Origin of the sequence: Nocardia sp. NBC_01327 (assembly GCF_035958815.1) — a bacterium.
Classification (GTDB): domain Bacteria; phylum Actinomycetota; class Actinomycetes; order Mycobacteriales; family Mycobacteriaceae; genus Nocardia.
On the sequence record NZ_CP108383.1, the window covers coordinates 7,863,125 to 7,920,795 of the forward strand.

Below are 57,671 nucleotides of genomic sequence, written 5' to 3' on the forward strand. Positions count from 1 at the left end.
CGACCGCCGGAACGACGAAAGCCCGGTCCGTGTGGACCGGGCTTTCGTGTCAGTGGAGCTGCCGGGAATCGAACCCGGGTCCTCCGCCGCATTTCCAGGGCTTCTCCGTGTGCAGTTCGCTACGCCTCTACTCGGATCTCTCGGTCTCGCGAACAAGCTGAGATGACGATCCCAGTCGCTGTTTGGTGTCCCATCCGACTCCGCGACCGAGCCGAACAGTAAAGCCCTCTAGCTGATGCCAGTGACCGGGTCGAGGGCGAACCCGGGCTGACAGACACGCTCTACTGCTTAGGCAGCGAGAGCGTAGTCGCGCTGATTAGAATCGGCGCTTATAGGGTTGCAGCGACGCTTATACAGTGGTCTCCTGCCTGCACTGACACGCTTCCCCTGAATCAACGTACGCAGTCGAAACCGTTCAGCCCCGTCTGTGTTCACCGATTCGAGTGAACTCCCGGCTCGCACCGGGCTTCTCATACTAACACCGCTGAAACAGCGGATCATCCCATTATCCGCGCGTCACGCGGCGGGTCCTTCGACCGGCGTCGCAGGTCCTTCGACCAGCTGCGACTCAGCCGCGCATGCCCTTGATCCGCCGCCCGACCTCACGCACGACCTCACGCTCGGCATCCCGCTTGGCCAGATCCTGGCGCTTGTCGTAGTCCTGCTTACCCTTGGCGAGAGCCAGCTCGACCTTGACCTTGCCGTCGGCGAAGTACATCGACAGCGGAACCAGCGTCAGGCTGGACTCCTTGATCTTGCCGGTCAGCTTGTCGATCTCCTTGCGGTGCAGCAGTAGCTTGCGGGTGCGCCGCGGCGAGTGATTGGTCCACGTCCCGTGCGAGAACTCGGGCACATGCAGACCGCGCAACCACACCTCACCGTCATCGATGGTGGCGTACGCGTCCACCATCGACGCCTTACCCTCACGCAGGCTCTTGACCTCGGTACCGACCAGCGCGATCCCCGCCTCGTAGACGTCGAGAATCGAGTAGTTGTGCCGCGCCTTGCGGTTGGTCGCGATGGCCTTGCGCCCCTTCTCCTTCATGCTCCCTCTATCGTCGCGTCGCCCGCCGCGGAACCTGGTCCCGCACCGAGCTGTTTCCCGGGCTCCCGTGAGGGACCCGGTCGATCCGCCTGTGTCTTTCCGCGCCCCAGAGTAATTGCCGCGGGCCCCCGAATATTCCGGACCACGCGAGTCGCGCGCCGGGCTCGACCACCCGGACTCAACGTAACCAGCGCATCCCCCTGCGCGCGAACGATTTTCCCGCAATCGCTGCAACACACAGCACATCCCTGCCGCCGCACAGCACATATCCGTATCGGGCAGCGCGTCGAAGGGCTGTGCGGTCGCGAAACGCGCTGCGGCAGCTTTATAGGCGATGCGAAAAGCCCCCCGGCCGAATGGCTGAGAGGCTTTTTCGAAGTAGTCCCGACGGGATTTGAACCCGCGCTACCGCCTTGAGAGGGCGGCGTCCTAGGCCGCTAGACGACGGGACCAGGATGCTCGCTGCGATCTAGGACCGCGGCAGCTCCGAAAGCTTATCGTGCCCGCGCCCAGCCGCCAAATCCGCTGCCTACGGCCCCGCGATGCCCGAGCTACTCCTGCGGCGGCTGTCGCCTGAGCTACCCGGTTATCCGAAATCGGGCGGCAGATCGTCCGGGTAGGGCTCGTCGTCGGGCCAGGGCACATCGTCGAACGCCGGGGCCGCACTGGGAGGCGGGGTGGGCTGCGCTGCCCGGGTAGCCGGCGCTTTGGTCGTGCGCGGCGCTTTCGCGGATGAGCTCGGCGCAGCGGCAGCGGTCCGGGCGGACGGCTGCGCGGCTGCGGCAAACTTCCGTTCTGGGACTTCGGCACCCGCTGGGGCAGGTGCCGCGGCGCCGGACTGCGCCGGACTTCCGGCGACGACCTCCAGGACGCCGTCCCCGTATTTGGCGCGCTTGGCTTCACCGATGCCGGAGATGGTGCCGAGGTCGGCCAGTGACGCCGGTTTGCGGGCGGCGATATCGCGCAGGGTGGCGTCGTGGAAGACGACGTAGGCGGGGACGCCGGTCTCCTTCGCGGTGGCGGCGCGCCAGGCGCGCAGCCGCTCGAAGAGGTCGGCGTCACCGGGCGCCAGGTCGGCGGCGGGGCGGGAACCCTTGGCGGCCTTGGGCGCTCGCGCGGGCTTGGTGCGTTCGGGTTCGCGGCGGAGTTTGACCTCACGGCCGTCGAACAGCACCTCATTGGAGGAATCGGTGAGGGTGAGCACGCCGTAGTCGCCGTGCACGGCGAGAAAACCCTTCGCCAGCAGCTGGCGGATCACACCGCGCCATTCGATATCGCGCAGTTCGGTGCCGATGCCGAAGACCTTGAGCTCGTGGTGGGCGTGCTGCTCCACCTTGGGATTGCGCTTGCCGATGAGGATGTCGACGATATGACCCGCGCCGAAGCTCTGTCCGCGTTCACGTTTCAGCCGCAGGATGGTGGAGAGCACCTTCTGCGCGGGCACGGTGCCGTCCCACGATTCGGGCGCATTGAGGCAGGTATCGCAATTGCCGCAGGCTTCACCGGGCTGACCGAAGTAGCCCAGCAGCTGGGTGCGCCGGCATTCCACCGTCTCGCAGAGCGCGAGCATGGCATCCAGGTGCAGTTGCAGCTGACGGCGGTGCGCGGCATCACCATCGGAGGAATCGATCATCTTGCGCTGCTGCACAACGTCACTCAGGCCGTAGACCATCCATGCCGTGGACGACTGCCCGTCACGTCCGGCGCGACCGGTCTCCTGGTAGTACCCCTCCACCGATTTCGGCAGATCCAGGTGCGCCACGAATCGCACATCCGGTTTGTCGATACCCATGCCGAAGGCAATGGTGGCGACCACGACAAGGCCGTCCTCACGCAGGAACCGCGACTGGTTCGTCGCGCGAATCCGATTGTCCAGACCCGCGTGATACGGCACGGCCTGCACCCCGTTGGCGCTCAGGAAGGCGGCCGTCTTCTCCACCGAATTGCGCGAGAGGCAGTAGACGATGCCCGCATCACCGGCATGCTCGTTCTGGATGAACGCCAGCAGCTGCTGCTCCGGCCGATTCTTGCCCTCGATGCGGTACTGGATATTGGGCCGATCGAAGCTGGCGACAAAATGCTTGGCGCCCGTCAGATCCAGCCGCTCGGCGATCTCCTTGCGGGTGGCCCCGGTAGCTGTGGCGGTGAGCGCGATGCGCGGCACATCCGGCCAGCGCTCGTGCAGCATCGACAGCGCGAGATAGTCCGGCCGGAAATCGTGGCCCCACTGCGAAACACAGTGCGCCTCATCGATGGCGAACACCGAGATCTTGCCGCGATCGAGCAGCTGCGCCGTGGATTCGAGCCGCAATCGCTCGGGTGCGAGATAGAGCAGATCCAGCTCCCCCGAGACGAACTGCGCCTCGACGGCACGCCGCTCATCCGGGAACTGCGTGGAGTTGAGGAATCCGGCCCGCACCCCCACGGCGTTCAACGCGTCGACCTGGTCCTGCATGAGCGCGATGAGCGGCGACACCACCACACCCACACCCGGCCGCACCAGCGCGGGGATCTGATAGCACAGCGACTTACCGCCACCGGTCGGCATGAGCACCAGTGCGTCGCCGCCGGAGATCACCTGTTCGACGATCTCCCGCTGCGGCCCGCGAAAACTGTCGTAACCGAAGGTCTTTCGCAGAATCCGGTGCGCCGCATCACTTCCGGCGTCCTCCACGGACGTACTGCCAATGACGGTCTCGACCTCCGGTGCGCTCACGCGGGCAATCCTACGTATCCCGCCCGACACCCGTTTCCCCTTCTGCACACCTCACGCAACTTCGCACCCCCGCCCGATCCCCCGCACAGGCAAACACCTGGTCACGAAAGACGGGCAGGGGTGAGGTGTTTCACTCTCGCACGTAGTACCGCAGCGCGGCGTACGCGGTGAGCGCGGCGAAACCGATGCCGATCGGGGTGACGATCAATGCCACCGTCGCGATGTCGTCACCGGTGATGCGCGGCAGCACCTGATCATTGAACAGACTGCCCAGCGCCCGGTTGATCACCAGCGGCTGCGCCACGAACAGCCCGCCGATGGCGAGCGCCGAACCGACCAGCGCCGCCAGCACCGCCTCCAGCAGGAAGGGCAGCTGCGTGTACCACCGCGTCGCGCCGACCAGTCGCATGATACCGACCTCGGTCTTGCGGGCGAGCGCGGCGACCTGAACCATATTGGCGATCAACAGCAGTGCCGCCAGCGCCTGCAGCGCGGCCAGGCCGAAGGCCGCATTGCGCAGTCCGACAAAGAAACTCACCAGCCGGTCCACGATGTCCATGTCATTGAGCACCGTCATGACACCCGGCCGCTTGGCGAAATCGTCGTAGATGGACCGGTACTGGGTCACATCGCTCAGCTTCACCCGGAAGGAAGCCGGCAGTCCGTCCTTGCTCACCTCATCGGCGAGACCGGGCTGATCCTTGAAGGTGGTCTCCTTGACCTCCTTCACCGCATCCTGACTGTTGACGAACTGCACGCTCGCCACATCCGCGTGGTCCTTCAGATCAGCCATGAGCGATTTGCACGGATCCTGCGTGCAGTCGAGATCCGTCTTCGAGACCTGATCATCGAGATACAGCCGGATCTCGACCCGCTGGACGTAGTAGTCCTCGATCTTGTTCGACATGCGCACCGCCAGCAGTCCGCCGCCCAGCATGGTCAGCGAGACCGCGGTGGTCAGGATCATGGCGATGGTCATGGTGATATTGCGGCGCAGGCCGGTGAAAACCTCACCGAAAAGGAATCCGAGACGCATTACCGGCCCACCCCGTAGACGCCCATCTCGTCGTCGCGCACCACACGGCCGCGATCCAGTTCCACCACGCGCCGCCGCATGGCGTCGACGATGGTGTTGTCGTGCGTGGCCATGACCACCGTGGTGCCGGTCCGGTTGATGCGTTCGAGCAGCGTCATGATGTCCGCGCTGGTTTCCGGATCGAGATTGCCGGTCGGCTCATCGGCGAGCAGTACCAGCGGCCGGTTCACGAACGCACGGGCCAGGGCCACCCGCTGCTGTTCACCACCGGAGAGTTCACTGGGCAGCCGGTCGGATTTGCCGGAGAGCCCGACCATATCGAGCGCCTCGGGCACCGCCCGATGAATGAAGGTGCGCGATTTGCCGATCACCTCCAGCGCGAAGGCGACGTTCTGGTAGACGGACTTCTGCTGCAGCAGCCGGAAATCCTGGAAGACACAGCCCATGCGCTGCCGTAGCTTCGGAACTTTGCGCGCGGATAGCCTGTCCACCCGGAAATCCGCCACCCAGACCTCACCCGTGGTGGGCTTCTCGTCCTTGAGCAGCAGGCGCATGAAAGTCGACTTACCGGAACCCGAGGGTCCGATCACAAAGACGAACTCGCCTTTTCCGATGTCGACGGAGACGTTGTCGAGGGCGGGTCGCGTCGAAGTCTTATAGGACTTGGTGACGTTCCGGAGCACTATCACGGGTTGCCAGTGTAGCGAGACGCGAACGTGACCCGGCCACGCCGCGCAGATCAGCCGTTAGCGGTGTGGTGGCTCAGTTGTGCCAGAGGTGGGATTGCTCAGCACCGAATTCACAAAGGTCGGATAGTTCGTCGCAGCGTGCGTTTCCGGTTTGACGAACGTGTACAGCACGAACGTGGCGAGCCAGACAGTGATCAGGATCGCCGTGGACTTACGTGTTTTCACTCAGACCCTCCCGACGTAGCGCCGCGGCAACTCGCACCCGCAGCTCACGCCCGACTTCGAACTGTTTGCCCGGCAATGTCCGGGCCACCATCTTGATATTCATCTGGTTGACGGTGAGATCTTCCACACCCATCACGCTGGGCTCATCGAGCAGCAGCGCCTTGAGCTTGCGATCGGCGAACGCCTTCGCGCCCACCTCACGCAGGATTTCATTGACCTTGTTGATGTCGGCGGTTGCGGGTACGGGCACGTCGATGGCGGCGCGCGCCCAATCCTTCGACAGGTTGGTCACTTTCACGATCTGACCGTTCGGCACCGTGATGACTTCACCGTCGACGCTGCGCAATGTGGTGACGCGCAACGTGACGTCCTCGACGGTACCCTCGGCGTCGCCGCTCGATCCATTGACTGCGATCCTCACCACATCGCCGAAGCCGTACTGCCTTTCGGTGATCAGGAAGAATCCGGCGAGCAGATCCTGCACGATGCGCTGGGCGCCGAAACCGATCGCGGCGCCGAGAACCGCTGCCGGAGCGACCAATCCGCCGAGCTGGAAACCCAAGCGCCGCAATACTTCCAAAGCCACCAGGAAGTACACGATGGACAGCACGACCCAGGTGATGACCTGCGCCAGCGCATGTCGATGCTTGGCCGCCTCCGACCGCACCAGCGAATCGCTGCTGCGGAAGGAGGTGTCGATCCTGCGGGTGATTCGGTCGCGCACGAAAGTCGCTGCGCGAGAAAACAACATCGCGCCGACGATCAGCAGCACGATCTCGAGACCGCTGGACCGGAACCAGTTTCCGAAATCGGCTCCGGTGCCTGCGGCGAGAATCGAACTCATATTTACCCCTGGGTAGTCGACTGCTCCCGCATACGCCAGCGGATGCCGGATTCGATGAAGGCGTCGATGTCACCGTCGAGCACGGCGGAGGGATTGTTGACCTCGTAGTTGGTCCGCAGATCCTTGACCATCTGGTACGGGTGCAGGACGTAGGAGCGCATCTGGTTGCCCCAGGACGCGCCCTCGTTGGTCTTGAGCGCGTCCATGGTGGCGCGCTCCTCCTGCCGCTTGCGCTCGAGCAGTTTGGCCTGCAGCACGCGCATGGCCGAAATCTTGTTCTGCAGCTGCGATTTCTCGTTCTGACAGGTGACGACGATGCCGGTCGGAATGTGCGTCAGGCGCACCGCCGAGTCGGTGGTGTTGACGGACTGGCCACCGGGACCGGAGGAGCGATACACGTCGACGCGGATCTCACCGTCCGGAATCTCGATGTGGTCGGTGGTCTCGACCACGGGCAGCACCTCGACCTCAGCGAACGAGGTCTGGCGACGGCCCTGATTGTCGAACGGGCTGATGCGCACCAGCCGGTGCGTGCCCATCTCCACCGACAGCGTGCCGTAGGCGTAAGGCGACTTGACGGCGAAGGTTGCGGATTTGATGCCCGCCTCCTCCGCATAGGAGGTGTCGTAGATTTCGACCGGGTACTTGTGCCGCTCGGCCCAGCGCACATACATGCGCATCAGCATCTGCGCCCAGTCGGCGGCGTCGACGCCACCGGCGCCCGAGCGAATATTGACCAGAGCTTCACGCTTGTCGTATTGCCCCGACAGCAGCGTCCGAACCTCCAGCGCCTCCACATCGCCGTGCAGAGCGGATCGTTCGGCATCGGCGTCGGCGAGGGCGGACGCGCGAGCGTCACCCTCCTCGTCCTCGGCCAGCTCGTAGAGCACAGGCAGGTCTTCGAGCCGCTGCCGCAGCTCCTGGACCCGCCGCAATTCGCTCTGGGCGTGCGAGAGTTCGCTGGTGACGGCCTGCGCATGGTCCTGGTCGTTCCACAGGTCCGGGTCCGCAGCCTGGTGTTCCAGCTCGTCGATCCGCCGAATCAGCTCGTCGATATCGAGCACCGACTCCACAGTCTTCAGAGTCGAGTCGAGTTCGGCCAGGTCAGCGGATACGTCAGGATGCACGGTGCTCAAGGCTACTACCCCGCCTCCCCGAACCTTTAGCGCGCAGGTTGGGAGCCGTTGACCGTTGGCACGCGTAGTGCGGTTGGGAGCCAAAACGATTTGGGGGTACCCCGGGAGTTACCCCGGCCGTTACGAAATCAGTTGTCCCGTCCCGATCGGGAAGAAAGACAAAGATCGAATAGGTGAAACGGCATGCTGCCAGGGGTAATTCAGCCCGCTACGGCGCGCAGGCTGCCCGGGTTGCGGCCGATGAGGCGGTCGAGGGCCTCGGCGGTGGCATCGTCGGCGGGGAGCTGGACGATCAGTCGCTGATCGTCATCGGCGGAGAGTTCGAGGGATTCGAAGGCCAGCCGGAGCAGGCCCACCTCGGGGTGGATCAGGCGATCCACGCGGCTGGCCTCCGGCAGGCCGGAGATGCGGCTGAGCCGGCCGCTGAATTCCGGGCCCGCGGTCAACGTCAGCTCATCGACCAGAGCCGAGACGACGGGGTCCGAGCGGAACGGGCCGACCTTGAGGTTCGCGACCACCTTGTCGGCGGTGTGCTCCCAATCCGGATGGGCCTCGCGGGCGCGGGGATCGGTGAAGATGTACCGGGCGACATTGGCCGGCTCACCATCGTCGAAGAGTCCGATCGGGCCCATGAGCCGCCGGTAGCCCGCCGTGCACGCCACGATCTCGCTGGCCCGGTTGATCACGGCCGCGGGGGCGGGCTCGAGCTGGTTGAGGATGGCCAGCACCGCGGGGCGCACCACGCGGGTGGGCTGCATGCTGCCGTTGCAGGTGAATCCGGGCGACTCGGCCTTGGCCAGCCGATGCAGATACACACGTTCTGTCGAGGTCATGCCGAGCGCATCGGAGAGCGCCGCGAGCACCGCCGAGGAGGGATGGCGATCGCGCCCCTGCTCCAGCCGGGTGATGTATTCGACGCTCACCCCGGCCAAGGTCGCGAGCTCGGATCGGCGCAGGCCGGGCGTGCGGCGACGCGCACCGGCGGGCAGGCCCACCTGCGCGGGCGGGACCGCTTCGCGCCGAATGCGCAAGAACAGACCCAGCTCGTTATCGCTCACCACTCGACGGTACCAAGGCGGGCAAGCGGGAAAGTGGCCCTGCCACTACCACTCTCAGCGCGGTCTCCCTACCGGTATCGGCGGGCGGCACAGTTGCGGACAGCGGCCGATCCGGTCGCCGCACTTCGTGAAGGAGACCCTCATGACCAGCACGCCTCTGCGCCTCGCGGTGATCATCGGCAGCGTCCGGGAGGGACGTTTCGGTCCCGTGGTCGCGAACTGGTTCGCCGGACAGGCGCGCGAGCACGGCGCTTTCGAGGTCGATGTCATCGATCTGGCGGAGATGGAACTGCCGCTGGCGCTGCCCGCCGTCTCACCGCTGATGGAGCCGAATCCGGTGCGGCCGGACGGCATGGTCGATCTGACCGAACGACTGGGCGCGGCCGATGCCATTGTCATCGTCACCCCGGATATCAATCGCAGTTATCCGGCAGCGCTGAAAGCCGCCATCGACTGGCACTTCACGCAGTGGAACCGCAAGACCGTCGGTTTCGTCGGCTACAGCGGTAAGAGCGGCGGCCTGATGGCGATCGAGCACCTGCGCACGGTGCTCAATGAACTCAATGCGCATACGGTCCGCGAGTATGTTTCGTTCCCCCGCTACTTCCTGCTGTTCGGCCCGGACGGACAGCTCGTCGAGCCCGCCGAATTCGAGCGCGCGGCCGCCGCCATGCTCGACCAATTGTTCTGGTGGGCAAGCGCTCTGACCGCCGCCCGCGAACTGCCGGTTTCCGCATAACTGGCTCGATATCGGGCCGGGAGAGTGCGGGAAGTTTGCCGCCGACGCGCGAGCGTTGCGGGCAACGGCTAACGTTTCCCGGGTGACCACCTACTCCAGTGATCTCGACCTCGCCGTGCGGCTGGCCGACGCGGCCGATGCCATTACTCGTGAACGGTTCGGTGCGCTCGATCTGAAGATCGATTCGAAGCCCGATCTGACGCCGGTTTCGGATGCCGATCTGGCCGTGGAGCGCATGATTCGGGACGTATTGAGCGCGGAGCGCCCGGGCGATCTGGTGCTCGGTGAGGAATTCGGCGGTGATGTCGAGTTCAACGGCAGGCAGTGGGTGATCGATCCCATCGACGGCACCAAGAATTTCGTGCGCGGAGTACCGGTGTGGGCCTCGCTCATCTCGCTGCTGGAGGACGGCGTACCGGTGGTCGGCGTGGTGAGCGCCCCGGCGCTGGCGCGGCGCTGGTGGGCGGCGGCCGGGGCGGGTGCGTGGACCAGCTTCGAGAAGTCCGAGCCGAAGGCCATTTCGGTCTCGGCGGTCGCGGAGCTGGGTGCGGCCAGTCTGGCCATGTCGAGCCTGTCCGGCTGGCGGGCCATCGGCCGGCGCGCGAAGCTGATCGCGCTCACCGATGAGGTGTGGCGGGTCCGCGGATACGGCGATTTCTTCGGTTACACCCTGCTGGCGGAGGGCGCGGTGGATATCGTCACCGAACCCGAACTGTCGCTGTGGGATATGGCCGCGCTCGACATTCTGATCCGGGAGGCGGGCGGCACGTTCACCTCGCTGGACGGCAATCCGGGCCCGCACGGCGGCAGTGCGGTGGCCACCAATTCCCATCTGCAGGACCAGGTGCTGGCCGCGCTCGCGGCCTGAAACCCTTCCGACGGACGAACACCCCCGCTCTGCAGTGCGGGGGTGTTCGTGTGTTCGTTATCGAGGGTTAGGCCGATCCACCGCCGCCCGTATTGGTGGGGCCGATAAGCACCCCTACGAGACCACTGAGCAGACTGGTAACTACAGAGACGAGTCCTGACAACATAACCACTCCTCCTTTCGCCTCAACGAAAAACGTAGTGGCACTTGACAGTTGGAGTGATCGAAACGAAATAACAGTACCGGACTCCCGCTTATGCAAGATCCACCACGCTGCGAATCACTATGCAGGCAAGCAGTTTTCACATGTGTATACGGAATTACACCGGGTACCCGGATTATCCGAGGTGACGGACCGCGGGCCATGCCCGGTCCCAGGAAATTCGGAGCACACGGCACAGATAGATGGGTTTGCCCTGTTCCGCACTGTGGATGCCGAGCCCGTTGTCGATGTGCCCCAGCAGTTCCGGATCGGAGCACAGTCGCCGCAACTGATCCTCGGCGATTCCCACCGTCAGCACCGGATGCCCCGTGGCGGGTGGCCCCCACCACCAGTAGGCATTGTGGCCGCTGTGCGGCGTCGGCAGCCGGTACGCGCCGCCGAACCGCTCGATGGCCGCGGCTTCGCCGTAGTTCGCGGTGAGGATCTCGGCGTCGGGCGCGGAATGGGCACGGGCAGCCGCAATCTGATGCACGAACGCCGGCCAGCCGATGGTCTCCCCCGCGTCGAAATTGATGGCGAGAACAGGGGAATCGCGAATCGCGGAGGCCGGGAGCACCGGCAGGAACAGCACGGCCGAGACCGCGGCGGTGAGAAGGACCGCGAAACCCACAGCAGCACTGCGGATTCGATGGTTCGCAAGCTTCGCTTCCAGCCCGGTCGATCCGGCCGCGAGCAGCAGCGGATACATTCCGCCCAGGTAGTAGGCCTTTCCCCCGGCCACCAGATACCCCGCGAACAGCACCGCATAGGTGATCACGAACGCCCGGTAGCGCGGCCGCCGCCACAACCAGTACAGGCCGAATCCCCACAGCGGCACCAGCAGTGGTCCGATCAAACCGAATTGCAGCAGCACAAAAGCGATCGGCGAATTCGAGGTGCCCGACGATCCTCCGGCAATGGCCCGGCTCATTTCCCACTGCGGCCACCCATAACACGCCTGCCACCACAGATACGGCAGTACGATCAGCCCGGCAATACCAATGGCAATCGGAAAGTATCTGGTGGCAAATATTTTTCGCGGTCCCGCCGCGGCGAGCGCCGCCGCAAGCACCAGCACCGGGATCGCCGCGAGCGCCTTGTTCTGCAGGCCGATTCCCACCAGTACGCCGACCGGCAGCCACCACCGCGGATCCGATGCCTCGCGGAGCAGCCGCAGGATCAGCAGCGTGACGGCCGACCATACGGCCAGATCGAAAACAGTTGTGCCGAGCAGATGCCCGGCCCCCATGAGCAGCGCCGCGGAGGCGACCGCCGCGGCCGACAGCGTCTGCGCGACCCGTCCCGCGCCCAGCTCCCGCGCCGTCCACCCGGCACACAGCACAATGCCGACGGCCGCGACGATTGCCGGAATCCGAAGCAGTATCAAGGAATTGGCGTCGATGGCCGCCATTCCGCGGGCGATCAGCGGGACCAGCGGTGGTTGATCCGGGTATCCCCAGTCCAGTCGCCGGCCCGCGGCCAGGAAGTACATCTCGTCGCGGTGGTAGCCGTACCGGTTCGAGTATCCGGCCAGGACTGCCGCGAAAATGGTCGCTACCCAGTACATTCCGCCACTCTGCCGAACCGTGGTGAACATCGGGTGTGGTCTGCTGCCTTCCGGCGCGGGGGCTGCGGTCCCCGACACCGGAGGGTGCGCGGTCCGATCTCTAGGCCGAGAGACCGAAACCGATCTGCGTCTTGCCGAGGCCCGAGCCCGTGCCGATATCGGTCTGGGGCTGAGCCGAACCGCTCTGCACCGCGGTCGTGCCGTCGGTGGAGCCCGCCTGGTACACAGAAGTGATCGGCGCGACGACCTCCGGCTGCGCGGGCTCGAGCGAGATGCCCGCGGCGCTTGCGGCGGGGGCGGCGAGGAAAAGCGCGATAGCGATCGCGCCGGTAGTACCCACCAGCGTTTTCATGTAATAGACCTCCATTTTGGTGCGAGTGTTGCGCCGACACCGTAGCCCACCTGCAAGCCGTTTGAATGGGGTTTGTTTCACTATTCGCCATGGCGCATTGGAGACGGCGGGAACCACCGCTCTGACCAGCCGATTCGACAAGCCTCGACGGCAGTTCTTACTCTGAAGTAAGATAGTCTTACTCTGGAGTAAGATTGCTGGGCAGGATCACCCTCCACACTCAAGAAAACTGGTGATTATGAGCACTCGAGACACCGCAAAGACGCGACGTCCGGATACCTCCGCCGTTGGCCTGAATCCGGTCAAGCGCGACTGGATGGGCGCAGCCATGCGGGTCATGACGACCATCACGGGGTCGGAACTCGCGGAGAAGTACAACCTGCGCAAGCCCATCGAGCGTATTACGTACGAGGGCACCAAGACCGGTTTCCGCACCCTCGGTGCCGCGACTCGCGTCTTCGAAAAGGTTGCTGGAGGCGGCGCCCCGAAGCGGCTGCCCGCCAATGAGTCCCGTAAGAAGGACTACTTCGATCTGACGCCGACCGACGAACAGCAGATGATCGTCGAGACGGTCCGCGAGTTCGCCGGCGAGATCCTCCGTCCGGCCGCCTATGACGCCGACAATGCCGCCAAGGCCCCGCGCGATCTGCTCGAGCGCGCGTCCGAGCTCGGCATCACGCTGATCAATGTGCCCGAGGAGCTGGAGGGCGCTGCCTCCGAGCGCGGCGCGGTCACCAATTCCCTTGTGGCCGAGGCGCTTGCGCACGGTGACATGGGTCTGGCGCTGCCGCTGCTGGCTCCGAGCGGTGTGGCCGTCGCCCTCTCGCAGTGGGGTACGGACGCGCAGCAGAAGACCTACCTCGCGGCCTTCGCGGGTGAGAGTGTGCCGCAGGCGTCGGTCGTCATTTCCGAGCCGCAGCCGCTGTTCGATCCGTTCGCGCTGAAGACCAAGGCCACCCGCTCGCCCAGCGGTTACCGTCTCAACGGTGTGAAGAGCCTGGTTCCGGCCGCCGGTGATGCCGAACTCTTCATCGTCGCCGCCGAGCTGGACGGCCGCCCGGCCTTCTTCATCGTCGAGTCCGACACCCAGGGTCTGATCGTCGAGGCCGATCCGAGCATGGGTCTGCGCGCCGCGGGTCTGGGTCGCCTGATCCTCGACAATGTGGCCGTATCGACCAACGCCATCCTGGGTGATGCCGAAACCGCGCAGCGCTCCGAGGATTACGCGGATGCCGTGCGGCTGGCCCGCCTGGGCTGGGCGTCGCTGGCGACCGGTACCGGTCAGGCCGTGCTGGACTACGTGATTCCGTACGTGAAGGAGCGCGAGGCGTTCGGCGAGCCGATCGCGCACCGTCAGGCGGTGGCCTTCATGGTCGCCAATATGGCCATCGAGCTCGACGGCCTGCGGCTCGTGACCCTGCGGGGTGCGTCGCGCGCCGAGCAGGGTCTGTCGTTCGCTCGCGAGGCCGCGCTGGCTCGCAAGCTGGCCACCGACAAGGGCATGCAGATCGGCCTGGACGGTGTGCAGCTGCTCGGCGGCCACGGCTTCACCAAGGAGCACCCGGTGGAGCGCTGGTACCGCGATCTTCGTGCCATCGGCATTGCCGAGGGCGTCGTCCTCATCTGACCCGCACTTCTCAACGGAGAGACAACTCATGATCAATCTCGAACTCCCCAAGAAGCTCCGGGCCAGCGCCAACCAGGCCCACCAGGTCGCCGCGGAGATCTTCCGCCCGGTGTCCCGCAAGTACGACCTCGCCGAGCACGAGTACCCGGTCGAGCTGGACACCATGGCCGCCATGATCGAGGGCCTGTCCGCCTCGGGCGGCGATGTGTCCGGTGCCACCGGCGGCCGTAAGGCCGAGGGCGAAGACGACGTGCACGCCACCGAGCTGCTCGGAAACACCAACGGCGGCAATATGTCCGCGCTGCTGAACGCCCTGGAGACCTGCTGGGGCGACGCCGGCCTGATGCTGTCGATCCCCTACCAGGGTCTCGGCAATGCCGCCATCGCCGCCGTCTCCACCGATGAGCAGCTGCAGCGCTTCGGCAAGGTGTGGGCCGCCATGGCCATCACCGAACCGTCCTTCGGCTCCGACTCGGCCGCGGTCACCACCACCGCCACCCGCGACGGTGACGAGTGGGTTCTCAACGGCACCAAGATCTTCGTCACCGCCGGTTCGCGCGCCACCCACATCGTGGTGTGGGCGACGGTCGACAAGTCCGCGGGCCGTGCCGCCATCAAGTCGTTCGTGGTGCCGCGGGATGCCAAGGGCCTCACCGTGTCCCGCCTCGAGCACAAGCTCGGCATCAAGGCGTCCGACACCGCCGAGATCCGCTTCGAGGACTGCCGCATCCCCGCCGACAACATCCTCGGCAGCCCGGAAGTCAACGTGGAGAAGGGTTTCGCGGGCGTCATGCAGACGTTCGACAACACCCGCCCCCTCGTGGCCGCCATGGCCGTCGGCGTCGGCCGCGCCGCCCTCGAAGAGCTCCGCAAGGTCCTCTCCGACGCCGGCATCGAGATCGACTACGACAAGCCCGCCAACAACCAGTCCGCCCCCGCGGCCGAATTCCTGCGCATGGAAGCCGATTACGAATCGGCCTACCTCCTCTCCCTCCGCGCAGCCTGGATGGCCGACAACAAGAAGCCCAACTCCCTCGAGGCCTCCATGTCCAAGGCCAAGGCTGGCCGCATGGGCACCGACGTCACCCTCAAGGCCGTCGAACTCGCAGGCGCCACCGGCTACTCCCAGCGCACCCTCCTGGAAAAGTGGAGCCGCGACTCGAAGATCCTCGACATCTTCGAAGGCACCCAACAAATCCAGCAACTAATCGTCGCCCGCCGCGTCCTCAACCTGAGCAGCGACAAGCTGAAGTAAGTTCTGGCACAACGACAAGCCGGTGTCGGTCCGTCTCTGGACCGCACCGGCTTTCTCGTTCCAGAGGCGAACTGACCGAATAGGTGATTCAGCGATTCCAGATGCCGCTGGACAGGAACCGATCCCATTGATCGGCGGCGAACACCAGGGCGGGCCCGCCGGGATCCTTGGAGTCTCGTACCCCGACATCACTCACGGCTGCTCCGAGGAACGCCACCTCGACGCACTCCTGTCCGCCGCCGGAGTAGCTCGACTTGAACCAGTTGGCCCTCGTCGGGTCAGTTTTCATTGTCGAATCCCCTAGCTGTCTCTCGTAGTAGCGTGCGGCTCGGTTGATCGGCGAGCGCACCCTCGGTCAGAGTCTCGTGTGCCGCACGGTAACGGTCAACGTCGCCGTGTCTCTCGAACTCGTGCAGCACGATATCGGCGGCTGCCAGGTTGCGCTTGCGGTCGAGGATGGCTCGCCGGCGGGTCCGCAGTTCGATGCGCCGGTCAATCTCTGCCGGGCTGCCGTAGGGAAAGTAGATGCTGTTCATCGCGCGTTAGGCACCGTCCGCTCGAGGCCGTGGAGGATTTGACGATCGTGGCAAAGCCTTTCTGGCATAGGTATGTTCCGGAGACACCGTGACTACATCGAGTTTCTCCAGCAGCGGCATCGGGACTCGAGAGTCGGCGAAATGCGAGAGATCGGGAACGATAATGACCTCGGCATCGAGCCGCGTGGCCTGAGCTCTCAATCTCGCCAGCGGAGGGCGTCCGCTGGCTGGGTCGTGGATGATCACTCCGGCTAGGTCGAAGCCCAAGCGTGCGGCCAGGTTTCGGATCTGGCTCATGTCTGCCAGCTGACCAATCCCGGAGACGTCGGTTCGTAGGTACCCCAATGCGGTTGGCCTGTAGCGCATTACCTCCCCCTGCGATCGCTCGTCACGGACTTCGTCATCACCGGACACGAAGCACTCCAGATAGAAGCCAGGGGCGGCATCATCATCGTTCTTGTCTGCTTCGAGCTCGAGCAGACCTCCCGGGAACACGAAGATCCTCGTTGTCCGACTCACCTCGACCTCCTGTCCAGCTGCCAGTGAGATCCATCGGCACCGGTTGGTCGAGGTTGAGACCCAACTCAATCCGTCCGATATAGACGGTCTTATTGAAGCAATCAGCCGTTGTGTTGGCAATAGAGCCGGTTCTAATTGACCGTTCTTGTCAAGACACAGGTTAGGACTACCCTTAAGGACGGTCAGATCGCAGTACCGCAACGAGGGAGCATCCTGGCGATATGAGCGGATACCGAGAGGTGGCGAACGGCTTACGCATCGCCATCAATCAGGGCGAATACAAGCCTGGGACAACACTTCCCAAGCAGGAAGAGCTCGCTGAACGCTATGGCGTCAACATCAAGACGGTCAGGCAGGCGGTCGGCCTGCTGGAGGCTGAGGGACTTGTCACAGCCATCCGGCGGCGCGGGACGGTGGTCCGCCAGCGGCCGCCACTTCGCAGGCTCGGTATAGATCGCTACTCGAAGAGGAAGTGGAAGTACGGCGACACGGTCGCGTTCATCGCGGACCGCCAAGCATCCGGTCGCACATGGAACCGAACCGATCAGACCCAAACCGTCAACCTGATCGAGCCGGACGCAGAAGTCACGGATGCCTTTGAGTTGGAACCAGGTTCACTCGTTTACGAACGAGTCCGCACTGTCCGCGAAGAGGGTCATCCGACACACACCCTCGCCAGTTATTACCTCCCGGCGCACGTCGCGGGAACACCTCTGGTGGACCCGGAGCCTGGTCCCGCAGGTCCTGGTGGCGGATTCTCAGTACTCACGCTTCAAGGCTACGAACCGGACCATATGTCCGAAACGATCTTCGCGCGGATGCCTACACCTGAGGAGGTAGAGCGCCTAGCGCTCCCCTCCGGCGAGCCGGTGATGATCCTCATCCGGCGCACCTACACCGCGAACGATGTCCTGGTCGAGTTCGCACGCGGTGTTCACGCGGCATCCAGATTTTCGTGGACCTACGACTTCGCGCTGCCCGAATAGGGGAAACACCTATGCCGACAACAGCTTTGCCCGCAAAGTACCGCTCAGATGTCGAGGCCCTTTGGGACTTCAACCAGATGCACCACGAGCCGCGACCCGTCGATGTCGGCATCGGGCTCGGGGGGCATGACATCGGAGTCGCCACCTACGCGGCCGATCTCTACCACAGCGGGGTCGTCCCGCTCATCGTGTTCACAGGTGGGAACGCGCCGACCACGGTGGACCGGTTCCCTCGCGGCGAGGCCGTGCATTTCCATGAGCACGCCATCGAACGCGGAGTGCCGGCCGACGTCATCCTCGTCGAGCCGAAGGCCACGAATACGGGCGAGAACATCGACTTCACCCGAGACCTACTCCAGGAGCTCGGCTACTTCGGCTCGACCAAGTCGGTGATGCTGATCTCCCGCCCGTACCAGCAGCGTCGCAGCTTCGCTATTTGCCGGAAGCGCTGGCCAGAGGTCGATGTCAGCTGCGGATCACTCCCACTCGCTCTGGACGATTACGTTGCCGGCATCGGCGACGTGGATCGCGTGATGAACATGCTCGTCGGGGACACCCAGCGACTCTGGATCTACCCGGCCAAGGGCTGGGCCATCGAGCAAGACGTGCCCGGCGAGGTTCGGGAGGCCTACGAGCGCCTTGTGGACGCTGGCTTCCATCGCCGCCTACTCCCGGAAGAGTCGCGCTGAGACACCCTGGCACCTACCTCCCATACTCATCTGTCGGGCACGGCGATTTCTCGCTCGGCCCGGTACGAGCATTCGTTCTGCACCGAAAAACTATGGCCGATAGTAAATTGAGCGCGCAGCAGCGGTTCGGCGATGTTGCCGGGTCGATGACAGAGCGCGTGAGGGAGGGCGATGAAGGGGCTTGGGGCGCTGGAGAGTCAGGTGATGGGGGTGTTGTGGGGTGAGGTGGATGCGCTGTCGGTGCATGATGTGGTTGATCGGCTGAGTGATGATCGGCGGGTTCCGGCTTATACGACGGTGTTGACGGTTTTGACGCATCTGTGGGAGAAGGGGTGGGTTCGGCGGGAGAAGGTGGGGCGGTCTTATCGGTATCGGCCCAGTCGGAGTCGGGCTGAGGCGACTACCGATTTGCTTCGGGAGATTCTCGATGCCAGTCCGGATGCTCCTGCGGTGCTGCTGCATTTGGCGCGAACGGCCAGCGCGCATGAGGTCGAGGCGCTGCGGGAAGGGCTTTCGGGCGGGGGGCCGCGGCCGTGATTCTGATAACCGCGCTGCTGGCGGCGGGCCTCGCGCTGGCGGTGTTCGCGCCTGCGGCGTTGCGGCGCATCGACTTCGCCGCCGCGCCGGTCGCCGGGATGGGGGCGTGGCTGGGCGCGGTCGCCGCGATGATCGGGTGCGGCGGGCTGGTGCTGATCGCACTGGCGTGGCCCGGCGATCCACCGGGGGAATTCTTCGCGGGCAGTGTGCTGGGCTGCCTGGGTGCGATCGAGCCCGTAATCGTCACCTGGACAGCGAGTTTGATCATGCCGGTCGTGGCGCTGGGCGTCACCGTTCCCACGGGACAGTTGGCGCGGATCGCCGTCGGGCACCGGGGGCGAGGGGCGACACTGCGCCGCCGGCACAACGAGTTGGTCGAGGTATTGGGTCGCGTCGATCCCTCGGGCTCGAAGCTGGTGTGGCTCGATCATCCAGTTCCCCTGGCCTACAGCGTGGCCGGGCGTGGCGGGTATGTAGTGGTCACCGATGGGCTCGCGCGCTGCCTGACGGATGCGCAGTGGCGGGCGGTGCTCGCCCATGAACACGCGCATCTGCGCGGATTCCATCACCACATCGTCGGTGTCGGCCAGATCCTCGCCCGCGCTTTTCCGTGGATCCCGCTGTTCGCCGCGGCGCCGACGGCCCTGGCCACCCTGGTCGAGCTCGCCGCCGACCGCGCGGCCGCGACCGCGACCGACCCACAGGCCCTCTCTTCAGCGCTGCACACCGTCGCGGCACACGGGGCAACAACACCAGCTGCCCCACTGGGATTGATCGACGAATCACTGGCGATGCGCCTGGAATGCCTGTCGGCCACACCGGATTCGCGCACGGCGTCACGGCGCACGGCCGCGGCGCTGGTTTTCGCGACGATGTTGCTGGCGCCTGCCGCATCGGCATTGGCGGTCGGGCTGAGCGCGGCGGTGGCGTGGTTGAGCATGGTCTGAGAATCGGCCACGAAAAACTATGTTCCATAGTATTTTACGGTGAGGGTGCGCATCAGCGACCCCCATCCAGTCACCCGAGGATGCGGGTCACGCCTGCCCTAAATGTGAAATGGAACTAGTTCAGAGTGAGAAGCCTTGTGCTTCAACATCTCCCGCTCAGGAGACACGTGTGAAGTACCTATCAGTACTCGCCACCACCACCGTGCTGGTCGCAGGACTCGCCGGGCCCGGTGTCGGGCTCGCCGCCGCCGATCCGCCTTCGGATCCGGGGCAAACCCGTTATTCGCTGGTCAATGGCTGCTACCGGATCGACACCCCGGCAGGGCCACTGGTCCCGGCGTCGGGACCGTACCGGATGCACGCGACAGCACTCGGCCAATACCTGCTCTACGGCCGCCAGGGTGAAGTACTCGACGGTTCGACCGGGTCGATCCACCCCGCGCAGAACCCCTCGGCCAACGCGGTCTGGACCGTAGACGGTTCCGGCGCAGGCGGTTTCACCCTCACCAATAGCGCGACCAAGACAAGCACGCCCGCCACTTTCGTCCAGGACACCGGTTGCGCGGACTTCCCGGAAGCGCAGGTCGGCGCCACCGGCACCCCGGGCCCGAGCGTCGGCGCGGACGGTTCGATCGTCGGCACCATCGACGCGCACGTGCATGTCTCCGCGTATGAATTCATGGGCGGCGACTTCCACTGCGGCCGCCCGTGGCACCCGTACGGCGTGACCTACGCGCTCCCCGACTGCGCGCAGTATCGAACCGGCACAAACGGTCTGGTCGCCAATTTCCTGGACTACGGCGAACCCTCGCACCCGTCCGATACGAAAGGCTGGCCCACCTTTCACGACTGGCCGAAGCCGTCCATGGTCACCACCGAGGGCACCTACTGGACCGGCATCGAGCGCGCCTGGAAGGCCGGACTCCGTGTGATGACCGTCGACCTGGTCGACAACGAGTCGCTGTGCGCCATGATGACCGACCGCCGAAACCCTTGCAACGACATGACTTCCGTGCGCACCGAAGCCGCGGATATGCACGCGCTCCAGGACTACGTCGATGCCCAGGCCGGTGGCCCCGGGCAGGGCTTCTTCCGCATCGTCACCGATCCCGCCGAGGCGCGCGCAGTCGCGGCATCGGGCAAACTCGCCGTGGTGCTCGGCATGGAACTCTCGGATCCCATGGGCTGCGGCGTATTCCTGGGCCAGCCGAAGTGCACCACGGCCGATGTCGACCACTGGCTCGTCGAACTCCGGAACCTCGGCGTCAGCAGCTTCTTCCCCGTCCACAAATTCGACAATGCCTTCGGCGGCACCAAGATGGACCACGACCTCACCGGCCTGCTGGTGAACGCGGGCAACTTCATCCAGACCGGCACCTTCTGGAATGTGCAGCCCTGCCCCGGCGCCGAACACGACAGCACTCAGCCCTCGGTTCCGATAGCCGGCAATATCAACCAGTTCCTCAGCAAGGTCACCGGCCCACTGCTCGGCGGCGCACTGCTCCCCCTGTATCCGGCGGGAAACCAGTGCAACGCACGCGCTCTCACCGATCTGGGCAAGTACCTGATCAACAAGATGATCGACGATAAGTTCCTCATCGAAATCGATCACATGAGCGAGGCCACCGCCGACGGAGTCATGTCCATCATCGAGCAGCGCCACTACCCCGGCGTACTGTCCTCGCACGGCTGGGACTCTGGCCGCACCACCCAGCGGGTCTATGCCGCAGGAGGTTTCGTCACCCCGTATGCGGGCGCGCCGTCGGAATTCGTCCAGGCCTGGCGCGACGCCCGCGTCATGCCCCGCCCCACAGCCGATTTCGGCTTCGGCTTCGGCTCGGACATGAACGGATTGGCCGGCCAGGGCGCACCGGTGGGCCCCGGCCTCGTCCACTACCCCTTCACCTCCCACGACGGCGCGGTGACCTTCGACCGGGAAACCTGGGGCCAGCGCACCTTCGATATCAATACCGACGGCACCGCGACCTACGGCACCTACGCCGACTGGCTCGAAGCGGTCCGCGTCCTCGGCGGCCCGGAAATCATGAACGACGTGTTCCACGGCGCCGAGGTCTACCTGCGCCTTTGGGATCAAGTCAGGCGATGAGACCGCGCCCGTCCCGATCGGAGTGCGATTGCACCGCCCGGCCACACCGGGGCGCGGCTGATCATCGGATTCGTACACTCGTCTCATGGTGTCGCGGATGGATGGGGCGGTGCTGCCGCTGAGCCTGGTGGAAATGGCTACGCGGCATGTACGGGCCGAGGTGTTGAGTGGCGGGTTCGAGCCGGGAGGCCGGATCGGCGAGGAGGCGCTGTGCGCCCGGCTGGGAACCAGCCGGGCGCCGGTGCGGGAGGCGCTGCGACTATTGGCGCAGGAGGGGTTGATCGAGCACCTGCCGCGCCGGGGTTTTCGGGTCGCGGTGTGGTCCGATACCGATATCCTGCAGCTGTTCGAACTACGCCGGGTGCTGGAGCGGCACGCGATCGAGAGCGCGTTTCCGCTGGTGATGGAGCGTGATCCGCTGCGCGCGGTGCGCACCGCGCTCGAGGAGATGCGGGTGGCGGATGCCGCGGACGATCTGTTCGAGCGTGACAATGCCCATCGACGGTTTCACGCGGAGATCGTCGCACTGGCTGGCAACCGGCAGCTGGATGTGGCATACGAGCCGATCCTGCTGAAACTACAGCTGCCCATGGCCCGCAATCTCCGTGCGGAGGCGCAGATAGCGCAGCGGCACAATGGAATCAGGCGTCATGCCGAACTCCTCGAGGCGCTGGAGCGCAATGACGTGGAGCTCGCCCAGGATGCGCTCCGGCGGCACGGCGAGTTGACGTATCTGGATCTCGATACCCGCTAACACACTGGATACATTGCGGCACTCTCGGGTTCACACATTCTGTCGACAATCGACAGATGCTGAACCCAGGGCCCACGGTCGCGGAGATTCTCGCCTCACACGAAAGTGGTAGCGGCTCACCGGCGCACACCGCGGCGCGGGTCGCCGATGCGATTGCGGCGCGCGGGGACGACGGCACCTGGATCACCCCGGTACCGCGCGAACAACTGCTGGCGGCCGCGGCGGAGATCGAGCGGCGGCCGGGCGCGCGCATGCTGCCGCTCTACGGCGTCCCGTTCGGGGTGAAGGACAGTATCGATGTGGCGGGGTGGCCCACCACGCTCGCCTGCCCGGACTTCGCCTATGTCGCAACGGAAACCGCACCGGCGGTGCAGCGCCTGCTGGACGCGGGCGCGCTGTTCGTCGGCAAGACGAACCTCGATCAGTTCGCGACCGGGCTGAACGGGACCCGCACCCCGTACCCGGTACCGCGAAGCGTGTTCGGCGGCGACCTGATCTCCGGCGGATCCAGTTCCGGCTCGGCGAAGGCGGTGGCGCTCGGCGAGGTGCCGTTCTGCGTCGCCACCGATACCGCGGGCTCGGGCCGAGTTCCGGCCGCGCTCAACGGGATTGTCGGCTGGAAGCCGTCTCGGGGGCTGATCAGCACCGTTGGCCTGGTGCCTGCGTGCAAATCGCTGGACTGCCTGACGCTGATGGCCACCACGGTCGAGGATCTCGACCGGGTATTCGAGGTGATCGCGGGCGTGGATCCCGGCGATCCCTCGAGCCGGGCGCGCGGTTCCCACTTCGCGGGCGGCCGCCTGCGGGTCGGCCTGCCCGCCGAGTCCGAGCTGGACTTCTTCGGCGACGAGATCTTCCACGCCGCACACCTGGGCGTGCGGGACCGCCTCGCCCGGCTCGGATTCGACTGTGTGCCAACCACACTCCAGCCGTTCCTGGATGCGGGCGAGCTGCTGTACCAGGGCCCCTGGGTCGCCGAACGCCTGGTGGAGTTCGAAACCTTCCTGGCCGAGCATCCCGATTCCATACTGCCGGTGATCCGCGAGATCCTCACCGGCGGTTTCCGATTCACCGCGGTCGATGTCTTCCGCGCGCAGCAGCGACTACAGGAGCTCAAGGCCGTGGTGGCGCGCATGTGGGCCGACTTCGACGTGATGGTGGTTCCGACCATAGGCACCACGTTCACGGTCGCGCAGGTGCAGGCCGATCCCATTCGCACGAACACCGTGCTGGGCCACTACACCCATTTCGGAAACCTGCTGGACCTCACCGCAATCGCGGTGCCCGCGGGCACCACCTCGGACGGACGCCCGCTCTCGGCCATGGTCTTCGGACCCGCGCTGGCCGACGACACGGTACTGACGGCAGCCGCCCGAATCCTCGACGAGCCACGCCAACCGGTGGCGCATTCGGATATCCGGCTCGCACAGAAAGATCGAAGATGACGGCAGTTCAACACATTCCGGCGCAACCCACAGAATTCTCCTTCGACCCCGACACCACCGCACTGGTCGTCATCGATATGCAGCGGGACTTCCTCCTACCGGGCGGCTTCGGCGAGAGCCTCGGCAATGACGTAGCGCAATTGCGCAAGGTGATCGAACCCCTGGCACAGCTCATGACCGCAGCCCGCGCGGCCGGTATCGCGGTGATTCACACCCGCGAGGGGCATCTTCCGGATCTCTCGGACTGCCCTCCCGCAAAGCTGCTGCGGGGCAGCCCTTCTCAGCGCATCGGCGATCCCGGCAAGTACGGGCGCCTGCTGGTGCGCGGCGAGTACGGGCACGACATCATCGACGAACTCGCGCCACTGCCCGGGGAGGTGGTGATCGACAAGCCCGGCAAGGGCGCGTTCTACGCCACCGAGCTCGCCCAGGTGCTGGAGCAGAAATCGATCACCTCACTGTTCGTCACGGGTGTCACCACCGAGGTGTGCGTGCACACCACGGTGCGCGAAGCCAATGATCGCGGCTACGAATGCCTCGTCGTATCCGACTGTGTCGGTTCCTATTTCCCGGAATTCCAGCGAGTCGGACTGGAGATGATCGCGGCCCAGGGCGGCATCTTCGGCTGGGTCGCCGATTCCACGGCGGTCATCGACGCACTGACCACCGCTCCCCCGATCACCCGCGCTCCCGCGCACACCCCGGTTTAGCGAACAGGAAATCCGATGTCCGTCGATACCAAGCTTCCCGACGAAACCAGTTCCGCCGCACCACTTTCGCTACCGTGGTGGACGCGCGGCGATACCAATGCCTTCTTCGGTCTCGCGTTCAATATCCTCGTCAACGTCCTCACCCTCACCACGCTGTCCATCGCGGTCGTCAAGATTCCGAGCAGCGATGTGCTCGGCACCGTACTGCCCGCGCTCGGCGTCGCCCTGGTGCTGGGCAATCTCTACTACATGCTGCTGGCCCGGCGCCTGGCACGCCGCGAAGGCCGGGACACGGTGACTGCGCTGCCGTACGGGCCCAGCGTGCCGCATATGTTCATCGTGGTCTTCGTGGTCATGCTGCCGATCTATCTGAAGACCAATGATCCGATGCGCGCGTGGTCGGCGGGTCTGGCGTGGGCGTTCATGATCGGCGTCATCGTCATGATCGGCGCGTTCGTCGGCCCGTTCATCCGGAAGATCACACCGCGCGCCGCCATGCTCGGCACCCTCGCGGGTATCTCCATCACCTTCATCGCCATGCGCCCGGCCGGGCAGATGTGGGAGGCCGCGTGGATCGGGCTGCCGGTGCTCGCCATCATCCTGATCGGCTTCTTCACCGATGTGAAACTGCCGGGCAATGTGCCGATCGGCCTGGTGGCACTGCTGGTGGGCACGGCGATCGGCTGGATCGGCGGCTATATGTCGGTACCGGATGTGTCCAAGGCCGTGCACGACATCGCGCTGGGTCTGCCGGATCTGCGCCTGCACCTGCTGTTCGACGGACTGAGCCACCTCGGCCCGCTGCTGGCCACCGCAATACCGCTGGGCGTCTACAACTTCACCGAAGCCATGAGCAATGTGGAGAGCGCCGCCGCCGCGGGTGACAACTACAACCTGCGGAGCGTGCTGCTGGCGGACGGTTTCGGCGCGATCATCGGCTCCGGATTCGGCTCGCCGTTCCCGCCGGCCGTGTACATCGGCCACCCCGGCTGGAAGGATGCGGGCGGGCGCACCGGTTACTCGCTGGCCAGCGGTGCGGTCATCGGATTGATGTGCCTGCTGGGGCTTTTCGGGGTGCTCGCCACGATTCTGCCCATTCCGGCCATTGTGCCGATCCTGCTCTACATCGGGTTGCTGATCGGCGCGCAGGCCTTCCAGGCGGTGCCTCGCCTGCACGCGGTCGCCGTGGTCGCGGCGATTCTGCCGAACCTGGCGCAGTGGGCCGTCGGCCAGATCGACAATGCGCTGAGCGCGGCGGGCACCACCGCCGACAAGGTCGGCATGGGCGCGCTCGACCAGGCCGGTGTCGTGTACAGCGGTCTGCGCACCTTCGGTGACGGCGCGGTGCTGGCGGGGCTCGTCCTCGGCACCATGGTGACGTTCATTCTCGAAAAGCGTTTCCGCGCAGCGGCGGTCGCCTCCGCGGCCGGTGCGGCGCTCGCCTTCATCGGCCTCATCCACGCCCCCGAGGTCGGCTGGGCGGCCGCCCCGAAGGTCGCGCTGGGGTACCTGCTGTTCGGCGCCGTCTGCCTCGCCTGGTCCTTCGTACCGAAGTCCGCACCCACACCGCCCGAGGAGCCGGAACCGGAGTTGTCGAGTGAATCCGAGGCAAGCCCGGTCTAGCGCAGCCGCCGCCGGCGCGGCAGACTCGGGAACGTGAAAGTGATGTCAGTGGGGGGCGGGCTGTCGTGAGTACGCTTGCCCGGGGCGAGAATCGGCCGGCGCCCGCGCAACGATTGACGGTGACGGTCACCAGCTCGGCGTCGGTGGATGTCTCGGCGCTGCTGCTGGGGGCCGACGGGCGCGTGCGCTCGGATGCCGACTTCGTCTTCTTCAATCAGCCCGTCGCGCCCGGAGTCACCTATGTGCACGGGCGCGGCGCGGGCGATGTGGTGGATGTCCAGACCGGCGCGCTGCCCCGCGATGTGGACAAGGTGGTCGTGACCGCGAGCCTGGACGGCAGCGGTCCGCCCACCTTCGCCGGTGTCGGCACGCTGACGGCGACCATCGGATCCGATTCGGGCGCACTGACTTTCCCCATGAGCGGGTTGAGCACCGAGACCGCCGTGGTGTGCGTGGAGATCTACCGGCGCGGCGACGGCTGGAAGGTCCGCGCCGTCGGCCAGGGCTACGACGACGGGCTGGCCGGAATCGCCTCCGCGTTCGGCGTGAATATCGACGACGAACCCGAGGAACCGGCCGCAAGCGTGCCGCCACCGCTCGCCCCGAATTCGGCTCCGGCGTTCGCGCCGCCGCCTGGGCAGGCCGCCGCACCAGGCCAATACGCGCCGCCGCCCGGCCAAGCTCCACCGCAGCCCGGGCAATACGCGCCGCCTCCCGGGCAGTACGCACCATCTCCAGGCCAAGTTCCGCCGCAACCCATGCAGCCGGGCCAATATGCCCCTCCCCCTGGGCAGTACGCCCCGCCGCCGGGGTCCGTCCCGCCGCCCGGCCAATTCGCGCCGCCGCCCGGAGCGCCCGGACAGGTCAATCCCGCAGCGCAGCAGCAGTATTCGCAGCCCCCGTCGTATTCGCCGCCCGCGTACGCCGCGCCGGCCGCCCCCGCATTCCCGCAAGGAGTCCAGCCCATGCAGAGCGAACTGTTCGATCCTGTTCATGCCGAGGTCAATGGCGTCGGGATTCAGAAGCAGGGCGGCAAGATGATCAAGGTCGCCGTCAATGGCGAGGTGCTGGCGCGGGCCGGGTCGATGGTCGCCTACCAGGGTGATCTGCAGTTCAAGGCGCTCGGTTCGGGCGGTATCGGGCGGGCCATCCAGCAGCGCCTCACCGGTGAGGGCGTGCCGCTGATGAAGGTCACCGGGCGCGGAGATCTGTTCCTGGCCAATGGCGCGGCCGATGTGCACACCGTCGATCTGGACGGCACCGACGGTCTCACCATCAATGGCGCGAATGTGCTCGCCTTCGACCCGTCGCTGACCTACAACATCAAAATGGTCCAGGGCGCAGCCGGTTTCGCCAGCAATGCCGGACTCTTCAACTGCGTCTTCACCGGCCGCGGCCGCATTGCCATCACCACGCACGGCTCCCCCGTCGTACTGAATGTGGACCAGCCCACCTACGCCGACCCGCAGGCCGCCGTGGCCTGGTCCTCCAGCCTGCAGACCGGCATCAAACGCAATGACTCCTTCGGCTTCAGCCGCCTCATCGGCCGCAGCACCGGCGAGGGCCTGACCCTCTCCTTCTCCGGCCGCGGCTTCGTCATCGTGCAGCCCTCGGAGCAGCCACCCGGCGGCTTCATCGGCGGCAGCGGCGGCGGCCAGGAAGCCGGCCAGAGCCCCGGCCTGCTCGGCGGCCTGCTCGGCTGATCCGAGAGGCCGGATCTCTCGGGCGGTCTCCGCGACTGACCCGAGAGGCCCGGCGCACTTGGGCAGCCTGCGCGGTTGACCCGAGAGCCCGCGCGGTTGATTCGAGAGTTCGCCGACGGCATCCGGCGGCCGCGCACAGCGAGGCGGCAGCGCACAGCCAGTGGGCCCTGCCACCATGCGCAGCTCGGCGCTGCTGCGGGGCCGGGTCGCGGCTTACGATCAAGGTATGAAGGTGCTCGGTGCGTGCCCGCTGGATTGCCCGGACGGTTGCTCCTGGGTGGTGGACGTCGAGGACGGCGTCGCGGTGGGGCTGCGGGGGAACAAGGCGCATCCGATTACGCGCGGGGCGCTGTGCGTGAAGGTGAATCGGTACCTCGAGCAGCTGAAATCCGATGAGCGGATCATGCATCCGATGCGGCGGGTCGGTAAGAAGGGCGAGGGGCGGTTCGAGCGGATCAGCTGGGACGAGGCGCTCACGGAGATCGCCGCGCGGCTGACCTGGATCACCGAGAAGTTCGGCGGCGAGGCGATCTGGCCGTTCCACGGGACCGGGAGTCTGGGGTATATCCAGGGGCTGGAGGGGTTCTCCGGGCGGCGGTTCTTCAATGCGCTCGGGGCGTCGCTGCACGATCCGACGATCTGCTCGATATCGGGCACCGTGGGGCTGAAGTACACGCTGGGTACCTCGGGCGGGATGGATCCGGAGGACTTCACCAAGTCGAAACTGATTCTGCTGTGGGGAACGAATCCGCTGACCTCGGGTCATCACGGGTGGAAGTTCATTCAGGACAGTGATGCGTACACCGTCGCCATCGATCCGGTGCGGACGCGTACCGCCGAGCGGTGCGATGAGCATCTCGCGCCCCTGCCCGGGACCGATGCGGCGCTGGCGCTCGGACTCATGCACATTATCGTGTCGATGGGTGCACAGGATGACGAGTTCATTGCCGAGCACACCGAGGGCTGGGACGAATTCCGTGATCGCATAGCGGAATTCACGCCGGAGCGGGTCGCCGGGATCACCGGCTTGCCGGTGGAGCGCATCATGGCGCTGGGCGAGCGCATCGCCCGCACCCGGCCCACCGCCATCCGCGCCTCGCAGGGCATGCAGCGGCACGCGGGCGGCGGTATGGCCCTGCGCGCCCTGGCCTGCCTGCCCGGCATCACCGGCGACTGGGCGATTCCCGGTGGCGGACTGCACTATTCGACGAGCGGGCATTTCGATCTGAACCTGCCCGAGCTGATGCGATTCGACCTGCTGCCGAATCCGGTGCGCACCCTGTCGATGACCCGGCTCGGCGAGGCCCTGCTGGAGGTCGACGACCCGCCCGTCAAAGCCCTTTTCGTGATCGCCGCCAATCCGGTCGGGTCCAATCCGGAGCAGCGCAAGGTGATTCGCGGGCTGGAACGTGAGGACCTGTTCACCGTTGTCCTGGAACACTTCCCGACCGATACCGTCGACTACGCGGATATCGTCCTGCCCGCCACCATGCAGCCCGAACACCTCGATGTGCTCGCCGCCTACGGCAACCTCTACCTGGTCTGGAACGAACCGGCGGTGCCGCCGCCGGGCGAATGCCTCTCCACCACAGAGACTTTCCGCCGCCTCGCGCAGCAGATGGGCCTGACCGAGCCCGCACTCTACGACTCCGATGAGGAACTGGCGCGCCAGCTGCTGAAGGGCCACGACCTCGACCGCCTGCGCGCCGACGGATTCCTGAAGGTCGCCCCCCGCCCCGTCCCCGCCGGCAAACTGCAATTCGTCTCCCCCCGAGCCGAAATGGCAGGCCACGACCCACTCCCCGCCTACACCGCACCCGCCGACCCCGGCGACGGCCTGGTCCTCATCTCCGCCGCCTCCCACTACTTCCTCAACACCACGTTCGCCAACAACCCCGAATTGCTCCGCCGCGCAGGAGATCCCACCATCACCCTGCACCCCGACGACGCCGCAACCCGCGGCATCACCGACGGCACCCCCGTCACCGTCGCCAACACCCGCGGCTCCTTCGAAGCGATCGCCGAACTCTCCGACCGCGTCCGCCCCGGCGTAGCCGCCACCCCCAAGGGCCGCTGGGCCAAACTCTCCGGCGGCGCCACCGTCAACGCCACCATCCCCGAACGCGATTCCGACTTCGGCGGCGGCGCCGTCTTCCACGACAACCGCGTACAGATCACCCCCCGCTGAAACCCCAACGCCCGCCCCAGTACCCCTCCTCAGTGGATCGAACAGCCCCTCTCCAGACCGCGCAGGACTGATAAGGCCTGCGCCGCTGAGAAACAGGCTGTTCGATCGGGGTAATGGCAGGTGTCACAACGGTCAGTTGTGCATGGCTATGGTGGACCGATGGATTCCGAAGCGGTGCGATCGTTCGTTCGCGCGGCCGAGCTGGGGCAGCTGCGGCATGCGGCCGATGAACTCGGCGTGACGCAGCAGGCCGTGTCCAAGCGGATCGCCACCCTCGAACGCGAACTCGAGGTCCGATTGTTCACCCGCACCGCCCGCGGGGTCGAGCTGACACTCGACGGCCAAGCCTTCCTCCCGCACGCCCGGAGCATCGTCACCGGGGTCGATCGCGCCGTCGCCGCGATCAAGCCGGGCTCGCGGGCGCTTCGGATCGACGTTCTCGGCCTGCGCTCCGCACAGGCTGTTGTGCTGCACGACTATTGGCGGTCACATCCCGATACCGATCTCGATGTGGTCACCCTCCGGGTCAACGACCCGCGCGCGGTGGTTGCCGCCATTCAGGCCGGCGATATCGACGCCTCGTTCCGCACGATCACCGATCCGGCCGCGCTGCCTCGCGAGGTTCGCATGATCCACGCGTTCGACTCCCCGCTGGAACTCCTCGTCGGACCGAGGCATCCACTCGCCGCCGCACGCACATTGACACCGTCCCAGCTGCGCAAACACCGGATCTGGGTGCCCGGCATCGCGCCGCGAAGTGAATGGGCGGAGTTCTACGATCAGCTCACCACCGACTTCGGCCTGCGGGTCGACGCCGCGGGCCCGCACTTCGGTAACGAGGTGCTGCTCGATATCCTCGCGGAATCCGACGACGTGGCAACCCTCGTAGGTGCGCGCGACCGCTACATCTGGCCGACGAACCACGACCTGCGGCGTATTCCGATCGTGAATCCGACCCTCGCGTACCCGCTCTCACTGATCTTCCTCAGCACGAATCCACACCCGGGACTCCGGGCGGTCATCAACCACTGCGCGAGCCTGACCCCGCTGCCCGGGACGGTATGGCTCCCCTCCTGGCCGAGGACACCGCACCACACCGCCGACGACCCCGAACCTCGCTAGGGGGCAACCTCTGCCGGCCGGGCACAATCAGTCGACCGGAACAGATCCTCGCCCAGCGGCACAGCGACACCGGGCCATCTGCGATCCAACTGCGCACAACAACTTCGGCACCGACGTCACAGCGGGACTCGCCGACATGCTCGAATTGCTCAACGCCCGGCTCGCCGACGACACTCCGATCGATATCAGCGATACAACTAGTCGTTGTGCACTGCCACAGATCTGTTGTTTGATTCCAGCCTCCCGGCGCGCTTTGATCGCTAGGTCTAATGCGAGGTTCAGGCGAGAGGTAGGGCATGGCGGGGACACGGTCGCTGGGGCGGCAGTTCGAATTGCTGTGGGGTGCTTATGCGGTCAGCACGCTGGGGACCTGGTTCGCCTTCGACGCGTTCTCGTTGATCGCGATCATCGTGCTGCATACCGGGCCGACCGAGGTGTCGGTGCTGGCGGCCGCCGGGCTGGCGGTGGGTGCGGTGGTGGCGATACCGCTGGGGCCGTGGGTGGAGTTCCGGCGAAAGCGGCCGGTGATGATCGCCATGGATCTGGTGCGGTTCGCGGCGGTGCTGAGCATTCCGGTGGCCTTCGCGCTCGGCTGGTTGACCTACGCGCAGTTGCTGGTGGTGGCGATTGCGGTCGCGGCGTCCGATATCGCCTTCAAGGCGGCTTCCGGCGCATTTCTGAAATCGCTGGTGCCGCAGGAGGATCTGCTCATTGCCAGCAGCCGGTTCGAGGCGACGGCGTGGACCGTCACCATGCTGGCGCCGCCACTGGGCGGACTGGCGATCGGCGTGTTCGGGCCGATGACGACCGTGCTGACCAATGGGGTCAGTTTTGTGTTGTCCGCCTTGGGCATTCGCGCGATCGGCGGTTCCGAGGCGCATCCGTCCGGTGGCGCCGCGCCGCGGCTGCGCCTCACCGATCTGGCCGAGGGCTGGCGCTACATCCTGGCTCATCCCACCCTGCGGCCGCTCTTCTTCAATTCGATTCTGGTCGGCGGCCTGATCATGGCGACCGCACCGCTCATGGCCGTGCTCATGCTCGGGCAGCTCGGCTTCACGCCGTTCCAATACGGACTCGCCTTCGGCGCACCCTGCCTCGGCGGTCTGCTCGGCGCGCGGCTCGCGCGGCGGTTCGTCACCCGTTTCGGGCAGCGCCGGGTGCTGCTGGTCGGCGGCACCCTGCGTGCGTGCTGGTCCGTCGGATTGGCCTTTGTCCATTCCGGCACAACAGGACTCGTCCTCGTCATGGCGATCCAGTTCGGCCTGGTCGCCTGCATGGGCGTGTTCAATCCGGTGTACGTGGCCTACCGCATGGAACAGACAGAGAGCGACAGGATGGCGCGCACCCTCGCGGCGTGGTCGATCACCAGCAGCGCGACCATTGCAGCGCTGACCGCCCTGTGCGGGGTGCTCTCGGCCGTCATCGGCCCGCGCGAGACCGTCCTGCTCGCCGGAGTGCTCATGCTGGCCACCCCGCTGCTACTGCCCCGCCGCATGCCCGTGGCGACACCTGCGATCGAGCAGCCTGTGCCGCAGAACTGATCAGGCAAAAGATACTGATCAGGCAGCGGCGAACCGGACCGCGAGCTGAGTGCGGCTGGCGCACGAGGTTTCCGCCAGCACCCGGGTCAGATGCTTCTTGACGGTGTCGACCCCGATGAAGAGCCGCTCGGCGATCTGGCGATTGGTGAGACCCTGTGCAGCGAGATCGGCGACCTCCCATTCCCGCGGTGTCAGTTGCCAATTCGCGTGTGCGGCACGCCGGTCGCGATCGCGTTCGAGCTGCTCGATCACCAGCGGCGCGAGATGTCGGCGCAGCGCCTGCAGGACGGCTACGTCGCGGTCGGAAACCCGGGGAGCGTCGACCACCGCCATGCCGACGAACAGCAATCCGGCGGAACCACCGTCCACGACCATCACGGCCTTGTCATTGATCCCCGTGGGCCGCAAGAACTCCGAGACGAACGGCGAATCGGGTTCGATGTCGTCGAGGCGCGCCACACCCCGGGCCAGAATGATCTCGGCGGCCCGCGGACCGCGCAGCGGATCGCGGTCCATCCAGCGCGTGTTGTACTCCGCCATGAACTCCCGCGTATATCCGCTCTGCACGCCACAGCCTTCGAACATCGCCGCGGTGAGCGTATTACCGTGCAGCACTGCGACTCCGGCGAAACCGAACCAGTTCTGCAGGGCGTGCAGCAGCCGCTCCCGGAACTCGGGCAGATCGGCCGCGTGATCCACCGATTCCAGGACGCCGATCAACCGCCGGTGATCCTCCGCCGACAGCGCTTCACCCTGCGGCAGCGCACGCGGGCTGCGGCGCGGATTCGTCAGTGCCTCTGTCACCTCTCCAATATTCCACCTTTGGGCCATACCGGGGCGCGTGCCCGCCCGGCATTCTTGATATATCCCGGGCACACCGCCCGGGCACAGCAGAAGAAGGTTCGACCATGAGTGCAGAGAACGCCCCGCGCCGCTGGCTGATCACCGGAGCCAACAGTGGTTTCGGCGCGGCCTTCACGCAGGCGGTGCTCGATGCCGGTGACGAGGTGATCGCCGCCGTGCGACGGCCCGAGTCCATGGCGGAAGTTGTTGCCGCGCACCCCGATCGGGTGCAGGTTGTCACCCTGGACGTGCGCGATGCGACCGCCGCCGAACGCGCGGTGAAGGAGGCCGGACGGATCGATGTGCTGGTCAACAATGCCGGGTACGGAATTGTGGGCGCCATCGAGGAGGTCAGCGAGTCGGACCTGCGCGATGCCATGGAGGTCATGTTCCACGGCCCGCTGCGCCTGACCCAGCTGGTGCTGCCGCAGCTGCGCGAGCGCCGGGCCGGCGCGATCGTCCAGGTCACCAGCATGGGCGGATTCCTGTCCTTCCCCGGCGTCGGCATGTACAGCGCCGCCAAGGGTGCGCTGGAATTGGCCAGTGAGGCCCTGGCCGCCGAGGTGGCGCCGCTCGGAATCCAGGTGCTGATCGTCGAACCCGGCAACTTCCGCACCGGCTTCGCCAAACCGGCCGCACTGCGTATCAGCACCGGTCTCGCGGACTACGCCGAGACGGTCGGCGCGGTGCGGGACGGGCTGCCCGCCTCCGATCAGCAGCAGGAGGGTGATCCCGCCAAGGCCGCCGCCGCGGTCATAGCGACTGTCGGTCAGGCGAATCCGCCGCTGCGACTGGCACTGGGCCCGGATGCGGTGGCAGCGATTCGCGGCAAACTCGCCGCAGTCGCCGCGGACCTGGATGCCACCGCGCATCTCGGTCTCACCACCGGTATCGACACCGCGAACTGAACGACAGCGGCCCGCCGATTGTTATCGGCGGGCCGCTGCTGTCCAGGTCGGCTCAGGCAGCGCTACCGCTGAGAGCGGACAGGAAAGTGCTGAAGATCTGGGCGACGACGGCGAGCAACTCCACGGGAATACCTCATCAGGCTGGAAAGTGGGACACCGCAGCCTCATCGACCCGGGTGTACGGCACATGGCCGGAAGGTGAAGAGCTTCTGATTACGCGCTACCGCTGAGCAGGTGCGTGAAAGTCAGGAGCAACTGGGGGAGAACAGCGAGCAGCGACACGGGATACCTCATCACGGTTGGAAATGCAGACACCGCAGCCTCATCGATCCGGATGTACGGCATATGACCCGGATGTAAAGACTGCATACAACCGGCAACTGACCGTTCTGACCGAATTTGTGTAACAGCCATCACACCCCGCTGCTACCGTGACGCCTACCCGCCCCAGTTCCGGGTGGTGGGCCGCACGTTCTTTCGGAGGTGGCTGGCATGGCCTCGGTTCTCTATTCGGCGCAGCAGCGTGTAGCGCACACCCTCGAGGCCGTCAGGGCTCTGAAATCCTTGCGGGACAAAGGTATTACCGATCCTCGCAAACCGATGGAGACCCTGCGCACCGCCCGCGAATCACAGGTGTTCGGACCGCCCGCCACCGCCGTCCGCCATGCCGCGCGGGTCTGGCCCGAGCGCCCGGCGCTGGCCGATGAGCGCGGTGAGATGACCTACCGGGAACTCGACGAGGCCTCCAATGCGGTGGCCCGCGGACTACAGCGACTGGGCGTCACCCCGGGCACCGTGATCGGCCTGCTCGCCCGCGATCACCGCGGCCTGCTGCTGTCCATGGTGGCGGCCGGCAAGCTCGGCGCCCGCGTGGCGCTGATGAACACCGGCTTCGCCAAACCGCAGTTCGCCCAGGTGTGTGAGCGCGAGCACGTGAAGGTCGTACTGCACGACAGCGAATTCCTCGGACTGCTGGATGCCCTGCCCCCGGAGCTGCCCCGCGTGCTCAGCTGGGTGGACGAGGGCACGCAATTGCCGGACGGCGCAACAACTCTCGACGCGCTGATCGCCGCCAATGCCAAGGCGCCGCTGCCGACGCCGAAGAAGCCGGGCGGCGTTGTCATTCTCACCAGCGGAACCACCGGCCTGCCCAAGGGCGCACCCCGCGACAAGACCTCTCCGCTGGCCACCGTGCAGGTCGTCGATCGCATCGACTTCCCGAGCCAGGGAACCATGGTCATCGTCTCGCCCATCTTCCACAGCACGGGTCTCGCGACCTGGCTGGTGGGCACCGGACTGGGCAACAAGGTGGTGCTCTCGCGGCGCTTCGACGCCGAGCGGACGCTGCGCCTGATCGCCGACCATCAGGCCGACATGCTGGTGGCGGTGCCGACCATGCTGCACCGCATGGTGGAACTGGATCCGGCCGTTCGCGAGAAGTACGAGATCTCCTCACTGAAGGCGATCGTGGTCGCGGGATCAGCGCTCTCACCCGAGCTGAGCGTGCGCACCGCCGAGGTCTTCGGGCCCGTCCTCTACAACCTGTACGGCTCCACCGAATGCGCGGTCGCGACGGTGGCGCGGCCGGAGGATCTGGCCATCGCGCCCGGCACCGCGGGCCGCTCCCCCACCACGTGCGAGGTGGTGCTTTTCGACGACGACGGCACCCGGATCCGCGCCAAGAACGTCACCGGCCGCATCTTCATCCGCTCCGGCTCGCCGTTCAAGGGCTACACCGACGGGCGGCACAAGCAGATCATCGACGGCTATATGTCCAGCGGCGATGTCGGCCACTTCGATGATCGCGGACTGCTTTTCGTCGACGGCCGCGATGACGACATGATCGTCTCCGGCGGTGAGAACGTCTTCCCGCAGGAGGTCGAGAACCTGCTGCTGGAGCGCCCCGACATCTTCGACGCGGCGGTGGTCGGCGTCGCGGATGTCGAGTTCGGAAAACGCCTGCGCGCCTTCGTAGTTCCCGAACCCGGCGAGAAGCCCGATCCCGATGAGATCAAGGCCTACGTCAAGAACAACCTCGCCCGCTACAAGGTCCCCCGCGACGTCATCTTCCTCGACGACCTCCCCCGCAATGCCACCGGCAAACTCCTGCGCCGCGTCCTCGTGGAATACGAAGCCCCGGCCAACCCCTGACCGCACTCGCCGGACGGCGGACTTCCGCCCGAAACCCCACCTCTCGCCCCCGCTCCGCCTGTGCGGAGCGGGGGCTTTCCGGTGTGCGGACAGTCCGCAGCGACACGAGGGCAATCGTGTTGTCCCCACCACGACCTGGGCGGTTTATGCGATACCGCCGGTACCAGAGACCTCGGCCACACACGCGTGTTACTGCTTGGTAGGGTTGAGTTTGCACTGGATCTCGAGGTTGCGGTCCGATCGCCGCTCGTCACGGCAGGGGATCGCGGAAGGTTGTACCCATGTCATTAGCCCTTCCGTCGGCAGGCACGGTTTTTCGCAAGGCTGGTGATACGGCGCTCAGCGTCAACGCCATGTTGCGAGGGGGACTTTTCAATCCGCTGCGACCCGATCAAGCGGTGCGCTCAGCGATCAATGTGCTGAAGTTCGGCCCGTTCGCGGGCGCGGTCGTGCATGCGGCCAATACCAATCCGAAGTCCTCCGCCATTGTCGATGAGCGCGGCGAGATGACCTTCGAGCAGCTGGATCAGCAGTCCTCCGCCTTCGCGCGCGGTCTCGCGGCGCAGGGCCTGGGCCCCGGCGATGTGATCGGCGTACTGGCCCGCGATCACCGCGGCATGGTGCTCTCCCTCGTGGCCGCCGGCAAGCTCGGCGTGCGCGCGGTGCTGATGAACACCGGTTTCGCCAAGCCGCAGTTCACCGATGTGGCCGCGCGCGAGAAGGTCAAGGCGGTGCTGCACGACAGCGAGTTCTTCGACCTCATGAGCGCCATTCCGGCCGAGATCCCGCGCATCCTCACCTGGGTGGACGAGAAGGACGATGCCGATCCGTCGATTCCGACCATCGAGTCGATCTCGGCCGGGCAGTCCACCGCATCCCTGACCCCGCCGGAGAAGCCGGGCGGCATGGTGATTCTGACCAGCGGTACCACCGGCACCCCGAAGGGCGCGCCCCGCGATAAGGTCAGCCCCTTCATCACCGCGCAGTTCCTGGATCGAATCCCGTTGCCGCGCAACAGCACCGTGGTCATGGCCGCGCCGATCTTCCACGCCACCGGCCTGTCCCAGTTCACGCTGTCGATCGCGCTGGGCAACCGAGTTGTGTTCCAGCAGCGCCGTTTCGATCCCGAGACCACCCTCGCGAACATTGTGAAGTACCGGGCGCAGGGTCTGACCGTGGTGCCCACCATGCTGCAGCGCATTCTCGATCTGCCGGAGGAGACGCTCGCCAAGTACAAGCCGTCCGAGACCCTGCGGGTGATCTTCGCCGCCGGTTCGGCCATTCCGCCGGACGTGGTGACCCGCACCCTCGACTACTTCGGTGACAGCCTCTACAACGTGTACGGCTCGACCGAGTGCGCGATCATGACCGTCGCCATCCCGTCGGAGCTGCGCAAGGCGCCGACCACCGCGGGCAAGGCCCCGGTCGGCATTCGCATCGCGCTCTACGACGAGAACCGCAAGCGCATTACCGCGCCGAACGTGACCGGCACGATCTTCATCGAGAACAGCCACTCGTTCAAGCAGTACACCGACGGCCGCACCAAGGAGTACGTGGACGGCCTGATGTCCAGTGGCGATGTCGGCCACTTCGACACCGACGGACTGCTGTTCATCGACGGCCGCGATGACGACATGATCATCTCCGGCGGTGAGAACGTCTTCCCGCAGGAGGTCGAGAACCTGCTCTCCAACCGGCACGATGTGCTGGAGGCCGCGGTGGTCGGCGTCGAGGACCGCGACTTCGGAAAACGCCTGCGCGCCATCGTCGTTCCGGGCCCGGACTCCAAGCGGGATGTGCAGGAGATCAAGGACTACGTGAAGGAGAACCTGGCGCGCTACAAGGTGCCGCGCGAGGTCATCTTCCTCGATGAGCTGCCGCGCAATGCCACGGGCAAGCTGCTGCGCAAGCCGCTCATCGAAATGGCTGTTCCCGCCGAGTAATTCCGCCGCACCGTTACCCGAGTGCGAGGCCGGAGAATCGGCGGCGCATTCTCGGTTATTATCAGCACGTGAGTTTCGAGTCCGGCCGGTCCACGGCGCATATACGCAGCGACGCTGCGTTATTGCGCGGTGGATCGGCCGGTTCGCTTTCCGGGGCGTTCGCGGTCGCGGCGCACGGCTGGATTTCCGGAGCCGCGCCGCTGGAGTCCAGCGCCCTGACGCTGCTGGTCGCCGCCTCCGCCGCGGTGGGTGCGCTGGTCGCCGGTATCGGCGCGCTGCGCACCACCTGGCTCGGGCTGGTGGTCGCCCTGATCGGCGGTCAGCTGCTCGGGCACTTCAGCATGATGTGGGGTTCGCCCGGTAGCGCCGGGCACCATCACCACCATGCGTCGATGTGGAGTCCGGCCATGCTGGCCGCGCACTTCACCGCGGCCTGTGTGGCCGCCGTGGTCATCCTGGGCGCGGAGGCCGCGTATCGCATCGCCGGCACCGTATTGGCCTGGGCCACGCCCGTTCTCATCACGCTTCCGGTGCTCTCCGGACCACCGGCGCTGCCGATCGCCCATCGCGATCGGGTCGTGCTGCGCATTCTCGCGGCCGACGCCTTCCGGACCCGCGGTCCACCCGCTCTCGTTCGAGTCTGATTTCTTCCCTTACCCAGCACGGACATGCGCGTCTGTGTGAGTTCGCCGTATTCGGCGTACCCCGGGTTTTCCTCGAACATCAGAAAGACCGCCGGTGACTATCACTGAGAGCGGTGCCGCAGACGCGGCACCGCCTATTAATCCTGCCCAAAATTCGGAATCGCCCCCGACAAAGGAGTCGACCACTAAACGCAGTGCCGCCAATGCTTTTCAGGCATTGATGCTGCGGCTGCATTTCTATGCCGGTGTATTCGTCGCACCGTTCATCCTCATTGCCGCGGTGACCGGTGCGCTCTATGCGGTGGCTCCCACCCTGGAGACGTTCACCGACAGCCATCTGCTGCACACCGATTCGACCGGTCCGGCGAAACCGCTGTCGCAGCAGGTCGCCGCGGGTACGGCCGCGCTGGGCCAGGATCTGCCGCTGATCGCGGTCGCTCCGGCACAGGGCGCCGGCGATACCACCCGAATCATCTTCAGCGATCCGACGCTGGGTGATTCGCAGCGTCGCGCCGTATTCATCGATCCGGTCACCGCGCAGCCGCTCGGCGACAGTGTCGTGTACGGCAGTTCCGGGGCGCTGCCGACCCGCACCTGGATCGATGAGCTGCACCGGGATCTGCATCTCGGGGACTTCGGGCGCTACTACAGCGAGATCGCCGCATCGTGGTTGTGGCTGATCGCGCTGGCCGGTCTGGTGCTGTGGTTCCGGCGGGTGCGCGCCCGCCGGGAACGCCGTTCCGCGGGCTGGCTGGTGCGGCCGGATCGCTCCCGGCCGCGTGCCCGCACTCTGAATTGGCATGCGGTCGTGGGTATGTGGATCCTGCCGGTGCTCCTGCTGCTGTCGGTCACCGGTATGACCTGGTCCAAGTACGCGGGTGAGCATGTCGACAAGCTGCGCTCGGAAATGAGCTGGACGACGCCCGCGGTCAGCGCGACGCTGCCCGGGTCCATCGGTCCGGCCATGCCCATGGGCGGCGAGCACGCCGATCACATGGGTGGCGGCATGCCCGCCGCCGCACCGACGGGAAATAAGGCCGCGCTGGTCGACACCGTTTTCGCGGTGGCTCGCGCCAATGGTCTGGAAGGCCCGCTGGAGATCAGCATTCCGGCCGCGGACGACACCGCCTTCGTCGCGAAGGAGTTGCGCCGCCCGGGCGTGCTGACCACGGATTCGATTGCGGTGAACGGCAGTACGGGCGTGGTCACCGACACGCTGCGGTATTCGGACTGGCCGCTCATGGCGAAGCTGACCAACTGGGGCATCCAGTTCCATATGGGTCTGATGTTCGGCCTGCTCAATCAGCTTCTGCTGCTGGCGATCATGGTCGGGCTGCTCACCGTGGTGGTGCGCGGCTACCTCATGTGGTGGCGGCGGCGTCCGACCAAGGAGGCGGGCAAGGTCGCACTGGGCCGCGCCCCGCGCCGCGGTGCGCTGCGGCAGACGCCGCTGATCGTCCTGGTTCCATTCGCGGTGGCAGCCGCGATAGTGGGCTGGTTCGCGCCCATGATCGGGATTCCGCTGCTCGGATTCCTGTTCGTGGATGCGCTGGCAGGGCTGGCAGCCCGCCGCCGCGCGGCCGCCTAAAAGAGTCGAATTCCACTGCGCGACACGGCCTTCCGGCCGTGCCGCCAGTTCTTCACACCCTCTTGCCGGTCCCGGCGGTCGGGATCGGCTCACTCGTGCAGAACCTGACCTGCACTGACACAAGGATTCACCCCCTGATGAAGATCAATAAGGTCGCTGCTTCCGTCGTCTTCATGTCAAGCGCGCTTGGCATCACCGCCGGAACTGTGCAGGCGGCCCCCGCCGCCGACGCCGCTGCGATCAACTACGCCGCAACCACTTCCGAGACGAACACCGTCATCCGGACCGATGCCGGCTCCCTGGTTGTGGAGAACGACGTATTCAAGATCAAGGCTGCGAACGGCGCCACCGTCGCGGGCACCGAATTGCACTTCCGCGTAGACGAATTCGTCTACCCGATCGCCGCCGAGATCCACGATCGCGTCGCAACGCTCACCCCCCAGTTCGACCCCGCCCACGCCGTCTACCAGCCGGTCGCCCTCCCCTTCGAGGACAAGGCCCCCTGGAAGAACGAGTACGAACGTGAACAGGCCGCCTGGAACCGCATGACCAGCACCGCAAGCCAGGGCGCCAGCATGGGCACCCTGGTCGGGGGCCTGGGCGGCGCCGCCATCGGCTGCGTGATCGGCGCCCTCACCCTCGCCACCGTCGCCGGCGTCCTCACCGCCATGTTCGGCGCCCTAGGCGGCGCAGCAGTCGGCTGCATCGTCGGCATGAGCGTCGTCGGCTTCCTCGGCACCCTCGCCGGCCAGCTCCTCATCACCGCCCCGGTGACGATTCTCGCTGCCGTGCAGTACTTCACCACCATCAACCAGCCCTTCAACCCGGCCGTCGCCAAGTAGCCACCGGCAATCCAAAGTTCCCGCCCGGTCACCCCGGGCGGGAACGCCACGCATTGGAATGCCCGGCCGCCCCGGCGGATTGCCGTCAGGGTCTGGTGAGTAGTTCGATGACGGCTTTGGCTTCCGCGGGGGTGGGGGTCGGCAGGGTGTCGCGGCCGTGGATCAGGCCGATGCCGAGGTAGACCATGGCGCCGGCGCGGATGCGGGCCTGGGTGGCGTCGAAGCCCAGGTCGATCATGGTTTTGTTGACGATCTCGAGGATTCGGCGTTCGAGGGCGGTGACCGCGGCGGCGACCTTGGGGTCGGCGCGCGCCCATTCCCGGACGGATGCTTCGACGGCCCAGGTTCGGGCGTCGACCAGGATGGCCGTCATATTCTCGATTCGGCTTTCGACGGGGATCGAATCGACGGCGCCGAGGGCGCGGATGGTCTCGCTCTGTACGGCGCTCCAGCGATCGGCCATAGCTTCGCGGAGTTGGTCGATATCGTCGAAGTGCCAGTAGAAGCTGCCCTTGGTGACGCCGAGTTCCTCACAGAGTCGCGGGATTCGGAGAGCGCCGACACCTTCACGGGCGAGCATCGCCAGCGCGCCGTCGACCCAGTCGTCATAGGACAGTCGTGGTGCGCGCCCGCGGGTGACCCGTTGGCTCTGCGCCTTCTTCGACCGCTGCCGATCGCGGCTGCCGGGGTCGTCGGTGAGCGTCACACAGCGATGGTAAGCCGCGCGTCGAGCCACCGAGCGCGCCCCATCGATTTACATACTTCCGGGTACCGTTCTCCATACTTTTTGGTACGTTCGCCCGGGTGGGTGCGCGATGAGGCCACCTGACGAGGAGGGCCGACCATGTCAGTGCAAGCATCGTCGCGGGAGCGTGGTGACGACGGGTCACCGGTGCGGACTCCGACCGCGTTCCGATACTGGGAAATGCTGCGCTCGCCGAATGTCCGGCGGGCGCGGCGGTTCGTCAAAACCCTCACGGGCGGTGAACTTTTCCCGACCGACAGCCAGGCGCAGGCCTTGTGCGAAGACCTCTTTTCCGGTGATCCGGTCGCCGAGCGGTTCGTCGAGGAGGTCATGCACGGCGAGATCGGCGCACAGCGGGGCCGGCAGTTGCTCGAGGCGGCATTGACGGAGGGGATCGACTCGATTCCGGAGGCGCCGGAGTCCATGGGGGCCCTGTTCGCGGAGTTCGAAACCGTCCCGGAGTGGGTTCGCCCCGAACTCGTCGAACAGGGCGCGGCGATCTGGCGACGGTGGGGCACCATGCTTTTCAGCTTCGCGGGCGCGGAAACCCTGGAAATGTACACCGAGGCCGCGATAGCGACCCCGCTCTCCCTGGCCGGTGGTTATGCCGGTGACAGCGCGCTGCGCCGCTTCCTGGAGACCTGCCGATTCTGGATCGACGTATCGCGCCCCGAGGCGCTGTTCACCCCGGGATCGAGCGGGCGCGCCACCGCATTGAAGGTCCGCGTGATGCATGTATCGATCCGCGCGCGAGTCGCCGGACATCCCGAATGGGATGCCGGCACCTGGGGACTGCCCATCAGCCAGACCTATCAGATGCTCACACTGCTGGGTGGCAGCGTCACTCCGGGACTGGGACTGTGGGCCTTGGGATATCAGACCACGCCCTCGGAAATCCGTGCGCTGCTGCACTTTCAGAAGTACCTGGGCTATCTCCTCGGGGTCCGGATGCGGTGGTATCCGGAATCGGTGATCGATGCCCTGCGGGTACTGGCCATGACAATCATCTCGCGGTCCTACGACGCCGGTCAGCACGGCACCGAGCTCATCGAGTCCTATCCGCAGGCCTTCGCGCCCCGCGACGGCCACCGCGGACTGACCCGCATGCGCGAGGCGTACAACTTCCGCATCAACTCCGTCTATGCCGCACTGTATATGGCGCCGCGCACTCGCAGCCGCTACCGCATGCCGCCCGCATTCCCCTGGATTCTCATCCCTCTCGCGCGGTTCCCGCTGATCACCGCGATGGAGGTGGCTCGACGCGTATTCCCGCCGTTCGCCCGCGTCCACGAAGAACTCATGGTCCGTCATCGCGAGAACTGGTATCGAGCCCAAATGCAAGGCCGTGAAGCCGAATTCGACGCCAGCGGCGCACTGCGACGCTGACACCCGAGGACTGGAAGAGCACTATGACGACCACCGATATCGTCGAAGTATGGAATGGTCCCGGCCGCAGAGACGGGCACCTGACCACAGTGGAACCGCACCACAACGGTTTTCATCCCGCGTCGAGCAAACTCGCGTTCGAGCACTGGTACTTCGACGCGCACCTCGACAGCGGTCACGTCGTGGTCGGATTCCTCACCAAACGCCGGCCGGAGGATCTGCCCGGCGCGCGCCCGTGGGTCGAGATGATCGTCTACAACCCCGACGGCACGCGGCGGCAGGTGAGCAAGCGGTATCCGAAAGCCGCGGCATCGTTCTCCACCGACTCCTTCGACGTCCGTATAGGCGCGAATACCGCCCGCACCGAATTTCCCGACACCGGTCTGCCGGTCCACCATGTGCACCTCGCCGAGGGCGATCTGGTGTTCGACCTGCACTTCCACAATGAGACACCCAGCTGGATGCCGGGAAAGGGCGAAACCCGCTTCGGCGCGACCGACAGTTTCGGCTGGGTGGTCGCCGCGCCCCGCGCCCACGTGACCGGGACCGTCCAGCTCGACGGCACGACGCTCACGGTCACCGGTCGTGGCTATGTCGACCACAATTGGGGCGTCGGCGATATGAAGAAGGTCATCGAGCGCTGGCATTGGGGGCGACTGTATGTCGAGGAGTACTCCCTGCTCTTCGCGAGCGTGCTGACCCAGCCCCAGCACGGCTCCCACGACATCGCCCCGCTGATGCTCGCCAAGGGCGCCGACATCATTCTCTCGACCGGCGAAACCGTCCTGACCGAGGGCCCGAAACTCTTCGATTCGACCGCCGGGCGCGAGTTTCCGCAATGGCTGGAACTGCATGTCCCCGGTCAGCTGGACCTACGCCTGACCGTCGAGAAGGTCATCCACGCCCACGATTTCATCGACGACTTCCCCATCGCGCGAACCCGCCTGATCAAACCCCTGATCCACCGCCTCCTCGGCCACCCGGCGTACTTCCGCTTCGAATCCACAGTCGAACTGACCATCCACACCGATACCGGCCCACAGCACCGCACCGGCACAACCCTGCACGAACTGGTCGCGCTGACCTGACCAGCACGACCGGTTCACGAACGCGACCGCCTGGGCCACAGCGGCTTTGGCGGCATGGGTGTCGTGCATGGAGTTGATCACCCTTCACCGGCCACGAAAGCCTCCTATCAGGACACGGCGGCCTCGGCCGTCGAGTCCGCGAAACCTGCGGAACCGGTAGAACGAAAGCGCTGCTGGTACTTGCGCGGCGAGATACCAAGGCGGGCAACAAAAGCCCGGCGCAGCGCCTCGCTGCTGCCGTAGCCGGCGGCCATGGCGGCCTCGGTCACACCGTGCCCGGCGTGCAACATATCGCGGGCCAGACAGAAGCGAATGTAGGCGACGTACTCCGCGGGTGAACGCTCGAGTTCGGCACGGAAGAGGCGGGTGAGGTGCCGGATGCTCACCTGACCGTGCGCCGCCAGGGTCTGAACCGTATGCGGCAGAGCCGGATCCGCACAGATCAGATCGACGACCCGGCGTACGAGTGGACTGCGCGCCGTCGGCCCGTTCAGCGAGGCCGAGAACTGCGATTGCCCGCCAGCCCGCTGCATGTACACCACCAGCGACTGCGCCACTCGCCGTGCGACATCCGCGCCGTGGTCCTCCTCGACCAGCGCGAGGGCGAGATCGACACCGGCCACCACTCCGGCCGAGCTGTACAGGTTGCCGTCGCGCACATAGATCGCGTCGGGATCGACGGCGATCTTCGGGAAGCGGTCCGCCAGATCCTTCGTGAATTTCCAATGCGTGGTGGACCTCCTGCCGTCGAGCAGGCCGAGTTCGGCCAGTACGAAGGCGCCGCTGCAAATGGACGCCAGTCGCCGGGTGTTCCACGACAGATACCGGGCCGCGGCCAGCACCTCGGGGGTCGCGAACTTCGCCGGGTGCAGTTCACTGCCCGGAATCAGCACGGTGTCGAAGAATCCGGAGTCGGCGGCCGCGCCGCTGACCTGGATCCGGGCGCCGATCGAGGTCTGCACATCGGCGCCGTCGGGCGAGACCAGTACCACCTCATAGCCGTCGACCGCCTGATTGGCCTCGACGAATACCTCCGCCGGACCTGTGAAGTCGAGCATTTTGACGCCATCGAAAATGAGAATGCCGACTCTGCGACGCATCGGAACGACGTTATTGGAGGACATGACAACCATCATTATGGAGTCACGCCTCCAAAACAAGCCTCCAGCGCGAGACCGATCAGTCCAATTGGTACGGTGAGCCCATGGCACGTCCGCGGCAATTCAATGAATCGGACCTGCTCGACGCCGCGACAGAGCTGTTCTGGTCGAAGGGTTTCGACGACACCTCTGTGGAGGATGTCTCACTCGCCGCCGGTGTCGGCAACGGCAGTATCTACGCCGCCTACGGCAGCAAGCGCGGCCTGTTCCTGGCCGCCTTCGAACGCTACTGCGACCGCCGGGCCCGGTTCGTGCGCGATGTCATCGTCGCCGCACCCGGCACCGCACGCGCGGCGGTGCGCACACTTTTCCAGGCCGTCGTGGACGATTGCGCCTCATATCCGGACCGGCGCGGCTGCCTCATGATCAATAGCATCGCCCTGTTCGGCACCCGGGTTCCGGAGGTCGCCACCATCGGCACACGCTCGACCACGGCCATGGAACACGGCGTCGCGGAGCGGCTGCGCCCGGCCATGCAAGCCGAAGGAGGGGTCGACGAAGCGGCACTGTCCGCACTCAGCGCGCACATTGTGGTGGTCGCGCAGGGCCTGATTCAATTGAGCCGCTTGGGAACTCCCGCGGCGCGTTTGCGCGAAATCGCCGAAATCTCCTGCGAGGCACTGCCGCCCGAATGGGCTGATCGGCTGGTTACCGCATAACGCCCGGCAGCCGATTACCTCAGCAGTTGCCAGTGCAGCGCCCAGGGCAGGAAGGCGCAGGCGGTGAGCAGGAGAACGGCGAACTGAGCGCGGGATATGGCGTCGAGGCGATGGCGATCTCGCCACCACGTCAGGGCGAGGGCGGCGGCTGCCGAAAGGACTGTGGCCGCGAGTATGTGGACGACCAGCCAGGGTAGGGGTTGGCCGAGGAGGATGATCGAGGGAGCGCGCTGGGCGCCGGTGGCCAGGACCCATTCCACGCATGCCACGCCGGCGAGCACTGTTGTCAGTCCGAGCACCGATACCGAGCGGGCCGCCCATCGCACGGCGGTCGGGCGTTGAGTCGGGCTGCGCCGCAGCAGCATTCGGAAAGCGGCGGAGAGCGGGTAGGTGATGAAGCCGAGTAGTAGGACCGCAAGGGCGGCGTATTCGTAGGCGGGGCGGCCTTCGGAGGCGTGGCTGAGGAATGCCTCCGGCCGGGCGGGGGCGGCGCTCGAGGCCGGTGGGTGGCCGGCGGCGACGGCGTGGATCCAGTCGGTGATCACGTCGGCGTAGCCGGGGCCGAGGTCGCCCAGCGGCTTGCCCTCGAATACGGCGCCGCCGACGCTGTCGAATCCGTCGGTGGTGCGATGGCCGTTGTGGCCTGCCCCCGGCACGAAACGGGTAGTGACAGACTGGTTTCCGGCTCGCGCCAGTTCGCGCTGGAAGATCTCGGCGCTCTCGGCGGCGGGCACCTTCACATCATGCTCGCCCCAGAGTGCGAGTACCGGCACGCGGACCTGCGCCAGCACCGGTACCGGATCGAAGTCCGCCTCCGGGAACAAGCCGGTGCCGTCGATGAACTGGGCTCCGGGACCGGCGACCGCGGCGGGCAGGGATCCGGCAATCCCCTGGTGCGCCAGTCGATTTCGCAGCGACCAGGTCTGTGTCCGCAAGGGGGTGCGGCCGGAGCCGCCGATGGTCACCACAAAGGCGATCTCGGGCGAGCGCGCGGCGACCAGCGGTGCGACCCAGCCGCCCTCGCTGAAGCCCCACAGTCCGACCGCCGCCGGATCCACATCCGTGCGGGCGCGCAGCAGCGCCACCCCGGCGAGCGCGTCGTCGGCGAGCAGTGAAAAGTCCCGATGGGTGGTGGAATAGCCGATCGTTCGCTTGTCGAAGACCAGGGTGGTGACACCCGCGCGGGCGAAAGCCTGTGCCTCGGGCAGATATTCGGCGCGCGGTCCGGGACCCGAGCCGTGGATGAGGACGACGGCGGGGTGCCTGCCCGCACTCGCGGGCGTGAAAACCGTACCGCGCAAGGTCACGCCGTGGCTGTCGAAGGCCACCTCGGACTCGGTCATATCCTGTTGTACCGGTTGGGCATTCGCACTTCCGGTCGCCGCCACCAGAGCGAGCAGCAGGCCGACGAGCACACTGTGCACTACACGCATACCCGAAAAGTATCGGCGCGATTCTCAGCCCGCATCACCCTGCGGTAGGGCACAGGGACACCCGGCAGGACTACTCGGCAGCAGCCGGACTACTCATCGTCGTCGTCGACTGCGGTCAACTCCACGACCGGGCGCAGCCGGACCCAGGCGAAGAACAGGATGCCGACGACGGTCATGCCGACTCCGGCCCACAGGTTCACGTCTATCCCACCGGTTTTCGCGCGCTGGAAATCGGTGGAATAGGCCAAGCCGACCACTATGAGGATCACCCCGTAGCAGGCGAGCAGGCCGCCGACGATGGTGCGAATATCGAAAAGCATTTGACGCCTTCCTATCCGACGAACACATTGAGGAGAATGACAAGGACCAGCGCGATACCGGCCAGCAGGCCGGGGCGCTGATACCAGGGCAGGGAGTCGGCGTCCGCGTCGGTGCGCATGGCCTTGGGAGTTTCGGAGTAGACCAGGCCGACCAGCTCGGCGGCCGGTTTGGGCTGCGATACCTGCGTAACCGCGACGCTCACAACAACATCCAGTACAAACGCCACGGCCGCGGCGACAAAACTCACGCCCTGGCCGGACAGTTCGAACACGTGCGCCTTGCTCATCACGAAGACCACGATCGCGGCGGTGGTACCGGTCACCAGGCCGATCCAGCCCGCGGCGGGCGTCATGCGCTTCCAGAACATTCCGAGAATGAAGGTCGCGAAGAGCGGCGCGTTGAAGAAGCTGAACAGCGTCTGCAGGTAATCCATCATGTTGGAGAAATTGCCTGCGATGAAGGCGGTTCCGACCGCGCCCAGGGTCGCGCCGACCGTCGCCAGCCGCCCCACCGTGAGGTAGTAGCGGTCCGGGCGATCGCGCTTCACGTACCGCTGCCACAGGTCGTAGCTGAAGACGGTATTGAACGCCGAGACATTGGCGGCCATACCCGCCATGAACGCCGCCAGCAGGCCGGCCAGCCCCACGCCGAGCAGGCCGTTGGGCAGCACATCCTTCATGAGGTAGAGCAGCGCCTGGTTGTAGGTGGCATCACCCTTGTAGTCCGGATTCGTTTTGAGCTCGGTCATCTGGGGCACCAGGACCGCGCTGATCATGCCCGGGATCACCACGATGAATGGGATGAACATCTTCGGATACGCGCCGATGATCGGGGTGCGCTGCGCGGCGGAGATGGAATGCGTGGCCAGCGCGCGCTGCACCTCGACGAAATTGGTGGTCCAGTAGCCGAAGGAGAGCACGAACCCGAGTCCGAACACGATGCCGATCACCGAGGCGATATTGTTGCCGAAGCCGGTGAGTTCATTGCCCGGCCACGCGTGCAGCTGCTGCGCGCCGCCCGGACCCGCGGTCACCTTGTCGCGCAACCCGTCCCAGCCGCCGACCTTGTGCAGGCCCACGATGGTCAGCGGCAGCAGCGCCGCCACAATGACGAAGAACTGCAGCACCTCGTTGTAGATGGCGGCCGACAATCCGCCCAGGGTGATGTACGAGAGCACGATGGCCGCCGCCGCCAGCACCGATATCCACAGCGGCCAGCCCAGCAGCACATTCACAATGGAACCGAGCAGGTAGAGGTTCACCCCGGCGATCAGCACCTGCGCCACAGCGAAACTCAGCGCATTGACCAGGTGCGCGCCGGGGCCGAAACGCCGCAGCATGAACTCCGGGACGCTGCGCACCTTGGAGCCGTAGTAGAACGGCATCATCACAATGCCCAGGAAGAGCATGGCCGGAACCGCGCCGATCCAGAAGTAGTGCATGGTCGGCATGCCGTATTCGGCGCCATTGGCGGACATGCCCATGATCTCGACCGCGCCCAGATTCGCGGAGATGAAGGCCAGCCCGGTCACCCACGCCGGTAGCGAGCGTCCGGACAGGAAGAAATCCAGGCTGGTGGAGACGCGCCGCCGGGCCAGCAACCCGATACCCAGCACGAAGACGAAATACAGTGCTACCAGGGCATAGTCGATCGGGTCGGCACCCAGTCGCAGTTGCCCCGATGCCACGGCAGCGAGATGCCTTGAAGCCACTGTGGCCTCGGGCAGGCTGGCGTCGAACGGCATACGGCTCTCCTGTCGAGAAGATCACGAGATGACGCGGGCACGACTGATAGCGCGCAATACTAGCCGGGCGTTCGCTCATGACCAGTAGGCGCGGTTGAATTGTGATACGTGTCCGAGAATCACCAGGTCCAGTGTGGTACTTCGCGCAGCGGATGAAGTTGCTCATCGGTTTCCGCTTGCGAGTTCTGCTGCGCGACGTGCGAGCCGAACTCGACGTGCTGACGGACGGCTTCGCGGAATTTCTCGTCCTGCGGGAGCTCTGCGACATCCAGGGCATCGAGGTAGACCTCGACAAAACGCTGCCGCTGCTCATCGGTGATGTGCAGTCCGCGGTGCACGTTGATGATGTATTCGAAACCCAGCTCGCGCGTGAAACGCCCTGGGCCACCGAAGGATTCGGCGGTGAACCACGTCAGATGATCGACGTGGGTGGGCTGGCGCACCGGAAACAGCTCCCGCAGGATCGGATCTGCCAGAGCTTTCTCGTAGAAGATCTCTTCCAGTGCATGCAGTGCCTCTTCGCCGCCGGCGAACTCGTACAGACTCACCATGGCTCGCTCGTTCCTGGTGTGCGAGTAGATCGTTCCGGTAACAGGCTAAACCCGGACGGCGGCGAGCGTGCGCTTTACGACGTCGGATTTGCGCTATTCAATGCCGGAATTGCGCTATTCAATACGTCGCGCGCCCGCCGCGGGTGTCACCGCGAAGGTGCGAGGGGTATCAAAACTCCTGCGGGCGAACGCATCTCGTACCGCCGCGGTGGTGGACGCGGCTCGGGCGCGATCGACCAGCGCGATCACACTGCCGCCGAAGCCGCCGCCCACCATGCGGGCCCCGTAGGCGCCGGCCACCAGCGCGGCGGCCACCGCGGTATCGAGTTGCGGAGCCGAGACCTCGAAATCGTCACGGAGGGAAGCGTGTCCGGCGCTCAGCACCGGACCGATCGCACGCGGATCGGCGCCGCCGCGCAATTCTTCGGCAACCCGCAGCACCCGGGCGTTTTCGGTGATCACGTGTCGCGCGCGCCGGCGCAGCACCGGATCGGTGAGGCGCTTGATATCGGCGATCCGGGTGATATCGCGCAGGAATGGCACACCCAGTTCCGCAGCGGCCGCGGCACATTCGGTACGGCGCAGCGCGTACTCGCCGTCCATCAGATGATGCGGACTGCCGGTGTCGAACACCAGCAGCTGCAGATCGAAACGGTCCAGGTCGAAGGGGATCTGCTGATACTCGCGGGAACGCACATCCAGGAAGAGCACATGCCCCGCCGTGCAGAGCATGGACGCGGACTGGTCCAGCACACCGGTCGGCACGCCGACGTAGACGTTCTCCGCGGTACGCGCGATATCGATGATCTCGGCGGCGGGAACGCCGGGCGCGAACAGATCACGCAGTGCGATGGCCACCGAACACGACAGCGCCGCCGAGGAGGACAGGCCCGCGCCGATCGGAACGGTGCTGTCCAGTTCGAGCTCGACACCGCCCACCTCGTGCCCGCGGCGTTCGAATTCCCGGATCACGCCGAGGGGATAGTGCGCCCAGGTGGGCAGTTCCGACCATCCGGTGGCACCCAGATCGGCCATGGTGACGGCTACTTCGTCGAGGGGAGCCTGCAGCGATCGCAGCCGCACCGTGCCGGCCGGGCGCACCGCGGCGGTGCAGGTGGTACCGAGCGGCAGGGCCAGCGGCAGCACGAAACCGTCGTTGTAATCGGTGTGCTCACCGATCAGATTGACCCGGCCGGGCGCGAACCAGCGTCCCACCCTCGATTCCGAGAAAGATCCAGGCACCTCAGCTCCCGTCCGGAGTCGTGCAGGTCGTTCGGTTCGATCAGCAGCGAGCATATAGAGTCGCGCGGTCCGCGATCCTGCGGGTTCGCCGGACTCACGTACGCGAAGCGACATTTCGTGCCATGATCGACTCGGTTGCCCAGATTTCGATGGCAGCGCCTCTCCCCCGTGGATACTGCCGCCGTCGGCTGGGACCTATGCTCTAACAGCAACACTCGGTTCATGATCGCTGCATTCGTGACCACGAATGCCTCTCGCGTGGGGCTATCTCTCCGCTCGATGCGTGGCGGTCGTGATTCGAAGAAAGCATGCGCACTGGGGACGGAGCGGACGAGGGGGGCTGGTGGAAACAGACGAAAAACCGGCCGGTCAGTCCGGTCGACGGTTCCGAGTCTGTTGGCGCACGACGCTGTTCAGTTGTGGCGTACTGATTCTCGCCCTACCCCTGGTCATCGACTCCCGGCGGCTCGCACTCGCCACCCTGATCGCCTCGGTCACCATCAGTGTGGTCATGATCGGCGCAGGTGTACATCAGCATAAGCCCCGCCGCCCGCTGCCCTGGTATCTACTGTCCGCCTCCGCCGTGCAATTCACCATCGGCACCGCGCTGCGGCAGACCACCGACTGGCACCACCACCCCTTCGACGATCTGTTCACCCTCAGCGGCTACTGCTGCATCGGTGCGGCGGCCGTGCTCTGGCTGCGCCCGCGGCAGAACAGCACCGATCACGATCTGCTGCTGGACTCCGGCCTCATCGGACTCGGTGCGGCCCTGCTGTCCTGGACCTTCCTCATCTCGCCGATCCTGCACCGGGCGCAGACCTTCAACTTCAGCACCTTCACCGCTGTCATCTATCCGGTGGTGGATGCCCTGCTGCTGACCGTGGTCGCACACTCGGTGGTGACCTCGGCCCGCTCGGAGGCCTCGCTGCGGCTGGTGTATCTGGCCATGCTGGTCATCCTCGCCGGCGACCTCGCCTGCAATCTGGAAACGGCCGGATCGGCCGAGCTCGGGCGCCAAATCCAGCTCATGCCACTGCAACTCGCGTACACGCTGATCGGCGCGGCGGCCATGCATCCGACCATGGTGGTGCTCGGCAGTCCGCGCGATATCCACGCGCACCGCTCGCGCCAGCGCGCCAGCATCATCGCCATCGTCATGATCGTGGCGGCTCTGGTGCCGGTGGTCGGCTCCAGCCTGGACATGATGGATCGAGTGGTCGTCTCCTCGCTCTTCGCGCTACTACTAGCCGGGGTCCTGCTACGCAGCGAACGCGCCATCGAACGCAGCGCCCGCAGCGAGCGGCGCGCGCAGTATCAGGCAGACCACGACATGCTCACCGGACTGCTGAACCGCGCCGCCCTGCTGCGGGCGCTGCATCGTAATCGGGACCGGTGGGGTGATCAGCCCCTCGCACTGCTGTTCATCGACCTGGACGGCTTCAAAAGGGTCAATGACAATTACGGGCATGCGGTCGGCGATGAGCTGATCGCCAATGCGGCAGCGCGCATTCGGCGCATGATCCGCCGCGATGACGCGGCCGCCCGCTACGGCGGCGACGAATTCGTGGTGCTCGCGCCGCTGAGCCGCCAGCAGGCGCTGCTGCTGGCGGAAAGACTGCTGGCCTCGCTGGGTGAACCGTTCGAGCTCAGTGCCGCGGAGGTGCGCATCGCCGCCAGTATCGGCATTGCCTGCAGCGGACCGCGCAGTGCCGATATCACCGTGTACGAGCTTCTGCGCGAAGCGGATTCGGCCATGTACCACGCGAAGGAATACTCGCTGGGGTACGTTTTTCATGCTGATCTCAGGCACGGACACCCGGAGTCCGGGCCGCGCACTTGGCACCGGGAGTCTGCGGTCTGACATCGTATTCGCTGTCACCGCACGGATATTCGGGTCCATCATGCAGTTCTGCGCACTCCGGTACCAGCTGGGCATCACCATAACGACGGGCGCGGCCATCGTGGCGCTCGGCGCGGCGGGAGCCGCCGGTGCGGCTCCGCCCGAGCTCGGCGCCTCACCCGGCCTCTCCTTCACCGCGCCCGCCGACTCCGACGGCGCACCGCCCGGCACGGCCATTGCGCTGGGAACGGGTTCGTCATCGCTGTCGGCCAATCCGGGGTCGGCGTCCGGGCTGGCCTCCGGTTCGAGTTCGCTGCAATCGGACTCCGCCGCAGGCGGTCCCCCGGGGACCGGTTCGGGCAATCCCACCTCGAGCTCGTCGAATTTCGGCAACAAGCTCGGCACATTCGGGCCGAACCTCGCGGCGGGCATCGAAAATCTCATGCGCGCCCTGGGTTTTCGGCCGGGCGCCGTACCGAGCCTGCCCGGATGCCCAGAAGCCGGGCAGACCCCGCATCTACGCGGTCTACCCGGCTACGATTCGCTGCTGGACCCCGGCGGAACCGGAATCTCGTGCAGCTGAGGGTGGAAACTCCTAGGGCCGCAGACTAACCGGCCAGCTCGTCGAGCAGCTTGCGGGCATTCTCCAATTCGGCCTGCAACTGCTCGACCTTGGCACGCTGCGTCAGTCGCACGGCCTCCAGGATCGAATCGACGACCTCGGCGACCTCGGGGTGCAGCAGTTTGGCTGCCTGCGAGACCGCCGAACCCGGTACCGCGAGACCACGAATGGTGCGCTTCTTGCCATTGACCACATCGAGGGTCCACTCGCCGTCGGTGGTGCCGTTGAGCGTCACCGTGACCTCGACCGTTTTGGTCTTCTTGGCAGCGGAGGCATTGGCGGCCGCATTGCGCGCGGGGCGCGAGGCGGTACCGGCGGGCTTCGCCGCGCCGGGCTTACCGGCCTCCGAGGCTGCCGCGGCGGCGTCGGAGGAGGCCTGCGGCGTATCGGTTTTCACGGGCGTATCGGTTTTCACGATGGGAGCAGGCGGAGTGATCGGCGGGGCGGCCGGTACGGGTGCGGGCGACGGCATCGTCACGGTGGAGTCCTTCCTGGTTGCCGTTTTCTGCTTTGCACCGGCCGCGGCTTGCGGCCGGGCCGGTTTGGTCAGGGTCACCTCGGTGGGACCGAACGAAAGCACATCTTTGGAACCGGTGGGCTTCACCTGCAGGAAATCACCCTCGGATGGATCACCGAGTGAGATCACCTTGCCGGAACGGCCTTCCGGTACTCCGACCGCTGCCGCCGTGAACCACACCGCCGGCGGACGGCCTGCATCGATCTGCTCGGCAATGTGCCGAATCTCGGTCTCTGACAAGGGCTGTGGCTTGGTGCTACGGGACGACATGGGACTCTCCGGGCGGACGGTGGGACATCAGCGTGCACAGAGCATGCCCCATGGCACCGACAAATCCACATCCGAAGAATTCGCACCGCCACCGACGCACTGGTCAGCGAACGTTCAGCTTCCGACAGGTGCGGCCCACCGAGCATGGCCGGCGGGTCCGATCGTAGGCGCTGTACCCCCGCTGTGCGCAACTTTCCGGGCGCTCACAGTTGTTCGACGCCGCGCAGCACGCAGCGGACCGACTGCGGCCGCGTGACCGGATCGAGCACGGTCTCGGTGGTGAAGTCCTGGGTGCCTCCCGGCGCCACCAGTACCTCGGTGCTGGTGCGTTCCAGCACTGCCGATTCCGGAGTCATGAAACTGATCACCACAAGGTACCGGTGTTCGATCTGATCCCGATTGCTCACCACCGCGGTGGCCTCCCAGCCGGACGAGGTGCCCTCACAGCCGGTGACGAATGCGCTGCGCTGCATCTCGGCGGTGGTGTGCTGCATATCCGCCCGGTCGGCGGTATCGACCGCTGCCTTCGGTTCGCTCGAACGGCCGCAGCCCGACAGCAGAGCCGCACATCCGCAGAGGACACCGACGAGCCTCAGGTAGGGGGCGATCATGAATCTCCCTTTCCACCACGCACTTCCGTGCAATATCTCAGCTGTGAAGCGTCCCAGCCGCCCCCCGCAACACACCGTTGCCGCTAATTAGCCGCGCGCAGAGATTACCGCAGTTGAAGGGCGTGTCTTGATACCACGCCAGGCGTGTCGCCCTCAGCTCGCGCCCAGCACCTCCAGCACCCGGCGGGCCTGATAGTCCGCACCCAGCTGGTTCGGATGGAAGGGTACGGCCAAGCCGACGGGATTGCCGGAGAACGGCACCAAGCCCTCCACCCAGCGAGTGCCGACCGGCTGGCAGGCATCGTGGCCCGCGCTGCCGTCGTAGGTGTCGACAAAATCGACTCCGGTACTGGACGCGACCTGCGCGAGCATGGTGTGCAGTTCGAGCAGCTTGCTGCCCAGCCAGATTGCGTCCGGATCCGAGATCGGGATGGTGGGGAAGCAACCGCCGGTGAGACCGATGCCCTCGAAATAGTCGAGCAGCAGAATGCGGGCATGCGGGGAACGGGCCTGGATGCCCCGGACCGTATCGATCACGCGCGATCGGGCGCGGGCGATGTTCGATGACATCTGGTCGACCCCGCCGACGACCATCTTGTCCAGGCACGGGGTCGCCGCCGGATCGACTGTCACGCAGGTCTGCACGGTCGCCGCCAAATCCGCGTCATTGCCGCCGATTTCGAGGGTCACCAGATCGGTGCTGCCGGTGAGGCGATCGAACTGCGGCGGATTGGTGCCCAGCGGCCCGCTCTGCTCGGCGGTCATATTCGCGGTGACGGCAGCGCCGCAGGTGGCATCGCGGAACACCGGGACCGAGAGCGCCGCCGCGACCTGTTTGGCGTAGTTGTGCGCACTCTGTACGCAGTTCGCCGGCGTGAAGGCGGTGGTGATCTGGCTCAGGGTGGCATCGGCGGCCCACGAATCACCCAGTGCCACATACTCGGCGACGCCCGGCCCGGGGGCGTCACCCTCCGCCGCATACGCCGATCCGGCCGGTAGTACCGCCGCAAGCGCGGCGGCCGACAGTAGTGCGCGCGAGAACTTCATCGTTGTCTCTCCCCGGGCCCCGACCCTGTGGATTCGAACTGGACCTTCGTCCAGTGGCGAACCTAACAGCAGCTCAGGGCTTTTGCCCGGCGAAATCGGAAAATCCGCGCGGGCCGGGAATCCGCACTACACCCGATCCACCGATTCGACCCGCTCGTAACCCAGCAGCACATCGTGCGCGACTTCGCCGTCGACCACCGTGACGCGGCTGAAGACCGGCGGATACCCGCGCGCCATCACCGTGTAGCGACCGTCCGCCAGATCCGGCACCACATAGTGCCCGGTGTCGTCGGTGCGCGTGACGGCGATCAGATCACCGCCCTCGTCGAGCACCGTGATCTGCGCATCCGGAACCGCATAGCCGGCCTCGGTGCTCGCCGATCCGGCCAGCACCGCGCGCGGCAGCAATTCCACATCGTGGCGCAGCATTCCGGTATCGGGCACGGTGAGGGTGGACGCGGCGGGCCGCATATGCTCGGCCACGACGACCAGCGTGTAGGTGCCCGCGAGCACGCCGCGGCAGACATACCCGCCGTCGGCGGTGGTCACGGCACAGCCGATGACATCGCCGAAGGCATCGGTGAGGGTGACCGTGGCATCGGCCAGCGGCACACCCCGGCCCGCCGAACGCACCACACCCGAAACCTCACCCGAACCGATGAGCGCGATATCCAGCTGCTGCGGGCGACGCCCGACGGTGATCGTGACCGCGGAGGGCTGATACCCGCTCGCCGAGACGATCAGCAC

General features: G+C 66.0%; 52 protein-coding genes, 1 tRNA gene and 1 other RNA gene (1 of these 54 cut by a window edge). 28 read left to right on the top strand and 26 right to left on the bottom strand.

Going from position 1 to position 57,671, the window contains the following annotated elements:
* Positions 1-50: 50 nt before the first annotated feature.
* From ssrA to OG326_RS36435, 9 genes are all read right to left on the bottom strand, one after another.
* Positions 51-423, bottom strand: a transfer-messenger RNA (tmRNA) gene (gene ssrA / locus OG326_RS36395).
* A gap of 145 nt (positions 424-568) precedes the next feature.
* Positions 569-1,045: an SsrA-binding protein SmpB gene (gene smpB / locus OG326_RS36400; RefSeq protein WP_297614304.1), complete on the bottom strand. Its 477-nt coding sequence runs from the start codon at positions 1,043-1,045 to the stop codon at positions 569-571.
* Positions 1,046-1,424: 379 nt separating this feature from the next.
* A tRNA-Glu gene (locus OG326_RS36405) sits at positions 1,425-1,497 on the bottom strand.
* A 134-nt stretch (positions 1,498-1,631) separates the two neighbouring features.
* A complete protein-coding gene (recQ, locus tag OG326_RS36410; protein ID WP_327141656.1) occupies positions 1,632-3,761 on the bottom strand; it encodes a DNA helicase RecQ in 2,130 nt (709 codons plus the stop codon).
* Between the two features lie 130 nt (positions 3,762-3,891).
* Complete coding sequence (gene ftsX, locus OG326_RS36415; RefSeq protein WP_327141657.1) at positions 3,892-4,797, bottom strand: permease-like cell division protein FtsX; 906 nt, start codon at positions 4,795-4,797, stop codon at positions 3,892-3,894.
* Positions 4,797-5,486: a cell division ATP-binding protein FtsE gene (gene ftsE, locus OG326_RS36420; protein ID WP_327141658.1), complete on the bottom strand. Its 690-nt coding sequence runs from the start codon at positions 5,484-5,486 to the stop codon at positions 4,797-4,799. Before ftsE ends, ftsX begins: the two co-directional genes overlap by 1 nt.
* A 211-nt stretch (positions 5,487-5,697) precedes the next feature.
* Positions 5,698-6,555: a mechanosensitive ion channel family protein gene (locus OG326_RS36425; RefSeq protein ID WP_327141659.1), complete on the bottom strand. Its 858-nt coding sequence runs from the start codon at positions 6,553-6,555 to the stop codon at positions 5,698-5,700.
* A gap of 2 nt (positions 6,556-6,557) precedes the next feature.
* Positions 6,558-7,682, bottom strand: coding sequence for a peptide chain release factor 2 (gene prfB / locus OG326_RS36430; protein ID WP_327141660.1), 1,125 nt, complete (start codon positions 7,680-7,682; stop codon positions 6,558-6,560).
* Positions 7,683-7,891: 209 nt separating this feature from the next.
* The gene (locus OG326_RS36435; RefSeq protein ID WP_327141661.1) at positions 7,892-8,749 is read right to left on the bottom strand and encodes a helix-turn-helix domain-containing protein; all 858 of its coding nucleotides are present in this window, start codon (positions 8,747-8,749) and stop codon (positions 7,892-7,894) included.
* 142 nt (positions 8,750-8,891) lie between these two features.
* On the opposite strand from OG326_RS36435, the gene OG326_RS36440 reads away from it, so the two are divergent.
* Together OG326_RS36440 and hisN are read left to right on the top strand one after the other, a co-directional pair.
* Positions 8,892-9,488 carry an NADPH-dependent FMN reductase gene (locus OG326_RS36440; protein WP_327141662.1) on the top strand — a complete coding sequence of 199 codons (597 nt, stop codon included), beginning with the start codon at positions 8,892-8,894 and terminating at the stop codon, positions 9,486-9,488.
* Between the two features lie 82 nt (positions 9,489-9,570).
* Positions 9,571-10,356, top strand: a complete 786-nt coding sequence (gene hisN, locus OG326_RS36445) for a histidinol-phosphatase (RefSeq protein WP_327141663.1) — start codon at positions 9,571-9,573, stop codon at positions 10,354-10,356.
* Between the two features lie 338 nt (positions 10,357-10,694).
* Here the strand turns inward: hisN and OG326_RS36450 are convergent, their stop codons facing one another.
* Both OG326_RS36450 and OG326_RS36455 read right to left on the bottom strand, forming a co-directional pair.
* Positions 10,695-12,125 (bottom strand): glycosyltransferase family 39 protein, encoded by a 1,431-nt coding sequence (locus OG326_RS36450; RefSeq protein ID WP_327141664.1) that lies wholly within the window; start codon positions 12,123-12,125, stop codon positions 10,695-10,697.
* A gap of 100 nt (positions 12,126-12,225) precedes the next feature.
* The gene (locus tag OG326_RS36455; protein ID WP_327141665.1) at positions 12,226-12,492 is read right to left on the bottom strand and encodes a hypothetical protein; all 267 of its coding nucleotides are present in this window, start codon (positions 12,490-12,492) and stop codon (positions 12,226-12,228) included.
* A 217-nt stretch (positions 12,493-12,709) separates the two neighbouring features.
* Between OG326_RS36455 and OG326_RS36460 the strand changes: the two genes are divergently transcribed.
* Both OG326_RS36460 and OG326_RS36465 read left to right on the top strand, forming a co-directional pair.
* The gene (locus tag OG326_RS36460) at positions 12,710-14,104 is read left to right on the top strand and encodes an acyl-CoA dehydrogenase family protein (RefSeq protein ID WP_442790868.1); all 1,395 of its coding nucleotides are present in this window, start codon (positions 12,710-12,712) and stop codon (positions 14,102-14,104) included.
* A gap of 28 nt (positions 14,105-14,132) precedes the next feature.
* Positions 14,133-15,359, top strand: a complete 1,227-nt coding sequence (locus OG326_RS36465) for an acyl-CoA dehydrogenase family protein (protein WP_327141667.1) — start codon at positions 14,133-14,135, stop codon at positions 15,357-15,359.
* Positions 15,360-15,447: 88 nt separating this feature from the next.
* Here the strand turns inward: OG326_RS36465 and OG326_RS36470 are convergent, their stop codons facing one another.
* From OG326_RS36470 to OG326_RS36480, 3 genes are read right to left on the bottom strand one after another with little or no spacing between them, the layout of a single operon-like run.
* Positions 15,448-15,648, bottom strand: coding sequence for a DUF397 domain-containing protein (locus tag OG326_RS36470; protein WP_327141668.1), 201 nt, complete (start codon positions 15,646-15,648; stop codon positions 15,448-15,450).
* The gene (locus tag OG326_RS36475; protein ID WP_327141669.1) at positions 15,638-15,895 is read right to left on the bottom strand and encodes a hypothetical protein; all 258 of its coding nucleotides are present in this window, start codon (positions 15,893-15,895) and stop codon (positions 15,638-15,640) included. The genes OG326_RS36470 and OG326_RS36475 overlap by 11 nt, the downstream gene beginning before the upstream one ends.
* 6 nt (positions 15,896-15,901) lie before the next feature.
* On the bottom strand, positions 15,902-16,414 hold the full coding sequence (locus OG326_RS36480) for a hypothetical protein (RefSeq protein ID WP_327141670.1): 513 nt from the start codon (positions 16,412-16,414) through the stop codon (positions 15,902-15,904).
* A 221-nt stretch (positions 16,415-16,635) separates the two neighbouring features.
* Here OG326_RS36480 and OG326_RS36485 point away from each other — a divergent pair, with 221 nt between their 5' ends.
* The 13 genes from OG326_RS36485 to OG326_RS36545 all read left to right on the top strand — a co-directional run bounded on the left by OG326_RS36485 (position 16,636) and on the right by OG326_RS36545 (position 32,766).
* A complete protein-coding gene (locus OG326_RS36485; protein ID WP_327141671.1) occupies positions 16,636-17,400 on the top strand; it encodes a GntR family transcriptional regulator in 765 nt (254 codons plus the stop codon).
* Positions 17,401-17,411: 11 nt separating this feature from the next.
* Positions 17,412-18,089, top strand: coding sequence for a YdcF family protein (locus OG326_RS36490; protein WP_327141672.1), 678 nt, complete (start codon positions 17,412-17,414; stop codon positions 18,087-18,089).
* 171 nt (positions 18,090-18,260) lie between these two features.
* A complete protein-coding gene (locus OG326_RS36495; protein WP_327141673.1) occupies positions 18,261-18,626 on the top strand; it encodes a BlaI/MecI/CopY family transcriptional regulator in 366 nt (121 codons plus the stop codon).
* Positions 18,623-19,573 carry a M56 family metallopeptidase gene (locus OG326_RS36500; RefSeq protein ID WP_327141674.1) on the top strand — a complete coding sequence of 317 codons (951 nt, stop codon included), beginning with the start codon at positions 18,623-18,625 and terminating at the stop codon, positions 19,571-19,573. The genes OG326_RS36495 and OG326_RS36500 overlap by 4 nt, the downstream gene beginning before the upstream one ends.
* Positions 19,574-19,742: 169 nt before the next feature.
* Positions 19,743-21,680, top strand: coding sequence for a peptidase (locus OG326_RS36505; RefSeq protein WP_327141675.1), 1,938 nt, complete (start codon positions 19,743-19,745; stop codon positions 21,678-21,680).
* A gap of 85 nt (positions 21,681-21,765) precedes the next feature.
* Positions 21,766-22,434, top strand: a complete 669-nt coding sequence (locus tag OG326_RS36510; RefSeq protein ID WP_327141676.1) for a GntR family transcriptional regulator — start codon at positions 21,766-21,768, stop codon at positions 22,432-22,434.
* Between the two features lie 56 nt (positions 22,435-22,490).
* Positions 22,491-23,879 (top strand): allophanate hydrolase, encoded by a 1,389-nt coding sequence (locus OG326_RS36515; RefSeq protein WP_327141677.1) that lies wholly within the window; start codon positions 22,491-22,493, stop codon positions 23,877-23,879.
* The gene (locus OG326_RS36520; protein ID WP_327141678.1) at positions 23,876-24,589 is read left to right on the top strand and encodes a cysteine hydrolase family protein; all 714 of its coding nucleotides are present in this window, start codon (positions 23,876-23,878) and stop codon (positions 24,587-24,589) included. The genes OG326_RS36515 and OG326_RS36520 overlap by 4 nt, the downstream gene beginning before the upstream one ends.
* Before the next feature lie 15 nt (positions 24,590-24,604).
* Positions 24,605-26,212 (top strand): regulator, encoded by a 1,608-nt coding sequence (locus OG326_RS36525; protein WP_327141679.1) that lies wholly within the window; start codon positions 24,605-24,607, stop codon positions 26,210-26,212.
* 65 nt (positions 26,213-26,277) lie between these two features.
* A complete protein-coding gene (locus tag OG326_RS36530; RefSeq protein WP_327141680.1) occupies positions 26,278-27,915 on the top strand; it encodes an AIM24 family protein in 1,638 nt (545 codons plus the stop codon).
* A 226-nt stretch (positions 27,916-28,141) separates the two neighbouring features.
* Entirely contained in the window at positions 28,142-30,103 is a 1,962-nt protein-coding gene (locus OG326_RS36535) for a molybdopterin-containing oxidoreductase family protein (protein ID WP_327141681.1), read from the top strand.
* 159 nt (positions 30,104-30,262) lie between these two features.
* Positions 30,263-31,225, top strand: a complete 963-nt coding sequence (locus tag OG326_RS36540) for a LysR family transcriptional regulator (RefSeq protein ID WP_327141682.1) — start codon at positions 30,263-30,265, stop codon at positions 31,223-31,225.
* A 296-nt stretch (positions 31,226-31,521) separates the two neighbouring features.
* Positions 31,522-32,766, top strand: coding sequence for an MFS transporter (locus OG326_RS36545; protein ID WP_327141683.1), 1,245 nt, complete (start codon positions 31,522-31,524; stop codon positions 32,764-32,766).
* A gap of 18 nt (positions 32,767-32,784) precedes the next feature.
* Here OG326_RS36545 and OG326_RS36550 read toward each other — a convergent pair whose 3' ends face one another.
* Positions 32,785-33,570, bottom strand: coding sequence for a helix-turn-helix transcriptional regulator (locus OG326_RS36550; protein WP_327141684.1), 786 nt, complete (start codon positions 33,568-33,570; stop codon positions 32,785-32,787).
* Between the two features lie 104 nt (positions 33,571-33,674).
* On the opposite strand from OG326_RS36550, the gene OG326_RS36555 reads away from it, so the two are divergent.
* The 6 genes from OG326_RS36555 (at position 33,675) to OG326_RS36580 (ending at position 41,685) form a co-directional block, all read left to right on the top strand.
* Positions 33,675-34,517: an SDR family NAD(P)-dependent oxidoreductase gene (locus OG326_RS36555; RefSeq protein WP_327141685.1), complete on the top strand. Its 843-nt coding sequence runs from the start codon at positions 33,675-33,677 to the stop codon at positions 34,515-34,517.
* A 492-nt stretch (positions 34,518-35,009) separates the two neighbouring features.
* Complete coding sequence (locus tag OG326_RS36560; RefSeq protein WP_327141686.1) at positions 35,010-36,668, top strand: acyl-CoA synthetase; 1,659 nt, start codon at positions 35,010-35,012, stop codon at positions 36,666-36,668.
* Positions 36,669-36,949: 281 nt separating this feature from the next.
* Entirely contained in the window at positions 36,950-38,611 is a 1,662-nt protein-coding gene (locus OG326_RS36565) for an acyl-CoA synthetase (RefSeq protein WP_327141687.1), read from the top strand.
* Positions 38,612-38,679: 68 nt separating this feature from the next.
* On the top strand, positions 38,680-39,255 hold the full coding sequence (locus OG326_RS36570) for a hypothetical protein (protein ID WP_327141688.1): 576 nt from the start codon (positions 38,680-38,682) through the stop codon (positions 39,253-39,255).
* Positions 39,256-39,475: 220 nt separating this feature from the next.
* Positions 39,476-40,843, top strand: coding sequence for a PepSY-associated TM helix domain-containing protein (locus tag OG326_RS36575; protein WP_327141689.1), 1,368 nt, complete (start codon positions 39,476-39,478; stop codon positions 40,841-40,843).
* Between the two features lie 137 nt (positions 40,844-40,980).
* Complete coding sequence (locus tag OG326_RS36580) at positions 40,981-41,685, top strand: hypothetical protein (protein WP_327141690.1); 705 nt, start codon at positions 40,981-40,983, stop codon at positions 41,683-41,685.
* Positions 41,686-41,770: 85 nt separating this feature from the next.
* Here the strand turns inward: OG326_RS36580 and OG326_RS36585 are convergent, their stop codons facing one another.
* A complete protein-coding gene (locus tag OG326_RS36585; protein WP_327141691.1) occupies positions 41,771-42,391 on the bottom strand; it encodes a TetR/AcrR family transcriptional regulator in 621 nt (206 codons plus the stop codon).
* A gap of 138 nt (positions 42,392-42,529) precedes the next feature.
* Between OG326_RS36585 and OG326_RS36590 the strand changes: the two genes are divergently transcribed.
* Both OG326_RS36590 and OG326_RS36595 read left to right on the top strand, forming a co-directional pair.
* On the top strand, positions 42,530-43,816 hold the full coding sequence (locus tag OG326_RS36590) for an oxygenase MpaB family protein (protein ID WP_327141692.1): 1,287 nt from the start codon (positions 42,530-42,532) through the stop codon (positions 43,814-43,816).
* A 23-nt stretch (positions 43,817-43,839) separates the two neighbouring features.
* A complete protein-coding gene (locus OG326_RS36595) occupies positions 43,840-44,904 on the top strand; it encodes a lipocalin-like domain-containing protein (RefSeq protein WP_327141693.1) in 1,065 nt (354 codons plus the stop codon).
* A gap of 107 nt (positions 44,905-45,011) precedes the next feature.
* On the opposite strand, the gene OG326_RS36600 is transcribed toward OG326_RS36595, so the two are convergent.
* Positions 45,012-46,004 carry a GlxA family transcriptional regulator gene (locus tag OG326_RS36600; protein ID WP_327141694.1) on the bottom strand — a complete coding sequence of 331 codons (993 nt, stop codon included), beginning with the start codon at positions 46,002-46,004 and terminating at the stop codon, positions 45,012-45,014.
* A gap of 104 nt (positions 46,005-46,108) precedes the next feature.
* Between OG326_RS36600 and OG326_RS36605 the strand changes: the two genes are divergently transcribed.
* The gene (locus OG326_RS36605; RefSeq protein ID WP_327141695.1) at positions 46,109-46,723 is read left to right on the top strand and encodes a TetR/AcrR family transcriptional regulator; all 615 of its coding nucleotides are present in this window, start codon (positions 46,109-46,111) and stop codon (positions 46,721-46,723) included.
* A 14-nt stretch (positions 46,724-46,737) separates the two neighbouring features.
* On the opposite strand, the gene OG326_RS36610 is transcribed toward OG326_RS36605, so the two are convergent.
* The 5 genes from OG326_RS36610 to galK form a co-directional block, all read right to left on the bottom strand.
* The gene (locus OG326_RS36610; RefSeq protein WP_327141696.1) at positions 46,738-48,156 is read right to left on the bottom strand and encodes an alpha/beta hydrolase family protein; all 1,419 of its coding nucleotides are present in this window, start codon (positions 48,154-48,156) and stop codon (positions 46,738-46,740) included.
* A gap of 89 nt (positions 48,157-48,245) precedes the next feature.
* Positions 48,246-48,476: a hypothetical protein gene (locus OG326_RS36615; RefSeq protein ID WP_327141697.1), complete on the bottom strand. Its 231-nt coding sequence runs from the start codon at positions 48,474-48,476 to the stop codon at positions 48,246-48,248.
* 11 nt (positions 48,477-48,487) lie between these two features.
* Positions 48,488-50,221 carry a sodium:solute symporter family protein gene (locus OG326_RS36620; RefSeq protein WP_327141698.1) on the bottom strand — a complete coding sequence of 578 codons (1,734 nt, stop codon included), beginning with the start codon at positions 50,219-50,221 and terminating at the stop codon, positions 48,488-48,490.
* A 119-nt stretch (positions 50,222-50,340) separates the two neighbouring features.
* Positions 50,341-50,772: a group II truncated hemoglobin gene (locus OG326_RS36625; protein ID WP_327141699.1), complete on the bottom strand. Its 432-nt coding sequence runs from the start codon at positions 50,770-50,772 to the stop codon at positions 50,341-50,343.
* A 114-nt stretch (positions 50,773-50,886) separates the two neighbouring features.
* Positions 50,887-52,068: a galactokinase gene (gene galK, locus OG326_RS36630; protein ID WP_442791081.1), complete on the bottom strand. Its 1,182-nt coding sequence runs from the start codon at positions 52,066-52,068 to the stop codon at positions 50,887-50,889.
* 289 nt (positions 52,069-52,357) lie between these two features.
* Between galK and OG326_RS36635 the strand changes: the two genes are divergently transcribed.
* Together OG326_RS36635 and OG326_RS36640 are read left to right on the top strand one after the other, a co-directional pair.
* Positions 52,358-53,878 carry a GGDEF domain-containing protein gene (locus tag OG326_RS36635; protein WP_327141701.1) on the top strand — a complete coding sequence of 507 codons (1,521 nt, stop codon included), beginning with the start codon at positions 52,358-52,360 and terminating at the stop codon, positions 53,876-53,878.
* A 40-nt stretch (positions 53,879-53,918) separates the two neighbouring features.
* Positions 53,919-54,440, top strand: coding sequence for a hypothetical protein (locus OG326_RS36640; protein WP_327141702.1), 522 nt, complete (start codon positions 53,919-53,921; stop codon positions 54,438-54,440).
* A 25-nt stretch (positions 54,441-54,465) separates the two neighbouring features.
* Here OG326_RS36640 and OG326_RS36645 read toward each other — a convergent pair whose 3' ends face one another.
* The 4 genes from OG326_RS36645 to OG326_RS36660 form a co-directional block, all read right to left on the bottom strand.
* Positions 54,466-55,266 carry a DUF6319 family protein gene (locus tag OG326_RS36645; RefSeq protein ID WP_327141703.1) on the bottom strand — a complete coding sequence of 267 codons (801 nt, stop codon included), beginning with the start codon at positions 55,264-55,266 and terminating at the stop codon, positions 54,466-54,468.
* Positions 55,267-55,469: 203 nt separating this feature from the next.
* Entirely contained in the window at positions 55,470-55,877 is a 408-nt protein-coding gene (locus OG326_RS36650; protein WP_327141704.1) for a hypothetical protein, read from the bottom strand.
* Positions 55,878-56,030: 153 nt separating this feature from the next.
* On the bottom strand, positions 56,031-56,924 hold the full coding sequence (locus OG326_RS36655; RefSeq protein WP_327141705.1) for an SGNH/GDSL hydrolase family protein: 894 nt from the start codon (positions 56,922-56,924) through the stop codon (positions 56,031-56,033).
* 126 nt (positions 56,925-57,050) lie between these two features.
* On the bottom strand, positions 57,051-57,671 hold the 3' end of the coding sequence (locus tag OG326_RS36660) for an MFS transporter (protein ID WP_442790869.1). The gene runs 1,854 nt beyond the window's last position; only the last 621 of its 2,475 coding nucleotides appear in the window; its start codon lies off the right edge, out of view; it ends in the stop codon at positions 57,051-57,053.

Excerpts from the sequence above, each read along its gene's own strand:
- smpB (WP_297614304.1), bottom strand. The coding sequence starts at position 1,045 with ATGAAGGAGAAGGGGCGCAAGGCCATCGCGACCAACCGCAAGGCGCGG.
- OG326_RS36535 (WP_327141681.1), top strand. The coding sequence starts at position 28,142 with ATGAAGGTGCTCGGTGCGTGCCCGCTGGATTGCCCGGACGGTTGCTCC.
- OG326_RS36520 (WP_327141678.1), top strand. The coding sequence starts at position 23,876 with ATGACGGCAGTTCAACACATTCCGGCGCAACCCACAGAATTCTCCTTC.
- OG326_RS36525 (WP_327141679.1), top strand. The coding sequence starts at position 24,605 with ATGTCCGTCGATACCAAGCTTCCCGACGAAACCAGTTCCGCCGCACCA.
- OG326_RS36595 (WP_327141693.1), top strand. The coding sequence starts at position 43,840 with ATGACGACCACCGATATCGTCGAAGTATGGAATGGTCCCGGCCGCAGA.
- OG326_RS36615 (WP_327141697.1), bottom strand. The coding sequence starts at position 48,476 with ATGCTTTTCGATATTCGCACCATCGTCGGCGGCCTGCTCGCCTGCTAC.
- OG326_RS36510 (WP_327141676.1), top strand. The coding sequence starts at position 21,766 with ATGGTGTCGCGGATGGATGGGGCGGTGCTGCCGCTGAGCCTGGTGGAA.
- OG326_RS36440 (WP_327141662.1), top strand. The coding sequence starts at position 8,892 with ATGACCAGCACGCCTCTGCGCCTCGCGGTGATCATCGGCAGCGTCCGG.
- OG326_RS36545 (WP_327141683.1), top strand. The coding sequence starts at position 31,522 with ATGGCGGGGACACGGTCGCTGGGGCGGCAGTTCGAATTGCTGTGGGGT.
- OG326_RS36625 (WP_327141699.1), bottom strand. The coding sequence starts at position 50,772 with ATGGTGAGTCTGTACGAGTTCGCCGGCGGCGAAGAGGCACTGCATGCA.
- OG326_RS36655 (WP_327141705.1), bottom strand. The coding sequence starts at position 56,924 with ATGAAGTTCTCGCGCGCACTACTGTCGGCCGCCGCGCTTGCGGCGGTA.
- OG326_RS36465 (WP_327141667.1), top strand. The coding sequence starts at position 14,133 with ATGATCAATCTCGAACTCCCCAAGAAGCTCCGGGCCAGCGCCAACCAG.
- ftsX (WP_327141657.1), bottom strand. The coding sequence starts at position 4,797 with ATGCGTCTCGGATTCCTTTTCGGTGAGGTTTTCACCGGCCTGCGCCGC.
- OG326_RS36645 (WP_327141703.1), bottom strand. The coding sequence starts at position 55,266 with ATGTCGTCCCGTAGCACCAAGCCACAGCCCTTGTCAGAGACCGAGATT.
- OG326_RS36565 (WP_327141687.1), top strand. The coding sequence starts at position 36,950 with ATGTCATTAGCCCTTCCGTCGGCAGGCACGGTTTTTCGCAAGGCTGGT.
- OG326_RS36450 (WP_327141664.1), bottom strand. The coding sequence starts at position 12,125 with ATGTACTGGGTAGCGACCATTTTCGCGGCAGTCCTGGCCGGATACTCG.
- OG326_RS36605 (WP_327141695.1), top strand. The coding sequence starts at position 46,109 with ATGGCACGTCCGCGGCAATTCAATGAATCGGACCTGCTCGACGCCGCG.
- OG326_RS36560 (WP_327141686.1), top strand. The coding sequence starts at position 35,010 with ATGGCCTCGGTTCTCTATTCGGCGCAGCAGCGTGTAGCGCACACCCTC.
- OG326_RS36425 (WP_327141659.1), bottom strand. The coding sequence starts at position 6,555 with ATGAGTTCGATTCTCGCCGCAGGCACCGGAGCCGATTTCGGAAACTGG.
- OG326_RS36580 (WP_327141690.1), top strand. The coding sequence starts at position 40,981 with ATGAAGATCAATAAGGTCGCTGCTTCCGTCGTCTTCATGTCAAGCGCG.
- OG326_RS36575 (WP_327141689.1), top strand. The coding sequence starts at position 39,476 with ATGCTGCGGCTGCATTTCTATGCCGGTGTATTCGTCGCACCGTTCATC.
- OG326_RS36515 (WP_327141677.1), top strand. The coding sequence starts at position 22,491 with ATGCTGAACCCAGGGCCCACGGTCGCGGAGATTCTCGCCTCACACGAA.
- OG326_RS36650 (WP_327141704.1), bottom strand. The coding sequence starts at position 55,877 with ATGATCGCCCCCTACCTGAGGCTCGTCGGTGTCCTCTGCGGATGTGCG.
- OG326_RS36490 (WP_327141672.1), top strand. The coding sequence starts at position 17,412 with ATGCCGACAACAGCTTTGCCCGCAAAGTACCGCTCAGATGTCGAGGCC.
- OG326_RS36540 (WP_327141682.1), top strand. The coding sequence starts at position 30,263 with ATGGATTCCGAAGCGGTGCGATCGTTCGTTCGCGCGGCCGAGCTGGGG.
- OG326_RS36600 (WP_327141694.1), bottom strand. The coding sequence starts at position 46,004 with ATGCGTCGCAGAGTCGGCATTCTCATTTTCGATGGCGTCAAAATGCTC.
- OG326_RS36470 (WP_327141668.1), bottom strand. The coding sequence starts at position 15,648 with ATGAAAACTGACCCGACGAGGGCCAACTGGTTCAAGTCGAGCTACTCC.
- OG326_RS36555 (WP_327141685.1), top strand. The coding sequence starts at position 33,675 with ATGAGTGCAGAGAACGCCCCGCGCCGCTGGCTGATCACCGGAGCCAAC.
- OG326_RS36590 (WP_327141692.1), top strand. The coding sequence starts at position 42,530 with ATGTCAGTGCAAGCATCGTCGCGGGAGCGTGGTGACGACGGGTCACCG.
- OG326_RS36610 (WP_327141696.1), bottom strand. The coding sequence starts at position 48,156 with ATGCGTGTAGTGCACAGTGTGCTCGTCGGCCTGCTGCTCGCTCTGGTG.
- OG326_RS36640 (WP_327141702.1), top strand. The coding sequence starts at position 53,919 with ATGCAGTTCTGCGCACTCCGGTACCAGCTGGGCATCACCATAACGACG.
- OG326_RS36485 (WP_327141671.1), top strand. The coding sequence starts at position 16,636 with ATGAGCGGATACCGAGAGGTGGCGAACGGCTTACGCATCGCCATCAAT.
- OG326_RS36475 (WP_327141669.1), bottom strand. The coding sequence starts at position 15,895 with ATGAACAGCATCTACTTTCCCTACGGCAGCCCGGCAGAGATTGACCGG.
- OG326_RS36455 (WP_327141665.1), bottom strand. The coding sequence starts at position 12,492 with ATGGAGGTCTATTACATGAAAACGCTGGTGGGTACTACCGGCGCGATC.
- OG326_RS36620 (WP_327141698.1), bottom strand. The coding sequence starts at position 50,221 with ATGCCGTTCGACGCCAGCCTGCCCGAGGCCACAGTGGCTTCAAGGCAT.
- galK (WP_442791081.1), bottom strand. The coding sequence starts at position 52,068 with ATGCTCGCTGCTGATCGAACCGAACGACCTGCACGACTCCGGACGGGA.
- OG326_RS36495 (WP_327141673.1), top strand. The coding sequence starts at position 18,261 with ATGAAGGGGCTTGGGGCGCTGGAGAGTCAGGTGATGGGGGTGTTGTGG.